This window comes from uncultured Enterococcus sp., from assembly GCF_913775425.1.
Lineage (GTDB): Bacteria > Bacillota > Bacilli > Lactobacillales > Enterococcaceae > Enterococcus_G.
The window spans coordinates 1-54,494 of the sequence record NZ_CAJYIS010000038.1; the positions used below are offsets into that span (position 1 = coordinate 1).

General features: G+C 39.3%; 49 protein-coding genes and 1 other RNA gene. 37 read left to right on the forward strand and 13 right to left on the reverse strand.

All coding sequences use genetic code 11. The annotated features are described in order from the left end of the window. The first annotated feature begins 315 nt into the window (after positions 1-315). The 3 genes from QZ413_RS03920 (at position 316) to QZ413_RS03930 (ending at position 3,082) form a co-directional block, all read left to right on the forward strand. Positions 316-1,062 (forward strand): alpha/beta fold hydrolase, encoded by a 747-nt coding sequence (locus QZ413_RS03920; RefSeq protein ID WP_297076635.1) that lies wholly within the window; start codon positions 316-318, stop codon positions 1,060-1,062. Between the two features lie 101 nt (positions 1,063-1,163). Beyond that, complete coding sequence (locus QZ413_RS03925) at positions 1,164-2,117, forward strand: rhodanese-related sulfurtransferase (RefSeq protein WP_297076642.1); 954 nt, start codon at positions 1,164-1,166, stop codon at positions 2,115-2,117. An 83-nt stretch (positions 2,118-2,200) separates the two neighbouring features. Beyond that, positions 2,201-3,082: an SPFH domain-containing protein gene (locus QZ413_RS03930; protein WP_297076645.1), complete on the forward strand. Its 882-nt coding sequence runs from the start codon at positions 2,201-2,203 to the stop codon at positions 3,080-3,082. Between the two features lie 149 nt (positions 3,083-3,231). Here QZ413_RS03930 and QZ413_RS03935 read toward each other — a convergent pair whose 3' ends face one another. Then, entirely contained in the window at positions 3,232-4,920 is a 1,689-nt protein-coding gene (locus QZ413_RS03935) for a sensor histidine kinase (RefSeq protein WP_297076650.1), read from the reverse strand. Beyond that, positions 4,913-6,391 carry a response regulator gene (locus tag QZ413_RS03940; protein WP_297076658.1) on the reverse strand — a complete coding sequence of 493 codons (1,479 nt, stop codon included), beginning with the start codon at positions 6,389-6,391 and terminating at the stop codon, positions 4,913-4,915. The genes QZ413_RS03935 and QZ413_RS03940 overlap by 8 nt, the downstream gene beginning before the upstream one ends. Positions 6,392-6,524: 133 nt before the next feature. On the opposite strand from QZ413_RS03940, the gene QZ413_RS03945 reads away from it, so the two are divergent. The 4 genes from QZ413_RS03945 to QZ413_RS03960 all read left to right on the forward strand — a co-directional run bounded on the left by QZ413_RS03945 (position 6,525) and on the right by QZ413_RS03960 (position 11,781). Continuing rightward, a complete protein-coding gene (locus QZ413_RS03945) occupies positions 6,525-7,814 on the forward strand; it encodes an ABC transporter substrate-binding protein (protein ID WP_297076661.1) in 1,290 nt (429 codons plus the stop codon). 62 nt (positions 7,815-7,876) lie between these two features. Continuing rightward, positions 7,877-8,749: a carbohydrate ABC transporter permease gene (locus tag QZ413_RS03950; RefSeq protein ID WP_297076663.1), complete on the forward strand. Its 873-nt coding sequence runs from the start codon at positions 7,877-7,879 to the stop codon at positions 8,747-8,749. A 1-nt stretch (position 8,750) separates the two neighbouring features. Next, positions 8,751-9,581, forward strand: a complete 831-nt coding sequence (locus QZ413_RS03955) for a carbohydrate ABC transporter permease (RefSeq protein WP_297076666.1) — start codon at positions 8,751-8,753, stop codon at positions 9,579-9,581. A 16-nt stretch (positions 9,582-9,597) separates the two neighbouring features. Continuing rightward, positions 9,598-11,781, forward strand: coding sequence for an alpha-galactosidase (locus QZ413_RS03960; protein WP_297076668.1), 2,184 nt, complete (start codon positions 9,598-9,600; stop codon positions 11,779-11,781). Between the two features lie 167 nt (positions 11,782-11,948). Here QZ413_RS03960 and QZ413_RS03965 read toward each other — a convergent pair whose 3' ends face one another. Together QZ413_RS03965 and QZ413_RS03970 are read right to left on the reverse strand one after the other, a co-directional pair. Next, on the reverse strand, positions 11,949-12,929 hold the full coding sequence (locus QZ413_RS03965; RefSeq protein ID WP_297076670.1) for a LacI family DNA-binding transcriptional regulator: 981 nt from the start codon (positions 12,927-12,929) through the stop codon (positions 11,949-11,951). A 15-nt stretch (positions 12,930-12,944) separates the two neighbouring features. Then, entirely contained in the window at positions 12,945-14,423 is a 1,479-nt protein-coding gene (locus QZ413_RS03970; RefSeq protein WP_297076672.1) for a sucrose-6-phosphate hydrolase, read from the reverse strand. 217 nt (positions 14,424-14,640) lie between these two features. On the opposite strand from QZ413_RS03970, the gene QZ413_RS03975 reads away from it, so the two are divergent. The 7 genes from QZ413_RS03975 (at position 14,641) to pcp (ending at position 22,708) form a co-directional block, all read left to right on the forward strand. Then, entirely contained in the window at positions 14,641-16,590 is a 1,950-nt protein-coding gene (locus tag QZ413_RS03975) for a sucrose-specific PTS transporter subunit IIBC (protein WP_297076673.1), read from the forward strand. A 142-nt stretch (positions 16,591-16,732) separates the two neighbouring features. Then, positions 16,733-17,818 carry a 3-phosphoserine/phosphohydroxythreonine transaminase gene (gene serC / locus QZ413_RS03980; protein WP_297076676.1) on the forward strand — a complete coding sequence of 362 codons (1,086 nt, stop codon included), beginning with the start codon at positions 16,733-16,735 and terminating at the stop codon, positions 17,816-17,818. Continuing rightward, positions 17,819-19,000, forward strand: coding sequence for a phosphoglycerate dehydrogenase (locus QZ413_RS03985; RefSeq protein ID WP_297076677.1), 1,182 nt, complete (start codon positions 17,819-17,821; stop codon positions 18,998-19,000). Between the two features lie 2 nt (positions 19,001-19,002). Continuing rightward, positions 19,003-20,226, forward strand: a complete 1,224-nt coding sequence (locus tag QZ413_RS03990) for a DUF1015 domain-containing protein (protein ID WP_297076678.1) — start codon at positions 19,003-19,005, stop codon at positions 20,224-20,226. A gap of 200 nt (positions 20,227-20,426) precedes the next feature. Next, positions 20,427-21,113: a DUF969 domain-containing protein gene (locus QZ413_RS03995; protein WP_297076680.1), complete on the forward strand. Its 687-nt coding sequence runs from the start codon at positions 20,427-20,429 to the stop codon at positions 21,111-21,113. Beyond that, positions 21,113-22,042, forward strand: a complete 930-nt coding sequence (locus tag QZ413_RS04000) for a DUF979 domain-containing protein (RefSeq protein WP_297076683.1) — start codon at positions 21,113-21,115, stop codon at positions 22,040-22,042. Before QZ413_RS03995 ends, QZ413_RS04000 begins: the two co-directional genes overlap by 1 nt. Positions 22,043-22,060: 18 nt before the next feature. Then, positions 22,061-22,708, forward strand: coding sequence for a pyroglutamyl-peptidase I (gene pcp / locus QZ413_RS04005; RefSeq protein ID WP_297076685.1), 648 nt, complete (start codon positions 22,061-22,063; stop codon positions 22,706-22,708). Between the two features lie 169 nt (positions 22,709-22,877). Here the strand turns inward: pcp and QZ413_RS04010 are convergent, their stop codons facing one another. The 4 genes from QZ413_RS04010 to QZ413_RS04025 all read right to left on the reverse strand — a co-directional run bounded on the left by QZ413_RS04010 (position 22,878) and on the right by QZ413_RS04025 (position 28,915). Further along, entirely contained in the window at positions 22,878-25,208 is a 2,331-nt protein-coding gene (locus QZ413_RS04010) for an ATP-binding cassette domain-containing protein (protein WP_297076687.1), read from the reverse strand. A 119-nt stretch (positions 25,209-25,327) separates the two neighbouring features. Then, the gene (locus tag QZ413_RS04015; protein WP_297076689.1) at positions 25,328-26,188 is read right to left on the reverse strand and encodes a sugar ABC transporter permease; all 861 of its coding nucleotides are present in this window, start codon (positions 26,186-26,188) and stop codon (positions 25,328-25,330) included. A gap of 4 nt (positions 26,189-26,192) precedes the next feature. Then, positions 26,193-27,542 carry a carbohydrate ABC transporter permease gene (locus QZ413_RS04020; protein WP_297076692.1) on the reverse strand — a complete coding sequence of 450 codons (1,350 nt, stop codon included), beginning with the start codon at positions 27,540-27,542 and terminating at the stop codon, positions 26,193-26,195. Positions 27,543-27,652: 110 nt separating this feature from the next. After that, positions 27,653-28,915 carry an extracellular solute-binding protein gene (locus QZ413_RS04025; protein ID WP_297076693.1) on the reverse strand — a complete coding sequence of 421 codons (1,263 nt, stop codon included), beginning with the start codon at positions 28,913-28,915 and terminating at the stop codon, positions 27,653-27,655. 262 nt (positions 28,916-29,177) lie between these two features. Here QZ413_RS04025 and QZ413_RS04030 point away from each other — a divergent pair, with 262 nt between their 5' ends. The 8 genes from QZ413_RS04030 to QZ413_RS04065 all read left to right on the forward strand — a co-directional run bounded on the left by QZ413_RS04030 (position 29,178) and on the right by QZ413_RS04065 (position 39,305). Beyond that, the gene (locus tag QZ413_RS04030; RefSeq protein WP_297076695.1) at positions 29,178-30,956 is read left to right on the forward strand and encodes a glycoside hydrolase family 13 protein; all 1,779 of its coding nucleotides are present in this window, start codon (positions 29,178-29,180) and stop codon (positions 30,954-30,956) included. Continuing rightward, positions 30,949-32,574: an alpha-glucosidase gene (locus QZ413_RS04035; RefSeq protein WP_297076697.1), complete on the forward strand. Its 1,626-nt coding sequence runs from the start codon at positions 30,949-30,951 to the stop codon at positions 32,572-32,574. Before QZ413_RS04030 ends, QZ413_RS04035 begins: the two co-directional genes overlap by 8 nt. Positions 32,575-32,676: 102 nt before the next feature. Next, positions 32,677-33,732, forward strand: a complete 1,056-nt coding sequence (locus QZ413_RS04040) for an aspartate-semialdehyde dehydrogenase (protein ID WP_297076698.1) — start codon at positions 32,677-32,679, stop codon at positions 33,730-33,732. A 123-nt stretch (positions 33,733-33,855) separates the two neighbouring features. Beyond that, positions 33,856-35,535 carry a ribonuclease J gene (locus tag QZ413_RS04045; RefSeq protein WP_297076700.1) on the forward strand — a complete coding sequence of 560 codons (1,680 nt, stop codon included), beginning with the start codon at positions 33,856-33,858 and terminating at the stop codon, positions 35,533-35,535. A 120-nt stretch (positions 35,536-35,655) separates the two neighbouring features. Next, on the forward strand, positions 35,656-36,342 hold the full coding sequence (locus tag QZ413_RS04050) for a metal-dependent hydrolase (RefSeq protein ID WP_297076702.1): 687 nt from the start codon (positions 35,656-35,658) through the stop codon (positions 36,340-36,342). After that, the gene (locus QZ413_RS04055; protein ID WP_297076704.1) at positions 36,342-37,673 is read left to right on the forward strand and encodes a DRTGG domain-containing protein; all 1,332 of its coding nucleotides are present in this window, start codon (positions 36,342-36,344) and stop codon (positions 37,671-37,673) included. The genes QZ413_RS04050 and QZ413_RS04055 overlap by 1 nt, the downstream gene beginning before the upstream one ends. 13 nt (positions 37,674-37,686) lie before the next feature. Then, complete coding sequence (locus QZ413_RS04060; RefSeq protein WP_297076706.1) at positions 37,687-38,640, forward strand: bifunctional oligoribonuclease/PAP phosphatase NrnA; 954 nt, start codon at positions 37,687-37,689, stop codon at positions 38,638-38,640. A 14-nt stretch (positions 38,641-38,654) separates the two neighbouring features. After that, positions 38,655-39,305: a DUF1361 domain-containing protein gene (locus QZ413_RS04065; protein ID WP_297076708.1), complete on the forward strand. Its 651-nt coding sequence runs from the start codon at positions 38,655-38,657 to the stop codon at positions 39,303-39,305. 19 nt (positions 39,306-39,324) lie between these two features. Here the strand turns inward: QZ413_RS04065 and dapD are convergent, their stop codons facing one another. The 3 genes from dapD to dapA are packed head-to-tail and all read right to left on the reverse strand — an operon-like array spanning position 39,325 to position 41,705. Beyond that, positions 39,325-40,041: a 2,3,4,5-tetrahydropyridine-2,6-dicarboxylate N-acetyltransferase gene (dapD, locus tag QZ413_RS04070; protein WP_297076711.1), complete on the reverse strand. Its 717-nt coding sequence runs from the start codon at positions 40,039-40,041 to the stop codon at positions 39,325-39,327. Positions 40,042-40,057: 16 nt separating this feature from the next. Further along, on the reverse strand, positions 40,058-40,813 hold the full coding sequence (gene dapB / locus QZ413_RS04075) for a 4-hydroxy-tetrahydrodipicolinate reductase (protein WP_297076713.1): 756 nt from the start codon (positions 40,811-40,813) through the stop codon (positions 40,058-40,060). A 10-nt stretch (positions 40,814-40,823) separates the two neighbouring features. Further along, positions 40,824-41,705, reverse strand: coding sequence for a 4-hydroxy-tetrahydrodipicolinate synthase (gene dapA / locus QZ413_RS04080; RefSeq protein ID WP_297076716.1), 882 nt, complete (start codon positions 41,703-41,705; stop codon positions 40,824-40,826). Positions 41,706-41,873: 168 nt separating this feature from the next. On the opposite strand from dapA, the gene QZ413_RS04085 reads away from it, so the two are divergent. The 11 genes from QZ413_RS04085 to QZ413_RS04135 all read left to right on the forward strand — a co-directional run bounded on the left by QZ413_RS04085 (position 41,874) and on the right by QZ413_RS04135 (position 50,495). Next, a complete protein-coding gene (locus QZ413_RS04085; protein ID WP_297076719.1) occupies positions 41,874-43,028 on the forward strand; it encodes a M20 family metallopeptidase in 1,155 nt (384 codons plus the stop codon). After that, a complete protein-coding gene (gene lysA, locus QZ413_RS04090) occupies positions 43,025-44,323 on the forward strand; it encodes a diaminopimelate decarboxylase (RefSeq protein ID WP_297076721.1) in 1,299 nt (432 codons plus the stop codon). The genes QZ413_RS04085 and lysA overlap by 4 nt, the downstream gene beginning before the upstream one ends. Before the next feature lie 10 nt (positions 44,324-44,333). Then, on the forward strand, positions 44,334-45,152 hold the full coding sequence (gene dapF / locus QZ413_RS04095) for a diaminopimelate epimerase (protein ID WP_297076724.1): 819 nt from the start codon (positions 44,334-44,336) through the stop codon (positions 45,150-45,152). A gap of 83 nt (positions 45,153-45,235) precedes the next feature. Continuing rightward, positions 45,236-45,928, forward strand: a complete 693-nt coding sequence (locus QZ413_RS04100) for a zinc metallopeptidase (RefSeq protein ID WP_297076727.1) — start codon at positions 45,236-45,238, stop codon at positions 45,926-45,928. Positions 45,929-46,006: 78 nt separating this feature from the next. After that, on the forward strand, positions 46,007-46,321 hold the full coding sequence (locus QZ413_RS04105; protein WP_297076730.1) for a hypothetical protein: 315 nt from the start codon (positions 46,007-46,009) through the stop codon (positions 46,319-46,321). Between the two features lie 53 nt (positions 46,322-46,374). Further along, positions 46,375-46,899 (forward strand): tRNA adenosine(34) deaminase TadA, encoded by a 525-nt coding sequence (tadA, locus tag QZ413_RS04110; protein WP_297076733.1) that lies wholly within the window; start codon positions 46,375-46,377, stop codon positions 46,897-46,899. Between the two features lie 15 nt (positions 46,900-46,914). Then, positions 46,915-46,999: signal recognition particle sRNA small type (gene ffs, locus QZ413_RS04115), an RNA gene on the forward strand. 113 nt (positions 47,000-47,112) lie between these two features. After that, the gene (locus tag QZ413_RS04120; RefSeq protein ID WP_297076736.1) at positions 47,113-48,495 is read left to right on the forward strand and encodes a bifunctional UDP-sugar hydrolase/5'-nucleotidase; all 1,383 of its coding nucleotides are present in this window, start codon (positions 47,113-47,115) and stop codon (positions 48,493-48,495) included. A gap of 12 nt (positions 48,496-48,507) precedes the next feature. Continuing rightward, positions 48,508-49,095 carry a YutD family protein gene (locus tag QZ413_RS04125; protein WP_297076738.1) on the forward strand — a complete coding sequence of 196 codons (588 nt, stop codon included), beginning with the start codon at positions 48,508-48,510 and terminating at the stop codon, positions 49,093-49,095. A gap of 3 nt (positions 49,096-49,098) precedes the next feature. Next, positions 49,099-49,863 carry a TIGR01457 family HAD-type hydrolase gene (locus tag QZ413_RS04130; RefSeq protein ID WP_297076740.1) on the forward strand — a complete coding sequence of 255 codons (765 nt, stop codon included), beginning with the start codon at positions 49,099-49,101 and terminating at the stop codon, positions 49,861-49,863. Further along, a complete protein-coding gene (locus tag QZ413_RS04135) occupies positions 49,863-50,495 on the forward strand; it encodes a TIGR01906 family membrane protein (protein WP_297076743.1) in 633 nt (210 codons plus the stop codon). The genes QZ413_RS04130 and QZ413_RS04135 overlap by 1 nt, the downstream gene beginning before the upstream one ends. A 120-nt stretch (positions 50,496-50,615) precedes the next feature. Here the strand turns inward: QZ413_RS04135 and QZ413_RS04140 are convergent, their stop codons facing one another. Next, positions 50,616-51,101 (reverse strand): phosphatidylglycerophosphatase A, encoded by a 486-nt coding sequence (locus QZ413_RS04140; RefSeq protein ID WP_297076746.1) that lies wholly within the window; start codon positions 51,099-51,101, stop codon positions 50,616-50,618. Between the two features lie 86 nt (positions 51,102-51,187). Here QZ413_RS04140 and QZ413_RS04145 point away from each other — a divergent pair, with 86 nt between their 5' ends. Then, positions 51,188-51,430 (forward strand): DUF1450 domain-containing protein, encoded by a 243-nt coding sequence (locus tag QZ413_RS04145; protein ID WP_297076749.1) that lies wholly within the window; start codon positions 51,188-51,190, stop codon positions 51,428-51,430. 174 nt (positions 51,431-51,604) lie between these two features. Here the strand turns inward: QZ413_RS04145 and QZ413_RS04150 are convergent, their stop codons facing one another. Next, positions 51,605-52,582, reverse strand: a complete 978-nt coding sequence (locus QZ413_RS04150; protein ID WP_297076751.1) for an NAD(P)/FAD-dependent oxidoreductase — start codon at positions 52,580-52,582, stop codon at positions 51,605-51,607. Between the two features lie 122 nt (positions 52,583-52,704). On the opposite strand from QZ413_RS04150, the gene QZ413_RS04155 reads away from it, so the two are divergent. From QZ413_RS04155 to QZ413_RS04165, 3 genes are all read left to right on the forward strand, one after another. Next, a complete protein-coding gene (locus tag QZ413_RS04155) occupies positions 52,705-53,292 on the forward strand; it encodes a peptidylprolyl isomerase (protein WP_297076754.1) in 588 nt (195 codons plus the stop codon). 107 nt (positions 53,293-53,399) lie between these two features. Further along, positions 53,400-53,765, forward strand: a complete 366-nt coding sequence (locus tag QZ413_RS04160; RefSeq protein ID WP_297076757.1) for a CvfD/Ygs/GSP13 family RNA-binding post-transcriptional regulator — start codon at positions 53,400-53,402, stop codon at positions 53,763-53,765. A 30-nt stretch (positions 53,766-53,795) separates the two neighbouring features. Beyond that, positions 53,796-54,158 (forward strand): hypothetical protein, encoded by a 363-nt coding sequence (locus QZ413_RS04165; protein WP_297076759.1) that lies wholly within the window; start codon positions 53,796-53,798, stop codon positions 54,156-54,158. Positions 54,159-54,494: the final 336 nt, after the last annotated feature.

A 54,494-nucleotide genomic window follows, 5' to 3' on the forward strand; every position in this document is an offset into this window, starting at 1 on the left:
ATGTTTAAAAGTTGCTTCAATGAGTGTCTTTTTTTACTGTTGAAAACTACGACGTTCAATAAATTCTGAATTTAACAATACCGTTTTCGTTGTTTTTCGTGGATAAAGCAATTGATCAACCAGCAGAAATTAGACTTACAAAAACTGGTTATGATCTTTTGAGTAAAACACAAGTCGAAAAAGAATGCCTTTTGGCTCCCTATGAAACAAAAGTGTTGAAATACCCACGCACGTAGATGACTACGTGCGTTTTTTAGGCGTATTAGTTGTACTTTTACTGACTTCATTGTTAAATGAGCATGAGGAGTGAAGGCAATGAAGAGTGTAGTAAGAAGAAGAAAAATTGGAAATATCCCAGTATTAGAAGTAGTAAAAGAGCAAGACATTTATAATGCGTTACCGATGATCGTATATTATCATGGGTGGCAAACAGCAAAAGAATTAGTGTTGACGCAAGGACGTAAATTGGCTGCAGTTGGATTTCGAGTGATCTTACCAGATGCGATGAATCACGGTGAACGCAAAACTGAACGTTCAAAAATTCCTTCATTGACCTTTTGGCAGAGTATCCATACTAATTTATTTGAATTTGATACTATTATCGCTTATTTTGACAAATTGAATTTAACAACGGGTGTATATGGTGTTGGTGGGGTATCAATGGGTGGAATGACCACGACGGCACTGTTAACCCAACATCCGGAAATTCAAGCCGCCGCTTGTGTGATGGGAACACCCAATCTGAATCGCTATAAGGAACGGATCAAAAAAAATGCAGTCAAATATGGATTAGCATTGCCAAAAGACTATGATGCGTTATTAAGTTGGACAGATCATTATGATCTAGCACAAAAGCCAGAAACGCTAGCAAAACGTCCGATCGTATTTTGGCATGGGACAGAAGATGAAAAAATCCCGTTTGAAGACGTGGAAGATTTTATTGAACTCAATGCGCAATCAAATATTACGTTTTGGCAAGAACAAGAACGTCATTTGGTGAAAACGAAGACGATGGATGAGATCACTGATTTCTTTGTGAAGCATTTGTTAGAATTAAACTAAGAAACTACGATAAAAATAAAAAAACTGAACAAAAAACTAGTTTTTCGATGGACTCTTCTATATAATGGATAAGGTATAAATTTAAGGAGGAGACACAATATATGGACTATCGTGTTTTACTATACTACAATTATACAACGCTTGAAGACCCAGAGGCTTTTGCCGCAGAGCACTTAGCATTCTGTAAAGAATTAGGTCTAAAAGGACGTATTTTAGTAGCAAATGAAGGAATCAACGGCACACTATCAGGAACAGTAGCACAAACGGATGCTTACATGGAGCACATGTTAGCGGATCCACGCTTTGCCGATACGATGTTTAAAATCGATGAGGCAGAAGGACATGCATTTAGAAAAATGTTTGTACGTGCGCGCCCTGAATTAGTGTCATTAAACTTAGAGCAAGATATTGACCCACATGAACTAACTGGAAAATATCTAAAACCAACTGAATTTAAAGAAGCATTATTAGATGAAGATACGATCGTAATCGATGCTCGTAATGACTATGAGTACGATTTAGGTCACTTCCGTGGCGCGATCCGTCCGGATATTCGCAATTTCCGTGAATTGCCACAATGGATCCAAGACAATAAAGAACAATTTATGGATAAAAAAGTGGTTACGTATTGTACAGGAGGAATTCGTTGTGAGAAATTCTCTGGTTGGTTATTGCGTGAAGGAATCGAAGATGTCGCGCAACTTCATGGTGGAATTGCAACGTATGGAAAAGATCCAGAAGTACGCGGCGAATTATGGGATGGTCAAATGTATGTCTTTGATGATCGTATCGCGGTTGAAATCAACCAAGTGGACAAACAAATCGTTGGGAAAGATTGGTTCGATGGCACACCTTGTGAGCGTTATATCAACTGTGCCAATCCTGAGTGTAACCGCCAAATCTTAACTTCAAAAGAAAATGAAGACAAACACTTAGGTGGTTGTAGCTATGACTGTGCTGCCAGTGAGCACAATCGCTACATCGTAAAAAACAATATCTCAGCTGAAGAACGTCTAGCGCGTCTAGCTGCGATCCAACAAGAAGTAACAGCATAATCAAACATCCGCTCAAATGGGCGGATGTTTTTTTGTCAGTTAGAAAAAAATATGCGATACTAGAAAAAAAGGAGGAGAGCAACTTGAAAGAAAAACAAACATTTCATATCAATGGGTATTTAGGGTTATTTGTATTATTGATCGTATTATTAGGCGATGCCTTTTTAGTCTATACTGGTGTAACAAATGAGCAGCCAACTTTTGTGATTTTAAGTATTTTGATCGCCATTGTGATTTGCTTATTTGCAAGTTCTTTGACAATCGTTAGTCCCAATCAAGCCAAAGCGATTTTATTTTTTGGTCAATATTTAGGAACGATCAAAGACAACGGCCTATTCATCACAACACCTTTGACCCAAAAGATCAATGTATCGTTAAAAGTTCGTAATTTTAACAGTGCGACCTTGAAAGTGAATGATCTAGATGGAAATCCAATCGAGATTTCAGCTGTTGTAGTGTTTAAAGTGGTCGATACAGCCAAAGCGTTGTTTGATGTGGACCAATATCAAGAGTTTGTTGAGATTCAAAGCGAGACAGCGATCCGTCATATTGCTTCTCAATATCCTTATGACACGTTCAATGATGATGATCTTACCTTGCGCGGCAATACGAGCGAAATTTCAGAAGAACTAGCCAAAGAATTACAAGAACGGTTAGCTGTAGCTGGAGTAGAGGTGATCGAAACACGTCTAAATCATTTAGCTTATGCAACAGAGATTGCAAGTGCCATGTTGCAACGTCAGCAAGCACGCGCGATTTTAGCCGCGCGTCAAACAATCGTTGAAGGGGCAGTATCGATGACTCAAATGGCGCTAGAACAAATTCAAGATGGTCAAGATATCGTCTTTACCGATGATCGCAAAGTTCATTTGATCAATAATTTATTGGTATCGATCATTACCGATAAAGGGACGCAACCGGTGATCAATACAGGGGATGTGCAAGGTGAGCGAACGATCAGATGAAGCGCATCTACTTCAAATAAAAACGTTCTATCTTTTAAAAACGAATAAACAGTGTTCCAGATTAAATAAGCCAAATCATTCCCGAGATAGATGCCCCTATTTCGGAATGATTTGGCTTATTTTTTCGAACTTACAACTTTGACTGCAGTTTATTTTTTGGGGAGGATGATGGAAACGATGGTACCTTGATTAGGAAGACTAGTCATCGTGAAAGTTGCTTCGTCTTGAAATAGTAGCCATAGACGTTCTTTGATATTGGTCAAGCCGATACCAGAAAAACGTTTTTTAGTATCAGGTGGTGCAACGATCCCAATCCCATCATCGATGATTTCAATTTTTACTTGTGTTTGTGTATGAGAAACTAATACATTGATCTGACCGATTCGTTCATTTGGAAAGGCATGGATGAAAGCATTCTCAACGATAGGTTGCAAAAGTAGTTTTGGCACAAGACTCGTTGCTTCTTCACGATCTTGATACAAATGAACCGTGACATGAGTTCCAAAACGTATTTGTAAAATAGTAATATAATCTTTTAAAATACTTAGTTCTTCTTGAAGTGGAATCAATTCTGCTGTATTGCCAATCGTATATTGCAATAAACGTGTAAAGGCTTCAATCGACGATACGGCTTGTTCATTGTCTTGCTTCATAATTTGGAATTTGATCGCAGTCAGTGTATTGTAGATAAAATGTGGCTGAATCTGTAATTGAAGAGCACGAATCTCCATTGCCCGTTTGATATCTGCTTGTACCATGATCTCGGTTAACGAATCTTGAAGATCGTCTAGCATTTTATTGTAGGCACGTTGCAATGTTTGAATTTCTTGTGTACCTGAAACAAGAATCTTAGGTGGTAAATCGCCATAGTTCACTTGTTCTAGCTGATTGGCCAAGGTATATAAAGGTGCAATTCGTTTTTTGATCAGCCAAAAAGCTAAAGTAGCACTAAGCAAGATCATCAAGGCTAGCAAGCTATAAATCAAAGGCTGTAAAAATAAATCATTGGCTACCAGTTGGTTATTGGTAATGATCTTTAGAGTATAACCAAAAGTGGCGACTGGAAAATATTGAATATGCAAGCTATTATCTGTTTGATCATTCGTCATTTGAATCAAGTTTTTGGCAGTAGCAGGTGTTTGATTTGACGAAATCAGTGTGGATTGGGTATCGTAGATCACGATTTGATCAATATCCGCGTTAAAGATAGAGCGATAAAATTTAGCAAAATCGCTATCGGAAATAAAGATCAATGCAGCACCAACCACGGTTTTATCATCGTCTAAGATCGCTTTAGAGATGACTAGTCCACCTTCGGATTTCGTATTAGGAAAATAGCCGTTCTCAAGTGCTTGGTAATGGAGTTGATACGGTCGTTTGAGTGTTTCTTTAAAGAAAGTTGCATTTAATAGTTCAGTGGAACTCGTGCTTGGGTAGACACCATTTTGGGATAAAAATTTACCATCTAGATTAATCAAAAGTAAATGGCTGGCGATTTGATCGTAGAGATAGTTACTCTGCTTTAAACTTTTTAATAATTGATAGAGCAATTGATTTTTGGCTACAGGATCTAATTTAGGATCATTCAGAAAAGTCGTGATATACGGATTTTTTTGTAAATCTAAAAACTGGTTCGTCAGACTATCATTTAGTTTAGTATAATCTTCTTGGATTTTTTTCATGCTCGTATTGACCGTTTTGATATGGGTATTGATATACACTTTTTCAGCACTTTTTAACGTCAACAAGACGCTTATAAACGATACGGTCAGAATACTGATCAAAAAAAGTAAAAAGAATTGGACGAATAGTTCATTTTTTTTGTACCACTTATACATGTTCGATTCCTCGACGGTATTGACTTGGTGTTTGCCCAGTCCGCTTCTTAAACACTTTTGAAAAATAACTAATATCTGTAAATCCAATCGATTCAGCGACTTCTGAAATCGTTACGTCTACTTGTTTTAATAAATCTTTGGCCCGTTTGATTCGTAACTCATTCATATAGTCGGTAAAATTCATCTCTGTTACTTGGGGAAATAAAGAAGATAAATAACTATAATTATAGTGAAAATGATCGGCTAGTTCTTTTAAGGTCACTTGACGGTGTGTATTGCGATATAAATAATCGGAAATCTCGTGAAACGGTAAATGAGCTTCTTGTTGTCTTGACTGAAAAATTAGTTGTAGCTGTTGCAACTTTTCGATAAAACGTTGCAACATATCCTGTTGATTTGCAGCAGCATGCATTGTTTGTAAAATTTCTAATTTCATCAACGTCAATTCTTGTGCCGTTACGTTTAGTTGTTCCAATTCATTGATCAAGGCAAATAAAACGTAAGAGATATATTCTTTTGTAACGGCTTCAGTTAAAACAAGTGGTGTCAGTGAATGCGTGTGATCGATCAAAAAATTGAGCCCACCAATCGGATCAGCGACTAAAAAATAATGCTGAAACGTTTGTTTTGGAAACTGTGGAAGGGTATCTATCAGGATGTTTTCTTCAGCAAATACAATTTGTCTATTCAACGAAAACTGTAACTCAAGTTTTGGTTGGATAGTTGTTTTTAATGTTTCTGCAAGTACATCCTCAACCTTAAGCCATTTTGCGACAAAAAATAATTCTTTTTGACAGGTAAAATTAGTCGTGATCAATTTTTGGATTGCATAGTTCGTTGCAGAGGTATCAATAAAAAATAGATACATTTTTTGATAGACAAGAGACACGATGAATGTGTCGGGAAATAGTTTTACCAAGTAATCCGTTAATACCTGTTTATACTTCTCAGGACTTTTGTTCACACGTGCAACTAAAAGCAATGGAGCATCTGTTTGAAAACGAGCAAAAAAACGTGTTTGTTCTTCTATCGGTAATGTTGGGCTAGTTACAAGTAATTTTGCTTGCATCTGGGCAGAGTAAGACAAGGATTGCTTGGGTAATTGCTCGTTAAAACGCATCAGTAATGGAGCAAGAGCGGCTTCTGAGAATGAGGCTTTTAGTAAATAATCGGCTGCACCTAACTGCAATGCTTGTTTCACGTAATCAAATTCACTGTAGTTACTCAAAATTAAAATCGTTACATCTGGTTGCATGATTTTCGCTTGTTGCACGAGTTCTAAGCCATCCATTTGTGGCATGATCAAATCACAAATAATCAAATCAACGGGACCTTGTTGTAAAAGCGCAAGAGCTTCTTTACCATTTTCTACAGAGCCTACGACACTATAGCCGTATTTTTCCCAAGGAATAAGTTCTGCGATAGCATTTCGTAACTCATTTTCATCATCGACTAAAACCAAGCGTTTCACACGATCTCCTTCTTTCCTTCAAATTGGTAATTATTTTATATTTTGGTATTATTTTTGAAAGCGTTAACAAAAGTATTAAAAATGTGTGTTATTTAGTATATCATGAATTCACAAAGCAAAGGGGGAAGTAAGCATGAAAAATTTTATCAAATGGACACTTTTAGGAAGCTCGGCACTTTTATTGGCTGCATGTAGCAGCAATAATGAGAGTACAAGTGATAGTGGTAAAAAAGATAATTCCGAGTTAGTTGCGTGGGCGTGGGACCCTACATATAATATCAAAGCCTTGGAAGAAGCGGATAAAGTCTATGAACCAGATACGGAAAACTTAAAAATCGTATCCAGTTCACAAGAAGATGTCGTTCAAAAATTAAATACAGCATTAAGTGCAAACAATAAAGATGGTCTTCCAAGTATCGTTTTGATTGAAGATTATCGCGCGCAAAGTTTCTTGAAATCGTACCCAGATGCTTTTGAGGATTTGAGTGACATTGTGAAAAAAGATGATTTTGCCGAATATAAATTTCCATCGATTTCAAATGATGGTAAGGTCTACGGAATCCCATTTGATAGTGGGGTAACAGGAATGTATTATCGTACTGATTTATTGCAAGAAGCAGGTTATGACGAAAAAGCTTTGGAAAATATCACGTGGGATGATTACCTTAAAATCGCTAAAGATGTAAAAGAAAAAACAGGTAAAGCCATGTTGACTGTCGATCCAAGTGATCTAGGAATCGTAAGGGTCATGATGCAGTCAAGTGGTGCTTGGTATACTGACGAAGATGGAAAAATCGACATTGAAAATAATGATGCATTAAAAGCTGGCTTAAAAGTATTTGCTTCTTTAGTCAACGATGGGATTTCAGAACCAGTTGCTGGATGGGATGCTGGAGTTGAGGCGATGAATACCTCTAAAGTAGCGTCAAGCGTTACAGGATCTTGGTATTCTAGTTCAATCAAACAAGCTGAAGATCAATCTGGAAAATGGCGTATTGCACCAACACCACGATTAAGTACGATCAAAGATTCAAAAAATGCCTCTAACTTAGGTGGATCAAGTTGGTATGTGCTAAAAGGTGTGGGGGATACAGAAAAAGCGAAAGCCTTCATGAAAGATACGTTTGCAAGTAGTACAGACCTCATGGAAACTTTGACCAAAGAGATCGGCTTAGTCAGCACGTTAAAAGCAGCGAAAGAAACACCGATCTATCAAGAACCTGTTGAATTTTATAGTGGTCAAAAAGTATATGCCGACTTTTCGACTTGGATGAATGACGTGCCAGCGGTTAATTATGGTCAAGATACGTACGCGATCGAAACTGTAATGTCTGAATATGCACAACAAATCATCAATGGCGATGACATCGATAAAGTATTAAAAGATGCACAAAAACAAGTCGAAGCAAACGTCAAACAATAAGCACACTGAGAGTAGGCTTGCCTACTCTCTTCTACATATAGGGGAAAATAGGGGGAAATAGCATGGAGAAAAAAGCTGCACGAAAAAGTAATGGTCGTAGTTTTATTTTTTTACCGATTTTATTGATTTCATTAGTTGTGTTTATTCCAATGATTTTTGCATTGATTCGTTCTTTTCAAACAGGCTCGCCAACAGCCATGACGTTTAATGGACTTGATAACTATAAACGGATGTTCACCGATACAACATTTCGTAAAGCCTTTTTTAACACCTTTATTTATTTGATCATTCAAGTACCGATCATGTTGTTTTTAGGATTGATTTTTGCACAATTATTAAATGACCGTAAATTAAAATTCAAAGGTTTTTTTAGAACAGCGCTTTTTTTACCTGCGATCACTTCATTGGTTTCGTATTCTTTGATTATTAAAAGTTTGTTTGCGACCAATGGATTTGTCAATAATTTGTTACTTAGTTTAGGTTGGATCGATCAAGCAATTCCTTGGTTGACGGACTCTTTATGGGCAAAGATTTTGATCATTGTATCGATTACGTGGCGTTGGACGGGATATAATATGATTTTTTATATCTCAGGTATGCAAAATATCGACAATGAGATCTATGAAGCAGCAGACATCGACGGTGCTTCAAAATTCCAACAATTTTTTAAAATTACAATTCCTAATTTAAAACCAATCATTTTGTTTACGACAATTACGTCAACGATTGGAACTTTGCAATTATTCGATGAAGTACAAAATATTACTAAAGGTGGGCCGGCAAATGGAACGACGACGCTATCACAGTATATCTATAATCTAAGTTTCCGCTTTACACCGGATTTTGGTTATGCAGCAGCGGTTTCATTTGTTATCGTATTCTTTATTGTAGTATTGTCATTGATTCAACGCATGGTGTTAAAGGAGGAGAAGTAAGATGAAAAAATTCGGCTCGATTATTAAATATATTGTATTAAGTATTGCAGCAATCATTTCCTTGTTTCCTTTTTTATGGATGGTGTTAAGTACGACCAACAAAGCTGTGGACATCAATGCTGGAAAATTTATGCTTGGGGATCAGTTGATGATCAATATTCAAAATATGCTAAGTAATGACGTAGAATTTTTGAATTCGCTAAAAAATTCAGCGATCATTGCGATCGTTACCACGATTTTTGCATTGATCTTATCTTCGGCAGCAGGGTATGGTTTTGAGATCTTTAAAAGTAAACGCAAGGAATTTATCTTTAATATCTTATTGTTGTCGATGATGGTCCCATTTTCAGCCTTGATGATTCCGCTATACACGATGTTTAGTAAGTTAAATGGCACACCATTTAAGTTTTTAGGATTAGACTCATTAGCTTCAGTAATCATTCCTAGTATCTGTACGGCTTTCTTGATTTTCTTTTTTAGACAAAATATCAAAGCGTTTCCTAAAGATTTAGTTGAAGCAGCTAGAATCGATGGCTTGAACGAATGGCAGATTTTCTTTCGTATCTACATGCCAGCAGCTAAAAACACCTATGCTGCAGCAGCGATCATTACGTTTATGAACAGCTGGAATAACTACCTATGGCCGCTAGTCGCTTTGCAATCACCAACAAAACGAACAGTGCCGCTAGCATTATCCGTTATGGGGGCATCTTATACACCAGATTATGGAATGATGATGACCAGTATCGTTGTGGCGACGATTCCAACAGCCATTATCTTCTTTGTATTACAAAAACAATTCGTCCAAGGAATGTTGGGTGCAGTAAAATAAGTTTAGGAGTGTAGGTATGGTTAAAATTACAGTTGAAAATCAAGTGTTTCATCTAACAAATGGAAGTATTAGTTATGTAATGGAGGTAGAAGAATTTGGACAATTGGCCCAGCTTTATTATGGTCAAGCGATCAGACATTATTCAGGTCATATGCATTATCCAAGACTAGATCGCTCATTTTCACCAAATCCTAGTGGTACGACCGATCGCTTCTTCTCATTAGACACACTATTACAGGAATATCCGACAAACGGGAGCGGTGATTTTCGTGAACCAGCCTTAGCCTTAGAGTTTCAAGATGGTAGTCAAGTGACGCGACTAGAATATGATCGTTACGAAATTTGCGATCAAAAGCCTAAACTTTCAGGGATGCCTCATGCCTTTGCCAGTGAACAAGAGGCGAAAACACTAGTCATCTATCTGAAAGATCATCTAAAAAAAATCGAAGTCGCACTCTTTTATACGATGTTTGACCAAGTCGATGTGATCACCAGATCCACCACGATTACCAATTTTGGTGATGAAGTGATCAAAATCAAGCAAGCAGCCAGTGTGGCACTAGATTTTGCGACATCACTAGGACAATTACAACACTTAAGCGGGACTTGGGCACGAGAACGGATGATCGTACGTGAGAACATCACAAGTGGTGTCAAAAAACTTTCAAGTACCCGTGGCGCTAGTAGTCATTTCCATCATCCATCATTCACACTGTTAACGCCACAAACAACAGAGTTTCAAGGAGAAGCATTTGGTTTTTGCTTGCTGTATAGTGGCAATCATCAATCAATGATCCAGCAAGATGCCTATGATCAAATCCGAATCACAATGGGGATCAATCCGGATAAGTTTTTATGGACGCTTGACGCACAACAGATGTTTCAAACACCAGAAGCGGCTATGGCGTATAGTCATACAGGATTAAACGAGCTATCGCAACAATTTCACCGCTTTTTTGAACAGCATGTAATCCGTTCACCATTTAAAGATACTGCACGTCCGGTATTGATCAATAATTGGGAAGCTACTTATTTTGATTTTGATCAAACACGTTTGGAAGTCTTGATTGATGAAGCAAGTCAATTAGGTGTTGAATTGTTTGTTTTAGACGACGGCTGGTTTGGAGAGCGTAATGACGACCAAAGTTCACTAGGTGATTGGCAAGTCAATCTTAAAAAACTCGAACATGGACTTGCTGGAGTGTCTAAGTATGCTCATCAAAAAGGGATGCAGTTTGGGTTATGGTTTGAGCCGGAAATGGTTTCTGAGAAGAGTACGTTATTTGCTTTGCATCCTGAATGGGCCATACAAACACCAGGACGTACGCTCTCGCTAAGTCGCAGTCAATATGTATTGGATTTAGCCAATGGAGCTGTCCAAGATTACTTATATGAAGCCATTGCGACGATTTTAGAAGAAACACAGATCGACTATATCAAATGGGATATGAATCGCAATATCACTGAAGCATATAGCATAAGTTTAGCAAGCGACCGACAAGGTGAGTTTTTCCATCGCTATATTTTGGGTGTGTATGCCTTACTAGAGCGATTGACTCAAGATTATCCAGATGTTTTGATCGAAGGCTGTTCTGGTGGGGGTGGACGTTTTGATGCTGGGATGTTGTATTATACACCACAAATTTGGACAAGTGATAATACAGATGCCTACGAGCGGTTGAAAATCCAATATGGAACAAGTCAACTTTTTCCGCCGTCAACGATGGGAGCGCATATTTCTGCGGTACCAAATCATCAGACCGGACGAATGACGTCATTGGCTTTTCGTCGAGATGTGGCGATGTGTGGTATTTTTGGCTTAGAATTAGATTTAACAGCACTCTCAGTCACTGAGAAACAAGAGATTGCAACTGCGATCGCTTTTTATAAAACCAATCGACAATTGTTACAATATGGTGCTTTTTATCGATTAGTGAGTCCCTTTGAGCAAAAAGATGCCGCTGTTATGGTTATCAATCAAGAGAAGAGTGAAGCAATCGCCTACTATTATCGAGGATTGATCATTCCTTCTGAACCGTTACACATTTTGAAATTCACAGCATTAGATCCTGATCGTCTCTATGAAGTGAATGGACAACAGCAACTTTACGGCGATGAACTGATGCAAGTCGGTCTATATGTGCCACTTCCTAATATAGGCGATTTTCAAAGCATTCGATTCCATCTGCGAGCAATGTAAAAAGAGAATGTGACAGAAGTGGGCAGCTCTAAGAAATAAGCCACATCATTGCCGAGAATAGATTGATCTATTTCGGTCATGATGTGGCTTATTTTTCAAAGGAGCTATTTCTGGAACACCGTTTATTCGATTGCTAGAAGATGTGATAGAAGTCTGTCGCATCTTTTTTAGTATTGTCGATGAATCAATTTCCCAGGTAAAACATATAATGGATCGAGTGGTTTTTCAGGCGTTAAAATCCGATAAAGCAATAATTCGATCAGTAAATCAGCCATTTCTTCTATTGGCTGTGCAATCGTCATTAGTGTTGGAAAATAGGTTTGGATCATTTTAGTTCCATCATATCCAATCAACTGCAATTCATCAGGAATCTTGATCTCAAGTTCCTGACATAAATTCGCCACTAAAATTGCGGTTAGATCATCTGTACAAAACAGAGCATCAAAATCACGTTCTTGTAAAATCGAACGCAATTTACGTTGTTTTAATGCTGGTGAGGATTCAAATTCTGCAAAACGATAAACATGTTCTGTTAAGTTATGTTCTTTGATCAACGCTTGATACCCTAATAAGCGTTCATTTGTTGGTGAGTTTGAAGATAAGCTACCCGTGACGATTGCGATATTTTTCGCACCTTGCTGATAGAGTGTTTGTGTGGCTAGATAACCGCCGTAGAAGTTGTCACTACCTACGATCGGGATCCCATCTGCCAAATACCGATCAAATGATACCACCGGCAAATCGAGTTCTTTATATTCTTCAATACCCAAATTATGCGCTCCGGCAATGATTCCATCGACTTTATTGGCATTTAACATATTCAAGTAGCTACGCTCTTTTTCACTATTGTGTGCACAGTCACACAAAATCGTTTTATAGCCACGCGTAAAGAGTTTTGTTTCTAAACACTCCACTAATTCTCCAAAAAATGGATTGGCTACTGTTGGAAAAACAAGTCCAATCAATTGCGTTTTTTTTCCTTGAAGGGAGCGCGCTAATGAATTTGGTTGATAATTTAATTCTTGCATCGCTTGTTGGACTTTTTGGATCGTTTTTTGGCTTAGTGAACCGTAATTGTTGATCACTCTAGAAACGGTAGTAGGTGAGACACCTGCACGTTTGGCAACATCGGTTAATTTGACTACCATGTAGCATTCCTCATTCTATTCATTCATTGATCGTAACGGCCAAAAGGCGACGTTTTCGGCACTACCTGTTAACGCGAGCGTTCGTTGTTGTTTTGTTGGAAACATCCGACCACTCAAGACAGCTTCCCCATGATTGATAAATAACTCAAACATCGAACTATCGACGAATAATTGTAAATGTAAGGTCTTTGTTCTAGCTTGATAACTTCTTGTCGTACCATATTCAGGACTAGGAACGTGCGTCATTTGTCCACGATCTACGCTTATCATACCACGAGTCGTATCAAATGCGATGACTAATCCTTTTGTATGATCTGAATTTGCGGCAATCACTAATTCTCCGCGCTCTCCTTCTGGTAACGTGAGTTGCAGTTCATAACTGTTGTTCTCAGCTGTCAGACCGTCTTGCAATTGTTTGACGGTAACGGGAAGGGCTTCTTGTCGTAGTAATGCCGTTTCGCTAGCAGGGCGTTGATACAAGTGTCCATCTTGGAAGTGTAGTTCACGGACAAGGGTTAAGCCGTGTGCCCAATTTTCTTGATCAGTAGGATAGTGTAATTCCGGTAATCCCATCCAACCGATCGTCAAAGCACGACCATCTGGTGCTTGGAATCCTTGTGTTGCATAGACGTCAAATCCTTCATCGATATGTGAAAGCGTAGAAGGTGTCGTGAGCGTAGCCGTTTTGGGATCAAATTTTTCTGCAGTGATATAGGTATTTGGATAAATGTTTTGGTAATCGAAGATCGTTTTGTCGATTCCTTGTGGGCAAAAGATCAACACTGCTTGACCGTCAACAAATAATAAATTTGGACATTCGATCATATAGCCCATTTCTTGATCCGTAAATGTTAACGCACCTAGTAAGTTCCAGTTGATTCGATCATCTGATTGGTAACACAATACTTGGCCTTTTTCATCATCTGTTTGTGCGCCGATGATCAAATAATATGTATCCTCGTAGAAAATTACCTGTGGATCACGAAAATGGTGGGTATAGCCCTGTGGCGGATCTGGAATCAATGGCGTGTCGATTTTTTTGACGGTAAAATCAGATTCCATGTAAGCTCCAAGCTGGTAGGCATGGCGATCCCATTGGGCATTTCTTACATTTCCTGTGAAAGCTAAAAACAATTGATCACCTACAGGCAATGCTGAACCAGAATAGACTCCGTGCGAATCATAGATGCTATCTGCTTCAAGACGAATCCCATCTCTTTTCCAATCAATGAGGTTATCAGAGTACAAATGATACCAAGATTTCAAACCATGAACAGGGCCAAAAGGATAGGCCTGGTAAAAAATATGCCATTGTCCATTGAAGTAAGAAAAACCATTTGGATCATTTAAAAGACCTGTGACTGGTTGGATATGATAGTGAAAACGCCAGATCGAAGCATCGACTTGCTTTGTTAGTTCATCTACGTAGGCTTTTGGCCATTTATCATAAGGACGATAGCGTAATTCAGTCGTCCATTCTTGAATCATTTCCATATTTTTTTCTCCTTTACGTAACCGTATTCTTATCTTCTTTAAAATAGCTGATTTTTATTTTTTTGTCAAACGTATATCAAATGTAAGGGTTAACTATTGTTGTTAAATTAATATTTTTGTTTTTATAAATATTTTTTTGATAAACGTTTGACATTTTTTAAATTTCGGGTATGATAAAGATGAAAAAACGGTTACACAAAAAGGGAGGAGTATTTATATGAACCACAAAGAAGTTGCACAACGAATCGTTCAGGCGGTTGGAAAAGATAATTTTGTCGCTGCTGCACATTGTGCTACACGTTTGCGTTTGGTCTTGAAAGATACAAAAGCAATCAATCAAACGGCATTAGATAATGATCCAGACGTTAAAGGAACATTTGAGACAAATGGTCAATATCAAATCATTATTGGCCCAGGGGATGTCAATAAAGTGTATGCTGAGTTAGTCAATATCGTACCGGTGAAAGAAGCATCAACTGAAGAATTAAAAGCTGTCGCTCAACATGGCAAACGTAAAAACCCAATCATGGACCTAATTAAGGTATTATCTGATATTTTTGTTTCGATTATTCCAGCTTTAGTTGCTGGTGGTCTATTGATGGCGTTAAACAATGTCTTGACTTCACCGAAATTGTTTGGACCAGAATCACTCGTTCAAATGTTTCCAGCGATTGCGGATCTAGCATCAATTATTAACTTATTGGCTTCAGCGCCGTTTGCGTTCTTACCGATTCTTGTTGGGTTCTCCGCAACGAAACGTTTTGGTGGGAATCCTTATCTAGGGGCTGCAATGGCGATGTCTATGGTCATGCCAATGCTTGTCAATGGCTATGATGTAGCCAAAACAATCGCAGATGGTTCGATGCCATTTTGGAATCTTTTTGGGTTACAAGTGGCTCAAGCAGGCTATCAAGGATCAGTGTTGCCGGTCTTAGCTGTATCGTATATCTTAGCGACGATCGAAAAGTATTTGCATAAAAAAATGCCATCGGTTTTAGATTTTACCTTTACACCGATGTTGTCGATTATCGCTACAGGATTCTTAACGTTTATTGCCGTAGGTCCAATCATGCGTGCCTTTTCAGATGGCCTAACTAATGGCTTGGTTTGGTTATATGATACAACAGGACCTTTTGGATTAGCGATCTTTGGGGCGTTTTACTCACCAATCGTGATTACAGGATTACACCAAAGTTTTCCAGCGATTGAAACGACGTTATTAGCTGATATTGCTAAAACAGGCGGCAGCTTCATTTTCCCAGTGGCGTCAATGGCCAATATCGCGCAAGGTGCAGCAACACTCGCGATCTTTGTGGTTACGAAAAACGAAAAACAAAAAGGCTTGGCTTCTAGTGCGAGTATCTCGGCACTTCTAGGAATTACAGAACCAGCGATTTTTGGGGTCAACTTAAAATTAAAATTCCCCTTCTTTTGTGCGATGATCGCATCTGGAATTGCCAGTGCGTTTATTGGGATCTTCCATGTGTTAGCAAGTGCACTAGGCTCAGCTGGTGTGATCGGTTTTATTTCCATTACTCCGCAAGGTTATGTTGGATTTGCGATTTCAGCATTAATTAGTTTTGTGATCGCCTTTACGTTGACATTTGTTTATGCGAAGAAAAAAATGGTTGAACCTTTAGTAGAAGCGACAGACAATGTAGCCGTTGAAATCAATGAAGATCCAATGCACGATGTAGCAGGGGTGAAAGATGAAACAATCACATCACCAGTTACCGGTCGCATCGTTGCTTTAAAAGAAGTCAATGATCCTGTATTTTCTACAGAAATGATGGGTAAAGGGTTTGCGGTTATTCCAGAAAGTAATACCGTAACGGCACCAGTTAGCGGGGTGTTAACTGTCGTTTATGATTCAAAACATGCATTTGGTATTCAATCCGATGATGGAGCAGAAGTGTTGGTGCATATCGGGGTCGATACGGTGAATTTAGCTGGAGAGCATTTTGAAACCAATTTGACTCAAGGAGCGATTGTAAAACAAGGACAAGTATTAGGGACGTTTGATAAGGCGGCGATCGTTGAAAAAGGATATGATCCAACAGTGATGACGATCATCACCAATACACCGGCTTACGCAAAAGTAGAATTGACTAAAGAAGGTCAAGTCAAAGAAAATACGCCAGTCTTATTGCTAACACAGCCAAGTTAACGTATATATGCATAAAAAATGAATGTTATTCAAATTTTGAAAGAGAATTTCCTAGGAAATTCTCTTTTTTTCATAATAGCTTTATCATCTGACATTCTTTTGTTATAATAATTTTCACATAAAGGAAAAAGGAGCGAACTACATGACAATCTATAATTTTTCAGCTGGACCTGCAATCTTACCACAAGAGGTATTACAAAAAGCCCAAGCATCCTTATTGAACTACGAGGATAGTGGGATGTCCATAATGGAACTGAGTCACCGGTCCTCCTTATTTCTAGACGTGATCAACCAAGCAGAACGATTGTTACGCGATCTAATGAAAATTCCAGAAAACTATCGCGTACTTTTCATGCAAGGTGGTGCGAGTTTGCAATTTTCAATGATCCCCTTGAATTTTGCACAAAATAAAAAAGCATTATATGTGAACACAGGTGCGTGGGCCAAAAAAGCAATCCAAGCAGCGAAAATGGTGCCAACAGTCGAAGTCGACGTGATTGCAACTGGTGAAGCGACAAACTTTACCGCAATTCCTGAAATTCCTGAAACAGCTTTTGATCAAGAGGCTGCTTACGTGCATCTTACTACCAATGAAACGATTGGTGGGATTGCCTTTCAAACGATTCCTGACACGAAAGGGATTCCGTTGATCGCAGATATGTCATCAAATATTTTAAGCAACGACTATCAAGTAGAAGACTTTGCCATGATCTATGCGGGGGCACAAAAAAATATTGGGCCAGCTGGATTGACAGTCGTGATTATTCGAGAAGATTTCTTGAATACGACGCCAGCATTTGCACCAATGTTAGATTATGCAGTTCAAGCAAAAAATGAATCGATGTACAATACACCACCAACATTTGCGATTTATATGGCTGGTTTAGTTTTTGAGTGGTTACAAGAAAATGGTGGCGTACCCGCTATCTTGAAAAAAAATCAAGAAAAAGCCAATTTATTATATGACGCTTTAGCGAAGTCAAACTTATTTTCAAGTCCGGTCGATCCGGCTTCACGTTCATTGACCAATATTCCATTTGTAACTGGTGATGAGGCAATTGACAAAGCATTTATTCAAGAAGCGACAGCTGCAGGTTTTGAAAACTTAAAAGGCCATCGTTCTGTTGGGGGCATGCGAGCGAGTTTATACAATGCTTTTCCGCTTGAAGGGGTTCAAGCATTAGTGGAATTTATGCACACATTCGAGCAAAAACAGGGGGAAAACTAGATGTTTCAGATTAAAACATTCAATGCAATTGCTTCAGAAGGTATGGAGCGTTTTGAAAAAGAGCTTTACGCGATCAATGAAAGTGAACAACCAGATGGAATCATCTTACGTAGCCAAAAATTACACGACTATGCTTTTCCTAAAAGCGTAGTCGCGGTAGCGCGTGCAGGAGCGGGAACCAATAATATTCCCGTTGACGAATGTACGAAAAATGGGATTGTGGTCTTCAATACACCTGGAGCCAACGCCAATGCCGTTAAAGAATTGGTCCTAACAAGTTTATTTATTGCCGTACGTCCTGTTGTACAAGGAATCGAATGGGTGCAACAACAAACTGAAGCAGATCTTGCTAGTCATGTAGAAGCCAATAAAAAACAATTTGCTGGTCATGAATTAGTTGGGAAAAAATTAGGGGTCATCGGTCTAGGGGCTATCGGTGCTATGGTCGCAAACGATGCATATCGTTTAGGAATGGAAGTAATGGGATATGATCCTTATGTATCAGTGGATACAGCTTGGAGTATTTCACGTCGTGTCAAACGAGCGCAGGATATGGATGAAATTTTGAAAAACTGTGACTTTATTACTGTTCACGTACCTTTAATCGACAGTACGCGGAATATGATTGGCACGAAAGAGATTGCGGCGATGAAGAAAACCGCCCGCTTATTAAACTTCTCTCGTGGTGAGATCGTAGATACCGATGCGGTATTAAGTGCGATCGAAGCTGGAGAGATCGGTGGCTTTACAACCGACTTTGCCGAAGAACGTTTATTGCATCATCCAAATATTACTGTATTGCCGCATTTGGGTGCGTCAACTGAAGAAGCTGAGATCAACTGTGCCAAAATGGCTGCTAGAACGTTGAAACGTTACTTAGAAACCGGGGTCATCAAAAATTCAGTCAATTTCCCAACGGTTGACATGTCTTTTCGTTCACCGGTACGGATCACGATCATTCATAAAAATATTCCCAACATGTTAGGACGCATTTCGTCTGCTATTGCGGAATTTTCAATCAATATCGACAACATGATCAATCGTGGTCGCGGCGATTTTGCGTATACGTTAGTCGATGTGACAGAAACGGATGAAACCGTGTTACAAGATGTATTGACACGTCTTGAAAGTAGTACAGATGTCGTGCGTGTTCGCATTATCAAAAATCAGGAGGTCATGTAATTATGGTTCAAGTTCGTCCGTTTCGTGCCATTCGACCAAAAGAAGAATTAGCTAAAGAAGTAGCCGTATTGCCGTATGATGTCGTGGATAGCCAAGAAGCAAAAGAATATGCAAAGGGCAATCCTTACAGTTATTTTCACATCGACCGTGCTGAGATCGACCTCGATGATTTAGAAAGTCCTTATGAAGCACGTGTATATGAAAAAGCGGCTGCCAATTTAGCCAAATTTTTAGAAAATGGTTGGTTAAAACAAGAAGAGGAAGCGGCCTATTATTTATACCGTTTGACGATGAATGGACGGAAACAAACTGGGATCGTCGCTACAACATCAATCCAAGAATATTTAGACGGCAAGATCAAAAAACACGAGTACACTCGACCAGAAAAAGAAGTCGATCGGATGAATCATATTCGTGCATGTGATGCAGACACTAGTCCCATCTTTTTAAGTTACCGTCAAACAAAACCGCTAGAAACGATCATGAAAGAATGGCCACAAACGCACGTGCCTTTATATCGTTTCACAAGTTTTTACGAGGTGACACATGAAGTGTGGGCAATCGATGATGCGAGCGTAATCGCACAAATTGAAGCGGCCTTCACAGAAGTTCCAGCGTTATATATCGCAGATGGGCACCATCGTACCGAATCAGCCGTTAAAATCGGACTTGAAAAACGGGAACAAGGAACGGCGACGCCAGAAAGTGAAGCCTTTTTAGCGATTTTATTCCCCGAAACGGAACTAGCGATTTACGAATACAACCGAATCGTTAATGTTCCTGTTGAAAAAGCACAGTTATTTGAGCAGTTAGCTAAAGTCTTTGAAATCAATGAAATTGGCTATCAAAAACCAAGTAAAAAAGGGGAAATCAATTTATTGATCGCCGATACTTGGTATCAATTAGTTGTTAAAGAAGCGTTGCGTTCAAGTGATCCGGCTGCTAGTCTGGATGTCGCTTACTTGCAAGAGCACGTATTAACGCCATTATTTGGGATCGAAGACGTGCGGACAGATAAACGCATCGACTTTGTAGGTGGCATTCGTGGTGAACAAGAATTAGAGAAAAAAGTCGCAAGCCCAGATTGGGTCTTAGCATTTGAAATGTATCCTACACAAATGAGTGATTTATTAGGTGTGGCAGATGCAGGTGAGATCATGCCACCAAAATCAACGTGGTTTGAACCAAAATTACTAAGTGGTTTATTTGTATATAGTTTAGCTTAAGTCAAAGAGGCTATGACAGAAGTGGCCGGCTCTAAGAAATCAGCCGTTTATTCTGTTTTTAATAGGGTGTGACAGAGGTCTGTCACACCCTATTTTTTTATTTATAATTGCACTCGCTTTCAGAATATAGTATGCTAAAAAAAGTGGTCTAGATCGAAAAAAAGAAATAGTTCACAAAAAGTATAAAGGAGTGTGTTCACTTGGAATGGATTAAATTAATTGGAATTTTGATTATTGTGGCAGGTTTTATTTTAAAACTTGATACGATCGCGGTCGTAATTGTAGCTGGCTTGGCCACAGCGCTAGTGTCAGGCTTAACACCGATTGAATTTTTAGAAACATTAGGACAAGCCTTTATTGATCAGCGTTTGGTAACGATCTTTTTTATTACTCTACCGTTGATTGGCTTATCGGAAGCACATGGATTAAAAGAACAAGCTGTGCGGCTAATCAAAGGGATCAAAGGGCTCACAACAGGTTCGTTTTTAACGATCTACTTGGCGATTCGTGAAGTTGCAGGCTTGTTTTCAATTCGTTTAGGCGGACAACCGCAATTTGTCCGTCCTTTGGTCCAACCAATGGCCGAAGCTGCAGCTGAAGCGAAATACGGAGAAATCACAGAAGAAGAAAAAGAAGTGATCAAAGGAAAATCAGCTGCTATGGACAATTATGGGAATTTCTATGGTCAAAATACTTTTTTAGCTGCTTCAGGAGTGCTACTGATTGTCAGTACACTAGACTCCTTAGGGTATAAAATTACAGGTTGGGATATCGCGAAAGCGTCGATGCCAGTTGCGATTATTGCCTTTATTTTTGTAGGAATCAGCAATTATCTATATGATCGTAAATTAGCGCGTACCTATAAAGAACAAAAGGAGGAGAACTAGTGGAAACAGTAACGTTTTGGGATCAGTTGTTAGAATGGTTTTATATCTTGATTGGGTTGCAGTTGATGTACACGGGTGTGAAAGTTCTCCAACAAAAAGACAATACCAAGCGAATCGGTAGTGCGTTGTTTTGGTTTGATTTAGGCATTTTATTCACATTTGGCAAAGTGGTTCCGCCAGTATTTGCTGGAGTATTGGTTGTTTTATTAGGTGTGATCACGATTTTTAAACAATTTAGTATCACGAAATTCCCGGATTTTTCAATGGAAAAATTGGAAGCTTCAGCTAAACGCTATGGCAATCGTCTCTTCATTCCGGTACTGTGTTTGGCGGTTATTTCGATGGTGTTGGCAAGATTTATTCCTGCTTCAGGGAAAGTCGCAATTGGAGTGGCTGCTGTGATCGGGACGATTTTTGCTTGGATCATTTTTAAAGGTTCAGCAAAACAAACGATGCGTGAAAGCGACCGGATGATTCAAGCGATGGGAACTTCAGGGATCTTGCCTCAATTATTAGCGGCTTTAGGTGTGATTTTTACCGTTTCAGGTGTAGGAACGGTCATCTCAACGTTAATTAGTGGTGTGGTACCAGAAGGTAGTAAATTCTTTGGTGTCTTGGCTTACGTATTGGGAATGGTCTTTTTCACCATGATTATGGGAAATGCTTTTGCGGCATTTACTGTGATTACTGCAGGGATCGGGATTCCATTTGTGATTGCACAAGGAGCAGATCCTGCGATTGCTGGGGCATTGGCGATGACAGCAGGCTATTGTGGCACGTTGTTGACCCCAATGGCAGCTAACTTTAATGCACTTCCTGCATCGTTGATGGATATGAAAAGTCCGTATGGCGTCATTAAGGAGCAGACCATTATTGCGTTATTGATGATTATTGTGCACATTGTTTTGATGTATTTTTGGGCATTTTAAATTTAGGAGGAAAACTATATGCGTATTTTAGTAACTGGATTTGATCCATTTGGCGAGGATAGTACAAATCCTGCCATTGAAGCGGTGAAGCGATTGCCAGATGAAATTGCTGGTGTGACGATTACAAAATTAGAAATTCCAACAGTGTTTCATAAGAGCGCAGCAGTTGTCAAAGAAGCCTTAATGAAAACGGACTACGATTACGTGTTATCTGTCGGGCAAGCAGGAGGTCGCTTTGACCTATCATTCGAACGAGTGGGAATCAATGTCGATGATGCACGAATCCCAGACAATGAAGGGCAACAGCCAATCGATGTCGCGATTCAAGCAGATGGACCAGCTGCTTATTTTACTAAATTGCCAGTAAAAGCGATTGTAGCGGCAATCAAAAAACAACAATTGCCAGCGTCTGTCTCCAATTCTGCCGGAACATTTGTCTGCAATCATATTTTATATCAAGTCCTACATTTGGCAGCCACTGAATTTCCGAACGTTAAAAGTGGATTTGTTCATGTGCCGTTTTTACCAGAACAAGTCGTGGATCGGCCAAATATGCCAGCGATGAGTTTAGACGATATCGTTAAAGGGTTGACGATTGCATTGGAAACGATCGTAGCCTACGATGGAAAAGCTGATGAAAAACAAATCGGCGGTACGACACATTAAAAAAAGAGGCTGTGCCAGAAGTTGGTAGCTCTAAAAAATAAGCCGCATCACACCGATAATAGATTCATCTATTTCGGTCATGATGCGGCTTATTTTCGAAGGAGTTACTTCTGGGACACCGTTTATTCAATTTTTAGAGAATGTGACAGTTTTCTGTCCCATTCCTTTATTATTCTGCTCGTAAGGCAATAGCAGCATCTTTTTTTGCAGCCATGCGGGCAGGTAAATGTCCACCAAGCATGGTTAGGATCGTGCTGATCACGATCAAGATTACCGCGTGCATTGGATTGAGTTGTGCGACATTTTGTAAATCAGTCAAATTCTCTAAGATTTGATTGATCGGAAACGTTGCAGCGTAGGCAATAGCAACGCCCAATACTCCAGAAGCTACACCTAAAATCGCTGTTTCAGCATCAAATACTCGAGTGATATCTTTTTTACGTGCACCTAATGCTTTTAAAACACCAATTTCTTTTGTTCGTTCCAGTACAGAAGTATAGGTTAAGATTCCAATCATGATCATACTAGTGACTAAAGAAATTCCAGCAAATGCCACCAATACATATGTGATCGCATCCATTAATCCACCAGTTAGCTTGGTCATCGTACCGGCTAAATCGGTATATAAGACCTGATCTGCTTTGTCTTTTCCTTTGTTGTAATCATCTAGATACGTTAAGATTTTTTCTTTTGTTTTAAAATTATTTGGATAAATATAGATGCTACTTGGTGTGGCATTTGCACCCAAGTAAGTCAACACTGCTGCTTTTTTGGTATCGTCTAACGTTTCGTTCGTTAAAACATTCGTATTGCTTTTATCTTGTGCTTTAACGATTTCAGATTCTTTATTTTGTTTGATGACTTCTTGTGTTAGGGAATCACTATAGGCAATCCCTGGAGCTAACAGATCCATTGTTGCAGAGCTTTTGGCTTTTAAAATCCCTACGATTTTGAGTGTTTGATTTGCACTGTTGTCGTAAACTTTTTTCAAATCTTGATTTGGAATGAAGTTCCCAGTAGGTAGTTCAGTATAGTAAGCATTATTAAATGCTAGTTTAACAGTTGTCCCTACAATATTTTGATAGGATAACGACTCGCCATTTTTGATATCAAAGCCCAGATTATTCAAAGCATTGACATTGGTTGTGCCGTTTTCGTCTATGATTAAGACTAAATCATTTGGATTACTTGGATACTGGCCATCGACAACTTGATAATTTTGTTTCAAAAAGTTATCTTTTGATGGGTCCAATTGATCAGGAAAGACTGAAATCCCGACACCAGTAGAAGCCGCAAAACCTCCAGCATTTTGACCATCTGTTTTTGCGTTAGAAAATTGAACTTGTTTGATCGTACCATCTACATCACGTAATAGATTCAAATTCGTTGACCGGCTAAAACTAACGTTATTGCTCCAATCTGGATTGATTTTCTTGATATAATCGACATATTCAGTAGATAAATCATTGGTATGCTGTGCTAGGTCTTGTTCACTTGTTTTGGCTAGAACTTGATCTTTGCCAGCTTTTTCTTGTTCTTTGGTAGAAGAATTACTAAATAATTCGGTATTGTCTTGTGTGATTTGTGAAATCGTGACTGGAAATTGAGCAAGTGTTTCAGATTGTGTTTTATCAATTTGTTTTTGGAAACCATTGGATAAAGACAATACGATTGCAATACCGATGATCCCAATACTAGACGCGAATGAAGTTAAAAAGGTTCGCCCTTTTTTTGTCCGAATATTATTAAACGATAAGCGCAATGCCGTGAAAAAAGACATCCGAGTACGTTTTAATTCAAAATCGTTTATTGATTTTTCTTCATGATAGGGATTAGAGTCTGTCATGATTTTACCATCTGAAAATTCAATGATTCGATCGGCATATTCTTTTGCTAAATCAGGATTGTGCGTTACCATGATGACTAATTTTTCATGAGACAATTCTTGAATCAAGTTCATGATCTGCACACTTGTTTCAGAATCAAGTGCGCCCGTCGGTTCATCACATAATAGGATTTCAGGGTCATTTGCTAGCGCTCGTGCGATGGCGACACGCTGCATTTGACCACCAGAGAGTTGACTAGGTTTTTTATTGAGATGATCTTTTAACCCTACGCGCTCGAGTGCTTCTTGAGCACGTTTGCGACGTTCTTCTTTAGAGACACCACTGAGCGTCATACCCAATTCAACATTGTCTAAAATCCCTTGATGCCCAATCAAATTGTAGCTTTGAAAGACAAATCCGATCGAGTTGTTTCGATAAGCATCCCAATCGGTTAGTTTAAAGTTTTTGGTCGATTGCCCATTGATGATTAAATCCCCGCTGTCGTATTGATCTAGGCCACCGATGACGTTTAACATCGTAGTTTTCCCTGAACCACTTGGACCTAATATCGCCACAAATTCTTTTTTACGAAAGGCTACCGTTACACCATCTAAGGCGCGAGTTTCGGTTCCACCGACGTTGTAGTATTTTTTAATATCTTTTAAATTCAACATGCGCATACCCTTTTCTGTAGTTAGATTTTCATCCTTTATTAACATGATTGTAACGAATTTGAAAAAGTTATGCAAAAAAAAGCATCCTTTTCTTTGAAAAGAAAGGGATGCTTAACAAATTATCCTTTGACTGAACCAGAGGTGATGCCTTCGACATAAAAACGTTGTAGATAAATGAACAGTAAGGTGATTGGAATGGCAATCAAGACACAACCAGCTGTAAACGCCATGAAAAGCGAATTAGCAGTCGATTTAGTCATCATCGTAAATAATCCAATCGCGATCGTGTAACTTTCAACCTTATCGCCCATGATGATTTTAGCAAAGATGAAATCCATCCAAGGAGCAGTGAAAGCCCCTAGTGCGGTAAATACGATAATGGGTTTAGATAAAGGTAAGGTGATTTTTGTGAAAATCTGCCATTTATTGGCACCGTCGATCATTGCTGATTCATCTAGAGCCATTGGGACAGTATCGAAAAATCCTTTCGCGATATAAAAGCCTAAGGCAGCTCCAGATGAGTAGACTAAAATCAAAGCAAATAAGCTACCTGTTAAATTCATCGCTTTTAAAATGTAATAGATCGCGATCATACTCATGAAACCTGGAAACATATTCAACACTAATGCGACTTTCAAAAATGGTTTACGGAGTTTAAAGCGTAAACGAGACAAGGCATAGGCCATTGCGATCGTAATCAAAGTCGAAAAGATACAGCTAAAGATCGAAACAAATAGCGTGTTAAAGAACCAGCGAACAAAAGGGAAGTTACCGCTTGCGTTCGTTAACAAGACTTTATAATTATCTAAAGTGAACTCTTTTGGAATAATGTAAGGAACAAATGCGCCGCCTTCAGCACGAAAACTAGTCAAGACGATCCAAACAATCGGAAATAGCCAAAATATGGCTAAAACTGTTAATAAGACGTAAACGAAGGTCAGTGTACCACGTTCTTGTTTTTGATAACTATTTTTCTTCATCTTTTTACGCCTCCTTAAATGAATTGGTTCGTGTGTATGCGACTAGACTGAATACAGCAGATAAAATAAAGATCAAGATTCCGATAACGGAAGCTAAATTGTAATCGAGTGTTTTAACGGTCAAATTGTATAACCAAGTGACCAATAAGTCTGTCGATCCTGCACCATAGTAGTTTGAATTTGATGGTCCACCACCAGTTAGTAAGTAAATCACGTTAAAGTTATTGACGTTTCCGATAAATTGTTGGATCAACGCCGGTGTCATAATAAAGAGAATTTGTGGAAACGTGATATTTCGAAAAATTTGAAATTTATTCGCACCGTCGATTCGTGCTGCTTCAATTTGATCTTGTGGCAAGTTTTGAATCACGCTTGTCGCAACAAGCATCGTTGCTGGAATCCCGATCCACATGTTGACTAAGATAATCGAAATTTTTGCCATCGTTGGATCTGTTAAAAAGGGGATAGCAGAATCAATAATCCCCATTTTTAATAACAGCGCATTGATTGGGCCAGCACCATTTAATAAGTTACGAACGATCAATAATGAAATAAATTGCGGCACAGCCATCGTTAAGACGAAAATCGTCCGCCAAGCTTTTTTGAATTTTAAGCCTTTAGTATTGATCAATAAAGCCAAAATGATTCCAAAAAAGAAGCATGTCACTGTCGCTGACACAGCCCAGATCAAGGTCCAACCTAAAACGGGGAAGAAGGTCGAAGCCATATCTCCAGTGATGACGTTACCAAAGTTTTTTAAACCGACCCAATGGAAAAGATTTTTAGGTGGTAAATGATTATGATCGTAGTTGGTAAACGCAATCGAGATCATGTAAAGCAAAGGTAAGATCGTGAAGAATAAGACACCTAATAATGGAAGTGCCATTAAAGTAATATGAAAACGTTCGTTTAATAAGCTTGCTAGATCCTGTTTTGTCGTAGGAATCGCTTCGCCTGCTTGTTTTAACTCGTATAAATGACGTGTGCTTTTTAAATTAACGATATACAAAATGATGATGATCGCGCAGACTAAAACAGCCGCGATCCCAAATAAGAGCAGTAACATCGAATTGTCGCCTTCTTGGAGGACTCGAATTCCTAATGCTTCATCATAAACTAGACCTTGTTTTTTTGTCCCTAGTGTTACGAGCATGGCTAGGGCATGGATACCGTTACGAATTAACCAATAAATAAATCCGATTTCTGCAACTAAAAATAAACAGCCTTTTAACCATTGTTTATTGGCTAAGTTTGCCGCACCCATGATCAAGAAAGATAATTTTGTTGGCCAATCGCCTTTTGCAAATACCTCTTTAAAGGTTGCATGTTGTTCATATCTTTTCTTTTTGAACATCGCCTTTTCACTCACTTTCTTTTGGTATCGATCACTGGGTTACGTTAGCCAGTAATCCAAATTTGAAAAAAAGATTGACGCAAGGGGAATACTTGCGTCAAATTCTAGAATTATTCAGTCGTTTTTGAGATATCAGACACAAGTTTGTCCAATTTATCCATGTATTGATCTTCTTTGATTGAACCTTTGTACGTATCGTTGATCAACGCATCCATTGCTGGCCAGAATGTATTCATTTCTGGAAGTTTTGGCATTACGACAGAATGTTCACTATCTGACATTTCGATTACGGCAGCTGTTACTGCATCAGAAGCAACTTTTGAGTCAGATTGTAACGTTTTATTAGAAGGGACGATTCCAAATCCTTCAAATTCCTTCATTTGAGACGTTTCGTTTGAAAGATAGTCTGCTAAAGTTAACGCGGCAACTGGTGATTTTGTTTGTTGGTTTACAGCGAATAGTTTTACCCCTAAGAAGGCTTTCATTTGTTTTTCGCCACTACCAAAATCAACTTTTGGATAAGCTGCAACGGCCATGTTGTCTCCTAATGCTTTCTCTACGTCATTTTTAGACCAAGGACCAGATAAAAAGGCATCGGTTACGCCAGATTCAAGGTTTGATAGAGCTTCTGCTGAAGACTGTACGACACCTGGGTTATTTTTTTGCGCTGCGATCCATTTTAGAACTTCGACACCGTTTTCATTATTAAAATCAGTTCCTTTAACATCTTCACCGGTTTTACCGTATAACATATCACCATTACTCATAAATAACGGAGCGAAGATATAGTTGGCACCGGCATCACCAAAGTTTGTACCAATTTTTCCTTTAGCGGTCATCTCAGCCCATGTTTTGACATCAGCTTCTGAAAGTTTTGCTTTATTGTAATACAAGACTTGTGATTCAACACCGTAAGGGAAGCCGTATAATTCATCTTTCCATGTTGCCCCTTCAACTGCAGAATCTACATTGTCTTTTTTCACGTTTTCAGCAAATTTTGTTTCTGTGAAAGGATAGAGTAGACCCGCATCTGCCATTTGTCCGATTTGATCATGAGGCATCATAAAGACATCCGCTGCAGCTCCTGGATCTTTAGATACATCTTGTTTGGCATCTGCAGAAGAACCTGCTGCGATTTCAACTTTTACGTCTGGATATTCTTTTTCAAAATCTGCTACGATCCCTTTGAACATATCGACTTGTTCTGTGTCGACCCATAATTTGATATCGCCTTCAGGTTTTGCAGTACTCCCTTTGTCTGAAGAAGCGGTATCTTTTGTATCAGAAGATGAATTCCCGCATGCAGCAAGCAATAATGCGGAAGCGCTTAATATTACACCCGTAGTTAAGTACTTTTTCCAATTTGTCTTCATTTTCTCTGCCTCCAAAACTTGTTTTTTGTTTACACACACATTATGCAACCGTTTGCGAAAATAGTCAAGATGAAATCGATAAAAAAACAGATATATTTTTCGGTTATAAGAATAGTTATTTATTTTCATTCTATTTACTAGGCTTTTTTTCTGTATTTAAAATTTAAAATATACGCAACCGATTGCTGTTATTTGTTGAAAAAAAACGAAAGCTGTGGCATAATTTAGCCAAAACTTACTGAAATAGAATGGAGACTCGTCTATGAATACAGCTGCAATTTACCACCGACCAGAAAGCGAATATGCTTATCTTTATACTAAAGATCATATGCATATCAGATTACGAACAGCTAAAGGAGATATGAAGCGCGTGTACTTGATCAGTGGTGATCCTTATCTTTTAGATAAAGAAGCCTGGTATAACGAACGTGAAGAGATGCAAAAAATCGGATCAACTTCGTTATATGATTACTGGTTTATTGAGAAAACAGCGTTGTTTCATCGCTTAAGTTACGGTTTTGAAGTAGAAGGCGTTGAGGGCATCAAGGCGTTTTATGGCGATCATGGCGTATATGCGGCTGTTGAACCATTTATTAGTATGCCGAATAATTATTTCCGCTTGCCATATTTTCATGAAGTAGACCGAGTGAAACCAATCGAATGGGTAAAAGAAACGGTTTGGTATCAAATTTTTCCAGAGCGATTTGCAAACGGGGATGTGACAAACGATCCAGATGGTACGTTGCCTTGGGGGAGTAAAAATCCCGATCGCGACGATTTCTTTGGTGGCGATTTGCAAGGGATCATTGATCATTTGGATTATTTAGAAGATCTTGGGATCAATGGGTTATACTTGTGTCCGATTTTTGAAGCACACTCCAATCATAAATACGATACAATCGATTATTTAAAAGTCGATCCCGCTTTTGGCGATGAAGCCACGTTAAAAGAATTGATTACAAAGTGTCATGAGCGCGGAATTAAAATCATGTTGGATGCGGTATTTAATCATATCGGAGATACCTCACCACAATGGCAAGACGTTTTAAAAAATGGAGCAAATTCACGATATGCGAAATGGTTCCATATCCATGAATTCCCAGCAAGTTATACACCAGGTGACCACGATGAAGACGCTCGTGATTTAACGTACGATGTGTTTGCTTTTACGCCGCATATGCCGAAATTGAATACGGCAAATCCAGAGGTTCAAGAATATCTGTTAAATATTGCGACTTATTGGATCAAAGAATTTGATATCGATGCTTGGCGTTTGGATGTAGCCAATGAAGTCGATCATGCCTTTTGGAAGAAGTTTCGTGAAGCGTGTATGGCCGTCAAAGACGATTTTTATATTTTGGGTGAGATTTGGCATTCATCACAAAGTTGGTTACAAGGTGACGAATTTAGTGCTGTTATGAATTATGCGTATACAGATTCGATCAAAAACTATATGATCGAACATGCGATCGATAGTACAAAACTCGTTTCAGAATTAACGGATCAATTGATGTTGTATCGCGATCAAATCAATCAAATGCAATTTAACGTACTGGATTCTCATGACACGCCACGAATTCTAACGGAAACTAGAGGAGATAAAGATTTGATGCGTCAAGTAATGGCATTTACCTATCTTCAACCAGGTGTTCCTTGTATTTATTACGGCGATGAAATCGGGATGACAGGAGAGATGGATCCAGATTGCCGCAAGTGCATGGTGTGGGATGAGCAAGAACAAGATTTGGCGTTGAAAGAATTTGTAAAAGAGTTGATCGCGCTACGTAAAGCGCATATTCCAACTTTATCAAACGGAAATTTAGTTTGGCAGATCGATGAACAATGTGAAGATCATCTATGTCTCACACGCCGTACTCAAGAAGTGACGATCAAAGGGTATTTCAACTGCGGAACTACCGCGAAGACGATCGCACAAACGGAAATTTTGATGCAAAATTTGGCGTATGAAAAAGAGACTCAAATCATTATCGAACCAAAAGGCTTTGTCATTACAATCGAAAAAGAGGTGGCAGATGCATAATACATGGTTTAAAGAAGCAGTAGGGTATCAAATTTATCCTCGAAGTTTTCAAGATAGTAATCAAGATGGGATCGGAGATTTGCCTGGGATCATTCGTAGAATCCCGGAATTAAAGGCGTTAGGAATTGACTTTATCTGGTTAAACCCAGTCTATGCTTCACCAAATGTGGACAATGGCTATGATATTTCAGATTTTAGAGCAATTCATCCTGATTTTGGAACGATGGCAGATATGGAAGAATTGATTGCTACCGCTCATCGATACAATATCAAGTTGATTATGGATCTAGTCGTAAATCATACGAGTGATCAGCATCCTTGGTTTCAAGAAGCTCAAAAAAGTAAAGATAATCCTTACCGTGAGTTTTATCATTGGGTCGACGCGACAAAAGATACACCTCCAAATGATTGGCAAAGTTTTTTTGGTGGCTCGACTTGGACCTATCAAGAAAAGACCCAGCAAGCTTATTTTCATATCTTTGCTAAAGAACAACCAGATCTTAACTGGAAAAATGAAACGATGCGTCACGAAATCTATGACATGATTCGTTGGTGGCTCGACAAAGGAATTGATGGGTTTCGTTTAGATGCGATCAGCCATATCCAAAAAGAAGATTGGTCATTTACCATTACAGATAATCCTTGGGCTCCGTTTATGAACGTTAAAGGAATCGATGTTTATATGACAGAGTTAAAAGAAGTGTTCGATGACTATCAATGTATGACGGTAGGGGAAGCGAGTGGGGTCAGTAGTAAAAAAGCAAAAGAATGGACCGATGACACCGGATATTTGGATATGATCTTTGAATTAGAACACATGGTTAGAAAAGGTAAAAAAGGTGAAGAACGCGTGGATCCATTTGGCTTTAAACAAGTCATGATGCGTTGGCAAGAAGATTTGCAACCAATCGGATGGAATGCGTTGTATTTGGAAAATCATGATTTACCAAGAAGTATTTCGATTTTTGGTGATGGATCGATTCATTCTGCGAAGGCTTTAGCAATGGGCTATTTCTTTTTGCGTGGTACACCCTTTATTTATCAAGGTCAAGAATTAGGAATTGAAAATTATCCCTTTACATCAATTGATCAAGTCAATGGACAAGATACGATTGCATTTTATCAACGATTGCGACAAACTGAATCTAAAGATGAGGCATTAAAACAAGCCTTAAACTTTTCACGTGATCATTCTCGCACACCGATGCAATGGGATGAGACAAAATATAGTGGTTTTTCAACGGTCACGCCTTGGCTAGCAGTGAATCCTGATTACAAAGAGCGCAATCAACAAAACGAAGCAAACGATCCGAGCAGTTTATGGAATTTTTACCGTCAGATGATTGCTTTACGTAAACAAGAACCTGCATTATTAGGCGGTGAGATTCGCTTTTTATTGCCAGAACATCCAGCATTGTTTGTTTATCTGCGTCAAGCGAATACGCAACAGGTGATCGTGTGTGTGAATTTGACCGATCAATTCATCGATGCAAAATTACCTGCATCGATTTGTAAAAAAGGGAAGTGTTTGTTAACGAACCAAACGCGCTATGATCAGTTACAACAAAAAATGACGTTTGCGCCATTTGATGGATATGTGATCCAAATAAGCGATTAAAAAGCAGAAAGGAAACTTTCTGCTTTTTTTCGTATTTTTGACTTATCAGAAAAGAAAATGTGATAGAATGATTAAAAAGTTTTCATCTTAAGGAGTGTCCATATGAGTAAAAGTTATACTGTAGCCGTTGTGGGAGCGACTGGTGCTGTCGGAACACAAATGATCCAAATGTTAGAATTATCAACTTTACCGATCAAAGAAGTTGTTTTATTAGCATCAAAACGTTCAGCAGGTCAAACAAGAACCTTTCGCGGTGAAGAATTGACGATTCAAGAATTAGTAGCTGAATCATTTACCGGTGTCGATCTTGCATTGTTTAGTGCTGGTGGGGGGATTTCAAAACAATTTGCTCCTGAAGCAGTCAAACGCGGAGCAGTCGTCGTTGACAATACCAGTTTCTTTAGAATGGATCCAAATGTCCCGTTAGTTGTTCCAGAAGTCAATGCGCACGCACTTTCTACACATAATGGAATCATTGCCAATCCAAATTGTTCAACGATCCAGATGATGGTTGCGCTAGAGCCGATCCGTCAACAAGTTGGATTAAAACGGATTATCGTATCGACTTATCAAGCAGTCTCTGGTGCTGGTGCAAGAGCGATAGAAGAATTAAAAACACAGGCGCAATCTTATTTAAATGAAGAACCTGTCGAACAGTGGCAAACAACTATCTTACCAAGTGGTGGGGATAAAAAACATTACCCAATCGCCTTCAATGCGTTACCACAAATCGATGTCTTTACAGATAACGATTATACGTATGAAGAGATGAAAATGGTCAATGAAACGAAAAAAATCATGGAAGATGACACGATCCAAGTGGTTGCGACTTGTGTCCGCATTCCAGTAGTGAAAGGACATTCAGAATCCGTTTATATTGAAACAGATGTTGTAGCGGATGTTTCAGATGTTCGTCAGTGGTTGACAGATGCACCTGGTGTTATCGTACAAGATGATCCAAGTCAACAATTGTATCCACAAGCCATTTTTTCAGCTGACCAAACAGAAACGTTTGTCGGACGGATCAGAAAAGATCTAGATGTTAAAAATGGCCTTCATCTTTGGGTCGTATCAGACAACTTATTAAAGGGTGCTGCAGCCAATAGTGTGCAAATCGCTGAAGCACTACACGAGATGGATTTAGTTCGTGTCCCTTAAATTTTTTAGAAAAGTGTCGGGAAAACCGCGCTTTTCTTTTTTTTGTTGTATAATGGATGTGATAGACTCATGGGACCAAGTTGAACATGAAGTAGATAAAATAGATAGAAGAGGTGAACTTTTTTGAGTGAAATCAAAATCATCCCGCTAAGTGGTGTCCGTGAGAACGGGAAAAATTTATACATTGCGGAAGTGGAAAACGATATTTTTGTACTGGATTGTGGATTACGTTATCCAGAAAATGAATTACTTGGAATCGATACGGTGATTCCTGACTTTACGTATCTTGAAGAAAATCGTGACCGTGTGGCTGGAGTCTTTTTAACTCATGGACATGCAGATGCGATCGGCGCATTGCCATATTTACTAGAACGCGTACCAGTACCGGTGTTTGGGACTGAATTAACGATCGAATTAGCAAAATTGATCGTCCATCGACAAGTCGCAACAAAAAAATTCAAAGACTTTCATGTGATCGATGCGCACACAGAAATCGATTTTGGCAGTACGGTGATCAGTTTCTTTAAAACAACCCATTCGATTCCAGATTCAGTTGGGATCAGTTTAAAGACTAAAGAAGGCTCGATCGTATATACGGGAGATTTCAAATTTGACCAAGCAGCGTTACCGATGTATCAAACGGATTTTGCACGTTTAGCAGAAATTGGTCGTGACCATGTCTTGGCTTTATTAAGCACATCAAGCAATGCTGAAAATCCAATGCAAGTCGCTTCAGAAGCGCAAATTGCAGAAGAAGTCTACGATACGATTAAGTATTGGGAAGGTCGAATCATTGTTGCTTGTGTCGCTAGTAATTTACAGCGGGTCCAACAAGTATTAGACGCAGCTGCAAAATCTAATCGCAAAGTTGTGCTGACTGGTCAAGATTTTGGAAAGATCATTCGAACAGCAATCAAACTGAATCGTCTGCACGTTCCTGAAGAAGACATCTTTGTAACGCAAAAAGAAATGAAACAATATGCACCGGAGCAGTTGTTGATCTTAGAAACTGGTCGGATGGGCGAACCGATCAAGGCTTTGCAAAAAATGGCCAATAGCACTCATCGTACGTTACGTATCACAGAAGGCGATTTAGTCTTTATTACAACAACACCAACGATCGCGATGGAAACTATCGTTGCGAAAACGGAAGATATGATCTATCGCTCAGGTGCTACGGTGAAAAATATTTCTGAGAATTTCCGTGTATCAGGTCACGCCAATCCAAGTGACCTACAATTGTTGTTGAATCTGTTAAAACCAGACTATTTAATTCCCGTACAAGGAGAATACCGTCAAATGATCGCCCATAAAGAGGTGGCCATGGCTGTCGGTATCAAAGAGTCGCATATTTTCTTACCGGCTAAAGGTGATATTTTAGAATACAATCATCATGAGATGCGTCTAGCAGGCTCGATTCCTTCTGAAAATATCATGATCGACGGTATCGGAGTGGGCGATATCGGAAACATCGTGTTACGCGATCGCAAAGTGTTGTCTGAAGATGGCATCTTTATTGCAGTAGTCACGATTAACCGTCGTGAAAAGAAAATCGTTTCTGAGCCACAAATCACATCTAGAGGATTTGTCTATGTCAAAGCAAGTCGCGATTTGATTCGTGAAAGTGCTGAAATGGTCGAAACGATTGTTGAAAAGCATCTACATGATGAAGAGTTTGAATGGAGTAAGTTGAAACAAGATATTCGTGATCAACTAAGCCGTTATTTATTTGAACAAACAAAACGTCGTCCAGTTATCTTACCTGTTATTATGGAAGCGAGCGGGCGAAATCGACGTAAATAGAACCAAAAGATCGTCTAATTAGGCGGTCTTTTTCGTTGCAATGGATCTTGTTGTTCGAAAAATTAAATATCTGTTATAATCTAGACAATTAACTGTAGCAAAAATGGAGGGAAAAACATCATGAACATTACTTATTTAGGACATTCAGCTTTAGCGGTTACTTTAAATGATGGGACCAACTTGATTGTTGATCCTTTTATCAGCGGCAATCCATTAGTCGACGTCGAATTAGATACTTTGCATCCTGACTATATTTTATTGACTCATGGCCATTATGACCATATCGGCGATGCAGTAGAATTGGCAAACGTTAATAACGCTACGATTGTTGGCATGATGGAATTGATGAAGTACATGAAACAAAAAGGCGTTCAACAGACGCACGGTTTGAACTTAGGTGGCGGTCATGATTTTGATTTTGGTCGCATCCAACTAACACCAGCCTTGCATAGTTCTGGACTTGAAGAAGAGGGACAACTGATTTATTTAGGCGAAGCAGCTGGGATTTTGATCAAAGCAGACGGCAAGACGATCTATCATGCTGGAGATACTGCGGATTTTAGTGATTTGGCTTTGATCGGGGAACAACATGAGATCGATTGCGCCTTTTTACCGATTGGGGACAATTTTACCATGGGACCAAAAGAAGCTGCCCGGGCTGCTAAAAGACTACAAGCAAAACGTGTAGTGCCGATTCATTACAATACGTTTCCTGCGATCAAACAAGATCCAGAAGCCTTCGTAGCACAATTAGAAGCACAAAATGGCTATGTAATGCAAATTGGTGAAACGATCGAGGTGTCCTGATGGCGACTAAACATGACTTGATTTTAACGCATATCGAAAGTCTGCCTGTAGGTGAACGCATTTCCGTTCGTCGGATTGCTAAAGATCTATCAGTCAGTGAGGGAACGGCTTATCGCGCAATTAAAGATGCTGAAAATATTGGGTTAGTCTCCACGATTCAACGTGTCGGTACGATTCGGATCGAACGTAAATTAAAGAAAAATATCGAACGCTTGACCTTTGAAGAAGTGGTTCAAATTACGGAAGCTGATATTATTGGTGGGGTAGCGGGTCTTGAAAAACATTTAAATAAATTTGTTATCGGAGCGATGCAAGTCGATGCGATGAAGCGTTACGTCACAAAAGGATCACTGATGATTGTGGGAAATCGAATCAACGCGCAAGAACTAGCGTTAAACCAAGGTGCAGCTGTACTGATTACGGGAGGATTTGATACCACACCTGAAATCGCACGTTTAGCAGATGAACAAGCATTACCAGTTTTACGTACGACATACGATACATTTACTGTAGCGACGATGATCAACCGAGCGTTGAGCGATCAAATGATCAAAAAAGAAATCTTATTGGTTAGTGATATTTATATGCCATTAGAAAAGACGCAGTATCTATCGGTTCAAGATACAGTGGAAGAGTATCACCAGTTGTCACAAGATGGCCATCACTCACGCTTTCCAGTCGTCAATAAAAATATGCGTGTCGTAGGGATTGTGACAGCCAAAGATATTTTAGGAAAAAATCCCCACCAATCCATTGAGCGCTTGATGACCAAAGAACCAAGAATCGTCAAAAAAGAAATGAGTGTAGCTTCTGTCAGTCACCAAATGATTTGGGATGGCTTAGAAGTGATGCCAGTTGTGGCTGACGACTTTACATTACTAGGGATCGTGACGCGGCAAGATATTATGAAAGCGATGCAGTTGATCCAAAGGCAACCGCAAGTTTCAGATACGATCTCAGATCAGATCAATGGTCAAATCCAAGTGGTTGAAATCGATAGTGACAATAAACGGTATGATCAGCCTGAATTTCGGTTTACCGTGACGCCTCAGATGGTTGATGAGATGGGGACGATCTCATTTGGTGTCTTAAGTGAGATCATTGCCAATGCAGCAAAACGTACGATGAAGGCGAATCAACGGAAAAATATTTGGATCGAACAAGTGAACTTGCATTATTTCCGTTTGATCCAACTAGAAAGTGAATTTGTATTGCGACCACAAATTTTAGATCTAGGCCGACGTTCAGCCAAGATCGATATGGAAATCGAAATTGAAAACTCGCTTGTCGCAAAAGCGATGGTCGTCTGCCAAGTGATGGAGCGACCATAAGAAAGGAAGTTGTATGAAACAAGAACAGATTTTAAACCAAATTCAAGCATACGATACCATTATTATCCATCGTCATATGCGACCAGATCCTGATGCGATCGGTTCACAAGTGGGCTTAGCAGAGATTTTGCGCGCCTCTTTTCCAAATAAAACGATTTATCAAGTCGGTGGTCCAGTAGGAGACCTTGATTTTTTGGCAACGATGGATGAAGTAAGCGAGGAACAGTATCAAGAAGCGCTGGTGATTGTAACGGATACCGCAAATGCGCCGCGCATTAGTGACGATCGTTATGATTTAGGAAAAAAACTAATCAAAATCGATCATCACCCAAATGACGAACCTTATGGTGATCTGATGTGGGTAGATCCCAAAGCAAGTAGCTGTAGTGAAATGATCGCATCGTTTTGTTTTGCGCATGACGAATTGCAGATGACAGATAACGCGGCTCGCTTATTGTATGCTGGGATCGTTGGAGATACTGGACGCTTTTTGTATCCAGCTACGACCAAAGCCACATTTGCGATTGCTGGAAAACTACGCTGTTATGACTTTGATGCATCAAAGATCAACCGTACTTTGCAACAAGTTCCACTAAAAGTTGCGCGTCTTTCTGGTTATGTCTATTCGAATTTAGAAGTCGATCAAACTGGTGCAGCAAAAGTTGTTTTAACAAAAGAATTGTTGGAAACCTATCATGTAAGCGATGCTGAGACATCTGGACTTGTGCCTTTACCAGGAGATGTCGAAGAAGTGTTGGCTTGGGCATTGTTTGTCGAACAGCCAGAAGGGTATTATCGCGTACGTATTCGGTCTAAAGGGCCTGTAATCAATGAGATTGCAAAACGTCATCATGGTGGTGGACATCCGCTTGCTAGTGGAGCGAATGCCAAAGATAAAGCTGAGGTCGCTGAAATCTATGGAGAAATTCTAGCAGCATGCACACAGTATCGTAAAGCAGATAAGTAAGGATGTGAACGACAGTGACGAGAAAAAGATGGTGGATTCGTTCGTGTATGGTCGTGTACCTGCTAGTTGTTTCCTATTACTATCTAGAGCGACTGCCGATTCGTTTTTTATTAATTGATAGCATGCTTGCCTATGTACCGCTTGAAATTTATTTTTGGATCAACTGGGCGCAACATAAAAAAAGCAAGGTAGTATTATTTTTACTGTATGTATTGTTTTTACCGAATAATGCTTATTTACTAACGGATTTGATTCATTTAAGTCGGATCGAATTTTATCAGACGTCTAATGTCGTCATGACAGATGCTATTGGGATTTGGGCGATGTACTTTTTAGTCGTGGCAGGGATATTTAGTTTAGTGGCACTGGGATTTCGCAGTATTCGCGGAATTTTTGCGCGCTTGAGCAGACGGTATCACTTGTCACGTCGTCATCAAAAAGGTTATTTACTCGTGATGTTTTTATTGACGAGTGTTGGCGTGTTTTTAGGTCGATTTATTCGCTTGAATAGTGTGACTTTTTTTTCACATCCAATCCAAGTATTACACACATTAAAAGAATTATTGACTATTCGCGCCTTGTTTTTTGTCGTGATGTTTACATGTCTACAAGTGATTCTTTATTATTGGACGGCCTATCAAAGAAAAACCAGCGAAGTCGATTGACTTTGCTGGTTTTTTTGATTTATTTACGTAAATCGTCTAAGAATTCTGTTTTAGCTGTAGTTTTTTCATCTTTCATCTTGATGATTTTTGCAGGTGATCCGGCCACGACCGCACCAGCTGGAACATCTTCGGTTACGATAGCGCCGGCGGCCACGACGGCCCCTTCACCGATCCGTACGCCTTCTAATACAACAGCATTTGCTCCGACTAATACATGATCTTCGACGATCACGGGGCTTGCTGAAGGTGGCTCTAGAACACCGGCCAAGACGGCTCCAGCTCCGATATGTGCGCGTTTTCCGACTGTAGCACGTGCGCCTAAGATAGCCCCCATGTCAATCATCGTTTCTTCACCGATCACCGCACCGATATTGATGACTGCTCCCATCATGATCACGGCATTTTTTCCAATGATTGCTTGGTCACGGATAAACGCACCAGGTTCGATTCGTGCATCGACTTTGGTAATATCTAGCATGGGAACAGCTGAATTACGACGGTCGTTTTCTAAGTAATAGTCCGTAATCTCAGCTTCATGTTCAGCTAAGAAGCTCTCGATATCTTCAGCATCGCCGATCGCTAAATGAAATGCATCTTCACCGAATAATTGAAGATTACTTGGTTTTTCAGTAAGGGTTAATACTCCGGAGATATAGGCTTTAACCGGTGTTTTTTTGGTAGATTGTTGGATAAATTTGGCTAATGCATACGCATCTGTAAATTGTAAATCTGACATAAAGTCACCTCTTTAATTAATTTTTGGTAATTAGTTCTGCCATCGAGTAGCGACCAGGAGCTTGCGTCGCTAAAAATTGTGCAGCTTTGATAGCACCGTTGGCAAAAATATCTCGTGATAATGCGGTATGTTTCAATTCGATCAATTCGTCAAGTCCAGCATATAATACAGTATGTTCACCAGGGATCGTTCCTCCACGGACTGCATGGATTCCTAATTCTGTACGAGGGTTCTCATTTTCGTTACCTGATCGGCCGTAAACATAGGTCTTTTTCTGGCGACACGTTTCATTGATCGAGTCAGCTAGTAGTAAAGCTGTTCCGCTAGGCGCATCTTTTTTTTGATTATGATGTTTTTCGATGATCTCAATATCAAAATCCGCTTCTAATGTAGGAGTGATCGTTTTTAATGCTTGGATCAAGACATTGATTCCTAAAGACATATTGGCTGAATAAAAAACCGGAATGTCAGTTGCTGCTTGATCAAGTAAGGCGAAATGATCTTCTGATAGACCGGTCGTTGCGACGACGATCGGCAATTTTTTTTGAACACTTGTCGCTAATAATGTCTCGACATTACTATAATGGGAAAAATCAATAATAACATCCGCTTGTTCATTGACTTCTTCTAATGAGTTGTAGAGTGGAAAGGGAGTGTCCGCTTGATGGCGATCGATCCCGGCCACGATCTGTAGCTGTTCATGTTGTGATACGATCTCTTGGATCACACGACCCATTCGACCATTGGCACCACTTAAAATAATCGATAACATGTGCGTCCTCCTATAAAATGTTGTAAGCAGTCATTTCTTTTTGTAAACGTTCGATTGTCGCTTTTTCTGGTTGACCAAGAGGCAAACGATACGTCATTTGGCATTTATCCATCAATGCGACAGCTGCTTTGACTGGTACGGGATTGACTTCAGCAAATAGCGCATCGATCAGTGGTTTTTGTGCCAGTTGCATATCTTTTGCTTTCGTCAGGTCGCCATCTAGATAAGCATGGACCATTTCTGACGTTTGGGCAGGTGCAACATTGCTGATTGTAGAAATTACACCTTTTCCGCCAACGGACAAGAAAGGTAAGACTTGATCATCATTTCCTGAATAAAGCGCAAAGTGTTCATCGACTTCACGTGCGATAGACACAACTTGGGAGATATCGCCACTGGCTTCTTTGATCCCAACAATATTTGGGATCTTTTTCAATTCTTTAACTGCATCGACATCCAAGTTCATCCCAGTGCGTGAATGAACAGAGTAAAGTAAAATCGGTAGCTCAACACTTTCCGCAATCGCTTTATAATGCGCTACTAAACTCGTTTTTGTTGCTTTATTGTAATAAGGAGTAACAACTAATAAACCGTCAGCACCTACGCGTTGCGCTTCTTTTGACAGATGGATTCCGTGTTGTGTGTTATTTGAGCCCGTCCCACCAATGACTGGTACTCGACCATTTGCTTGTTTTACTACTGCCTCGATGACTGCGATATGTTCTTCATCAATTAATGTCGACGCTTCACCTGTCGTTCCACAGGCGACGATTGCATCGATTCCTGATTGGATTTGCCATTCGACTAATTCAGTTAAACTCTTATAATCAACGCTTCCGTCTTCATACATGGGGGTGATCAGTGCGACAGCCGCACCTTCAAAAATTGTCATATGTACACATCCTATTCCACTCTTTATTGTTATTTTCCATTTTTGTATAAAAAATCAAAAATAATGATAGATTATTGGAATTATAACCTGTATTATGAGAAAATATCAATGATTAAACGAAAAAACAACGAGAATACTATGAGAAATTCGGATTTAAGGAGAAAATAGATGAAAATTAGCCCAGAAGTTCAAGCGTTGGCTCCGATGATTCAACATTGGCGTCGCGAATTACACCAAATTCCTGAATTAGGACTCAAAGAATATCAAACAAGTGCTTATTTGAAAAAACAGCTTATTGAAATGGGCGTAACAGAAATTCACACGCGACTAGATACAGCATTAGTTGCCGTATTCCGCTCAGAAAAACCTGGAAAAACGCTAGCCTTTCGGACGGATATCGATGCATTACCAGTAACAGAAGAAACTGGAGCTGAATTTGCATCAAAAACACCAGGGAAAATGCATGCATGTGGTCACGATGGGCACATGGCGACGATGTTAGGATTTGCCAAGTATTTGACCTTGCATCCTGAAGTGATCAAAGGGACGATCGTTTTGTTGTTCCAGCCCGCTGAAGAAGGACCTGGTGGCGCCCAATTGTTGATCGAAGACGGCGTATTGACAGAATTTGGCGTAGAACAAATCGTAGGACTACATGTCTTTCCTGAATTTGAAGAAGGAGTCATTGCGTGCAAACCTCATGCGATGATGGCTCGTAATGGTGAAATCCAATTGATTGTCAAAGGACAAAGCGCACACGGTGCACAACCGCAACAAGGTGCAGATGCAATCTTAGCAACTTCTGCAATCATTCAAGGGATCCATACGATTCTTGCACGCAATGTAAGTCCGATGGAAGCTGGTGTTATCACATTTGGTAAGATTACAGGTGGGGAAGCGATGAATATCATCCCTGGGAAAGTCGTCGTAGAAGGGACGATGCGTGCATTTAGCGATAGCGTCTATGACCAAATGACGACACGGATCACACAACTAGCGACCCAAATCGCCTTAGGATATGGGTGTGAATGTGAAGTGATCTTTAATCATATGTATCGAGTAGTCGATAACGATGAGGCAATGGTAGAAGCCTTAAAATCAGTGGCCAAAGAAGCGTATCGCGAAACACCACCGTATATGTTAGCTGAAGATTTTTCGATGTATCAAACCCAAATTCCAGGATTATTCTTTTTTGTCGGCATTCGCAATGAAGAATTAGGATATACGTGGCCATTACATAGTGGCAAAATGAATTTTAATGAAGAAAATCTATTAGGTGGCGTCGAGTGTTATGTCGGCTTGATTGCTGCATTAAATCAATGAGGAGTAAACTTATGAGCGAACATTTTATTTTTGATGGCTGTGATACAGTCGAATTAGCCAAAACTTATCAAACCCCATTATACGTTTTTTCTGAAACAAAAATCATTGAAGCGTGTCGTGAATTACGTGAAGATTTTGTGGAAAAATATGAGCGAGTCCGTGTAGCTTATGCATCAAAAGCCTTTAATACATTGGCGATGTTACGATTAGTCGAGCGCGAGGGCTTGTGTCTAGATGTCGTGAGCGGCGGGGAATTGTATACTGCGATCAAAGCAGACTTTGAAGCAGAAAAAATCGAATTCAATGGAAATAATAAATCGATTGAAGAGTTAGAAATGGCATTAGATTATGGCGTCGGTCGGATTATTGTAGATGGGTTACAAGAATTACAGTTGATCCAAGCCTTATGTAAAGAAAAACAAACAACCGCAAAGATCTTATTTCGAATCACACCAGAAATCAGTGTTCATACACATGAATATATCTCAACTGGCCAAAAAGATTCTAAATTTGGGATTCCACTAGATGAAACGATTTTACTGCCCTTGATCAAAGAAGCTATCGATGCGCCAGAGATCGATTTTTACGGTATCCATTTTCATATTGGTAGCCAGCTTGCTGAAAATCAAACGCATTTAGCTGCGGCACAAGTCGCGCTTGATTTAGTGAAAAAAATCCATGATACACTAGGCTATACGGTAAAAGAATTGAATTACGGTGGGGGATTTGGCGTACGCTATACAAAAGACGATATTCGGCAGCCGTTTTCTTACTTTTTAGATCCATTGATGGAAAAAACGATTGCCTTTTGTCAGCAACACAACTTATATCGTCCAACGATCGTAATCGAACCCGGTCGCAGCATCGTAGCTGAAGCAGGCATTAGTTTGCATACGATCGGTGCAATTAAGACTCTTCCAGGCATTCGGACTTATGCTTCGATTGATGGTGGGATGACAGATAACATTAGACCAGGTCTGTATCATGCACAATACGAAGGCTGTATTGCCAATAAATACCAACAACCAGCAAGTGAAGTGGTGACGATTTCAGGGAAAATCTGTGAAAGTACGGATATCTTGATGAAAGACGTCCAGTTACCACCTGTTGAGACAGGAGATATTTTTGCGACATTTACTACTGGTGCTTACGGGTATTCTATGGCAAGCAACTACAATAAAATTCAGATTCCAGCAGCAGTATTTGTCAAAGAAGGGCGAGCTGCACTTGTAGTCGAACGTCAAAGTTATGCACAAGTGATCCAAAATGAGCGCATCCCGAGCCATTTACAATAAGGAGGATAAGATGAACATCCCATTTGAGAAATATCAAGGTACCGGTAATGATTTCATTATTTTAAATAATATTGATTTAGGCTATACCTATGAACAACTAGTAGCAATCACAAAACAAGTCTGTCAACGTCGTGTGTCTGTAGGATCTGACGCAGTGATGGTTGTCGATCACGCACAACACGGTGGCGATTTTCGCATGATCTTTTTTAATGCAGATGGAACAGAAGCGGAGATGTGTGGGAATGGAGCTCGTTGTTTGGCGCGCTACGCTTATGAACATCGATTAGCGAAAGCTACTATGGTCATTGAAACGGTCGCCGGTGATGTGCCCGCTATTCGGATCGATGAGCGAACGTATCAAGTACAGTTGAATACAGCAACAAAAGAAGTCTACGATTGGGAGTTTCCTGAAGTATCAGAGCTTTCGTATGTCGAATTAGGAAATCCCGGACTTCCGCATGTAGTTGTCGAGTTTGATCGATTACAAGATACACCATTAGAAGAGTTACTTCCACTTGCACAAACATTACGTCACTGGTCACGACTAGAAAAAGGGGCCAATGTGAATTTTTATCAACAATTGGCAAATGGCAATGTTTTGATTCGTACCTTTGAACGCGGTGTAGAAGGCTTTACGCTAGCTTGTGGTACAGGATCAGGTGCTACGGCATTAACGTTGATCAAGCGTAAAAAAGTAAAAGGAATCGTGACTTTAGAAACACTAGGTGGATTGTTGCAAGTAGAAGTGTTAGGCGATGAGCTCTTTTTACGTGGTGAAACAACACGAGTCGTTTCAGGTGATATTTGTGATGAAGATCTAAATGTCTAAAAATTTCCTTAGGTAGTCTGAAAACGTACGCGAAATAGTCAAGTCATGCTAAAATAAAGAAAACAAATAAGGAGAGAGATGCCATGATTTATTGGTTAGACAATTGGTTTACACTATCTTTAGTCTTTATTGGGATGACGATTTCGTTGGCTTCGTCCGCCTATGTCAATAGTACGTTTCGTAAATATGATAAGATCAAAAGCCAGCATCAAGTTACTGGGACAGACGCTGCCGAGTATATCTTGCAAAATCAACAGATTCATAACGTCGGTGTCCAAAGTATTGCCGGCGATTTGACAGATAATTACAATTCGGGAAATAAAATACTCAGTTTATCTCAATCGACTGCACGATCGACCTCTGTCGCAGCAATCGGGGTTGCCGCACATGAATGCGGACATGCAGTTCAAGATGCAGTAGATTACAAACCGATGCGAATTCGAGCAGCAATCGTACCAGCCGCTAACTTAGGATCGACGATATCGATTCCGATGATCATGTTCGGCCTGATTTTTAGTTTTCCTTTATTGATCAATTTAGGGATCGTTGCTTTTTCGATGGCCTTTTTATTTCAAGTGGTGACGTTGCCTGTCGAGTTTGATGCTTCAAGACGTGCCTTGAAAATTTTAGGTGAAGGTGGCTTGTTGACTAAAGAAGAATTGCCGATGGCACGTAAAGTGTTGTTTGCTGCCGCATTGACGTACGTCGCAGCAGCGATCACAACCCTACTGCAATTGATTCGTTTGATTATGATCGCAAACAACCGTCGCAACTGATCGAAATAGTAGGGCTTTTTTGTTATTCGTGTTATGATTGAGATAGAAATAAGCGCAAAAACAGAGAGGATGAACAAGATGAAAGCAGCAACTAAAGTATCTTTAGGCTTAGGGCTTGTGGCAATCGCTGGGGTAGCTACTGCAGCAATTGCTTCAGAAAAACTACTAACGAAAGGTCGTTATATGACCAATCGGTGCAAAGTGAAAAAATTTGTTTCAGATAAATTTGGCGGTAATGAAACATTATTGAATGTTGTCGACAAATTAGACGATGAAGAATTAGATTATGTGATGCAATTAAGTAAAAAAGTAAAATCTGGTAAAAAAGAAGCAGCTGCACATGCAGAAGATGCGAAAGAGAAATTACAAGATTTTTTTAATCAAATCTTTTAAGATAACTGAGGTGCAGACATGCACCTCAGTTTTTTAGGTATAGGAGTGTATCAATGGAAAAAAGCAGTACATTAACCCAAACACAAAAAGAGCACTTTATGCAAGAAGCTTTGTTAGAAGCTAAAAAAGCACAACAACTACATGAGGTGCCAATCGGAGCCGTCGTCGTTTTAGATCAAGAAGTCATTGGTCGGGGACACAACTTGCGAGAAACGACACAAAATGCCACGATGCATGCAGAAATGATCGCGATCGCACAAGCTTGTGAAGCGGTCGGGAGCTGGCGTTTAGAAAAAGCGCAGTTATTTGTGACACTAGAACCTTGTCCAATGTGTGCTGGTGCAACGATGCTGGCTCGAGTAGAAGAGATCTATTTTGGCGCATTTGATCCTAAAGGCGGTGCTAGTGGTAGTTTATTAAATTTATCGATAGACGAACGGTTCAATCACTGGAGCTATGTGGAAGCAGGGATTTTAGGTGAAACGTGTAGTGCATTATTGACTGACTTTTTTCGAGAATTACGGCAACGTAAAAAAAAGCTAAAAAAGACTAGTAATTCGACAGAGCTTCCGTTATAATAAGTAGTGCCGAAAGGCTAGGACAATGGAGGCCTTGTGAATTGTGTCAGGTCTGGAAGGAAGCAGCACTAAGCAGGTGTCTTCATGTGTCTGATTACATAACGAAAAACTGGGAGCAATCATCCGATTGTTCTCAGTTTTTTTATTCTTTTGACTTTGCGAGGAACATGTGACAAAATTTAGGCAGTATGAATTAGAAAGTAGGCGAAGAACATGCCTGATAAATTAAGGATTATCCACACCAATGATCTTCATTCTCACTTTGAGAATTGGCCTAAAATAAAACGATTCATTCAAAAAAAACAAGAAACACAAGCAAACGAAGCCGTTTTGACAGTTGACTTAGGTGATTTTTTAGATCGGTGGCACCCTTTAACCGAAGCGACTGATGGAAAAGCCAATATTGAGTTGATGAATGAGATACACTATGATGCGATCACTTTGGGAAATAATGAGGGAATTGGCAATAGTCACGATGTGTTAGATCATTTATACGATCAAGCTAATTTTCCAGTCGTATTAGCAAATTTGATCGATCAGCAGACAAAAAAACGACCAAGTTGGGTCAAACCTTATTTGATGATCTCAACGAATATTGGGATCACTGTTGGTGTAATCGGGGTGACTGCGCCGTTTCCATTGACGTATCAGCCAAATGGTTGGGACGTACTTGATCCAATCGAAACATTGAGAAAATGTATTCCCGAAATTTCAGAACAAGCTGACTATGTTGTGTTATTGAGTCATTTAGGGATTGAAGCAGATGATCAGATTGCACACGAATTTGAGCAAATCGATCTGATTTTGGGTTCTCATACCCATCACTTATTTAAAGAAGGAAAAAAGATCAAACAGACACAACTAGCCGCGGCAGGAAAATTTGGCTATTATGTAGGTGAAGTTGAGGTCACATTTGCTGATAACAAGCAAAAATTATCTTCTAAGGCGACCACGTTTTTAACGGAATCACTTGTAGAACAATCAGAAGATCAAATCCAGATCAACTCTTGGTTTGACCAAGGCGTTCAATTGCTTGAACAAGAGGTGGTTGCTGATTTACCGTTTCCATTAACTCGTGAAAAAGGCGAGCATCTCATTTATCCATATGCACTACAAGCAATGGCACAGCGTGGTGATACGGCGATCAGTTTAGTCAATTCAGGGTTGTTTTTGGACGATTTACCTCAAGGATTGATTACAAAAGCTGACCTTCACCGCATTTTGCCTCATCCAATGCGTTTGATTCGTGTCACATTAAGCGGAAGTGATGTGGTCCGTCTTGTCCGTGAAATCGAGAAAAATCGTTTGTTTTTAAAACACTATCCAATCAAAGGTATGGGCTTTCGTGGCAAACTGTTTGGTGAGGTTCACTATTTAGGGCTCGATTATGATGCGAATACACAAGAAGTATCGATCGATCAACACCCAATCGATCCTAATAAACGTTATACACTGACTACGGTAGATCATTTTATGTTCATTCCGTTTTTTCCAACGATTGAATTGGCAGGTGAAGTGACCTTTTTATTCCCTGAATTTTTACGTACTGTAGTTGCCAATGGGTTATCGTGCTATTTTCCAATCGACAAAAGCTAAAGAGGTGAGAGAATGTCAGAAGAAAATCAATTAACAGAAGAATTAACAGCGATTTTAGAAGAAATTGTTGAAGAGCCAGTTGAAGAACAAAAAACAGCTAAAGGAACGACCTTTGAACGTGTCAATGAAACGGATATTTTACTATCCGGCAGATTATATCGCGTCGTAGTTGATTACCGTGAAGCATTTGATTTAGAAAAAGCAGCCAATCGTTATAGTGAAGTGCTATCGCGATATGATTTTATCGTCGGAGATTGGGGATATGACCAATTGCGCTTAAAAGGCTTTTTCGACACAAACAATAAGCGGGCACTTCCAGATCAACGAATCGATACACTAGAAGATTATTTGTATGAATATTGTAATTTTGGTTGCGCCTATTTTGTGTTAGAGCGAGTTGGCCATCGCAAACATAAAACCAATACGAAAAAAACAAAGAAAAAACAAACAAAAAATCAAGCGCATGTTGCTGAAAAAAAAGGTCCTGTCAAAAAAACAACAAAAACCAAAACGACGACTAAGGCGCAAGTGAGAACGAAAACAACGACATCTGAAAAAACGAATACGAAAAAATTTACGATTCGAAAAAGAGAGGAGTAGCATATGCGATATAAAGGATATTTAATCGATTTAGATGGGACGATTTATTTAGGGAAAGAGCCGATTTCAGCTGGCAAGCGATTTATTGAACGGTTGCAAGCAACGAATACGCCATTTTTATTTGTCACAAACAATACAACCAAAACTCCAGAAACTGTTGCAGCCCGATTAGCAAATGAATTTGATATCCACGTAGCGAGTGATTTGGTTTATACTGCAACTTTAGCGACGATTGATTTTATGAACGAACAAGACAAACCTAAAACAGCATACGTTATTGGAGAATCTGGTTTAAAAGAAGCGATTATAAAAGCCGGATATGCAATAGAAGAAAAGACCCCTTCTTTTGTTGTCGTCGGATTAGACGCGCAAGTGACGTATGCTCAACTAGCTACTGCTGTATTGGCGATCCAAAATGGGGCAGTCTTCATTGGAACCAATCCTGATAAAAATATTCCGACTGAACAAGGCTTAATGCCAGGAGCAGGCGCATTGATTTCATTTGTAGAAACGGCGACACAAACCAAACCGATCTTTATTGGAAAACCAGAAGCCATCATTATGGAAAAAGCTTTGGCTCGATTAGGCTGTCTCCCAAGTGAAGCTTTGATGGTAGGCGATAATTATGAAACCGATATTCGAGCAGGTTTAGACAATGGAGTGGACACGTTGCTTGTTTTATCTGGATTCACACCAAAAGCAGCTGTGCCAACCTTGCCTTTAGCACCTACCTATGTAATGGATTCATTAGACGAGTGGAACGTGTGATGAAACGTGTAGTACGGTTTTTTCAGTGGGTTTCCTTGTATTTGACGTTGGTATCGACTGCGATTTTAATTACGATCAATAGCACATGGTTGTATCGAATCACAATCGACCGTGAACACTTGACGACTGTCACGACACTCTCTAAAGCTGAATTGCTTCAAGAGTATCATCAGTTGTTGGCCTATCTCAATTTCCCATGGGTACGCACCCTGTCGCTTGCTTCTTTTCCAATGTCTGAAAGTGGCTTGCAACATTTTGTTGATGTGAAGCAACTCTTTTTTGTGAATCATCTTGTATTTATTATCACGCTTGTTCCGACGTTTTGGTTTGTTTATCAGTTGGTTCGAACGCGTTCCGAATGGCAGTTTATCCGCCCCATGCAAGTTGCGATGGTGATTCCTTTTGTCATTGCTTGTTTGATGATTGCGGGATTTGATCGCTTTTTTATTACGTTTCATGAACTATTGTTTCGTAATGCCGATTGGGTCTTTGATCCAAGAACCGATCCGATTATCAATGTATTACCAGAGACCTTCTTTTTTGCTTGTTTTGTCTTATTTTTCGTTTGTTTAGAAGGGTTCTTTTTACTCTTTTATCTTTTTGGACGCTGGTCAGTACAGCGAAAACGTTAAAATAGGGTGTAGCAAAAGTTGGCATCCCTTTAAAAATTAAAAATAAGCCGAGTTATTACTGAAAAATGTGAAAACATTCTCGATAATGATTCGGCTTGTTTTTTTGAACTGCTTGCTTTTTTACGGCTGCTGATGGGCTAATCGACTAGCAGCAGCTGCGGCAATCGCGCCTACGATATCGTCTAAAAAGGTGTGGACATGTGGTTGTGTATGATCGTTTAGTTTTGCTAGAATACCAGGTTTGACTTTATCGATGTAGCCATAGTTGGTAAAACCAATCGATCCATAGACATTCACGATGGCAAAAGCTAAAATTTCATCGATACCATATAGCCCTTCATCTTGCGCGATGATATCTTGTAAAGGAGCCATCAATTGTTTGTTTTCAGCGAAGATATCAAGTTGGATTCCTGTTAAGATGGCATTTTGGACTTCACGTTTACTCAAAACAGCATCTACGCTTAACATGCACATTTCTAAGGATAGATCATTAATATAAGCTTCTTGTAAAAAGAAAACGAGTTCAGCGATATCTTTGACGTGGACACCGCGTTCGATTAATAATGCTCTGGCTTTTTCTTCTAATTGACTTTGGGTGATGGTCATTTGTCTCATCCTCTCAAATTTTCGAATCTTTCTTTTCTTCATGGTATACTACTTTTGAAAAACCTTCAAAGAATTGTGGTGAAAAAATGTTACCTTTAGTAGAATTTTGTGAATCAAATATAAATCAGGGCAATCATTTAGCTGTGGAGGCATTAGAGTTAAGAGATGATGTTGAAGTAATGACGTATGGTTGTATGAGCGAATGCAGTATTTGTGCACAAGTCTTTTTTTGTATGTTCGAAGGCGAACGGATCAGTGCGGCAACACCTGCAGCGTTATTAGAAAAAATAGAGCAAGCAATTGTTGAATGGCATGCAGAATTTTTATAACACAATAGAGGGCGTGAGAGAAGTCTGTCACATCCTCTAAAAAAAGATAATTGTTGTTCCAGAAAAGACTCTTTAAAAAAATAAGCCGAATCATTACCGAAATAGGTGGACTATTATCGAAAATGATTCGGCTTATTTCTCGGAGCTATTTACTTTTACTGCAGCCTAATTATTTTATTTTTGAAATAAACTTGTACTGTGCATTGGCTGCGTTCGATTTTTAGGGTCGATATAATGTAACGCATTATTGACAGCAGTAGGTGCTTCACCAAAGCCAGTGGCAATTAATTTCACTTTTCCGTCATATATGGATACATCACCACAAGCATATACACCGGGAAGTGATGTTTGCATATCAGAAGAGACCGTGATTCCTTGGCGTGTACTATTCATGCCCCAGTTTTTGACATTTAACGAAGAACTAAAACCGTAGTTTACGATCAAATGATCGACTTCAAGTGCAATCGTTTCGTCACCTTTGACCTCTGAAAGTCCAATCGATTCCAACCGACGATTTCCCGATACGCTTTCTAAAATGTATGGTGTAAGCAGATGGACGTTAGACTTCATCAGTTGGGAAACACTATGTTCATGCGCACGAAATTCTTTTCGACGATGGATCAGATAGACGGAAGCTGCGATCGGTTCCAACATTAATGCCCAATCGATCGCTGAATCGCCACCACCGGCAATCGCCACTTTTTTTCCAGCATATTTCATGATATCTGGGACATAATAATCGATCCCTAGATTTTCAAAGTCTTCGGCATGAGGTAAACTTAGTTTTCGAGGTTGGAAAGAACCGTTACCTAAAGCCAAAATGACTGCTTTTGAATAGTGTGTCGTTTTATTCGTTGTAATTTCGATATAGTCTTCCTCTTTAGTAAGTTGAAGGACTTCTTCTTCTAGACAATACGTTTGATTGAACGTTTGGAGTTGTTTTTCTAAATTTTGCACTAATTCGCCAGCTTTGACTTTGGGAAATCCAGGAATATCATAAATATATTTTTCTGGATAAAGTGTCGCAAGCTGCCCTCCTAGTTGAGGTAATGTATCGATAATTTTTGTTTTTGCATTTCGCATTCCAGCATAAAATGCAGCAAACATGCCGACAGGTCCAGCACCAACGATTGTTAAATCGTAAATTTCCATAAAATGGATCAAACTCCTTTCAGTTACAATAATTGGATTATAACAAAGAATTTCATTAGTGGCATTTTTTTCGTTTTCTGATATGATAGAAGCATATTTGAAATTTCAAGGAGGCAACAATTTTGGCACAATTCCCACAGTTACATTTAGCAGAACAAACTGGACCAAAAGCTACAGTTCATACAAACAAAGGAGATATTACGATTCAACTATTTCCTGAACTTGCACCAAAAACGGTAAAAAACTTTATTGAGTTAGCAAAGAAAGGATTTTATGATGGCGTTATTTTCCATCGTGTTATTCCTGATTTTATGATTCAAGGTGGCGATCCAACTGGAACAGGTATGGGTGGCGAGAGTATTTATGGTGAAAAATTTGAAGATGAGTTTACACCAGAACTATTTAACTTGCGCGGGGCGTTATCAATGGCAAACGCAGGACCAAATACAAATGGTAGCCAATTCTTTGTTGTTAGCAACAAATCTGTTCCTTCAAATATGATGAGTCAAATGGAAAATGCTGGATATCCAGCTGAAGTAGTTGAAGCTTACCAAAATGGTGGTACACCTTGGTTAGATTTCCGTCATACTGTATTTGGCCATGTGATCGACGGTATGGATACTGTTGAAGCAATCGAAGGCGTTCAGCGTGGCCCTCAAGATCGTCCAGTCTACGATGTGGTGATCGAAGGCATAGAAATCAGCGAGTAATCTAAAGTATTTTCTTAATTGAGAAAGTAAACGTCAAATTTTCATCGACGTTTACTTTTTTTTTTCATATTATGCGGTATAATATAAAACGATAACGAGGTGAGACGATGACATATAAAATTGGTCAAGTTGTTAATGGGAAAATAACTGGAATTCAGCCTTATGGTGCATTTGTGGCATTAGATGATCAAACGCAAGGGTTGATTCATGTTTCAGAGATTCAATCAGGATTTACTAAAAACATTCACGAAGTATTACAAGTTGGAGACGAAGTAAGAGTACAAGTGATTGATATTGATTTTTATACAAAAAAAATCAGCTTATCAAGACGGACGTTAGAAGAGCAATTCGTACAAGTGCTGAATCGTCGCAAACGATACTTTACCAATAAAAATAAAAAAATTGGATTTTACTCAATCGAGATGACTTTGCCAATCTGGATTGACGAAGCATTAGAAATGTTAGAAGAATAGGAACTAAACCGTAGAGATGGAGTGGATTAGATGTCAGAAAAAATTATTGCCGGTACCATTATGTTAACAATGTCCGATGGAACGAAAAAATTTTTAGTCAATAAATGTCAAAATGAACAACATTTAGTTTCCGCAATTGCCCAGCCAGAAAAGACTGGACTTGCAAGTATCTTAGAACGGTTAAAACAAGAAGTTCAATTGGATGTTACGCATTTAGCCCTATTAGAATTAACTAATGGTGTAATCAAAGGACAAAGCGTACCCTTATTTGTATTTGAAGCAACACAAGAACACGTTGACATGCAATTACCGCTTGATTATGTTTGGGAAGATTTCAAACATTTTCAACGTATCGTACAAAAATTTAATATTGAAGGTATGCCTTCTTTTTGATAGATAACCTATCAAGAAAAAGAATAACAATTGGAAACTAACTGAGGAACCATTTTTTATTCTATGAAAACGAAAAAAACTATTGACGCATCATATAAAAGTTGATATGATAATCAAGTCGTTAAGATAGTGTAATTTAATTTTTCAAAAAAATTAAAAAAGACTTGACATAATATAACAGCTTATGTTAAATTATAAAAGTTGCTAAGGCGACAGATTAGACCTTTGAAAACTGAACAAAGCAAGCAAACGAACCAATAGTGTAAGGTGTTTCTATTTAATAGAAGCAAAACAAAACAGCAAGCAGTAATGCGAGCAAAGTCAATTAAGAGCTTA

Coding starts and splice junctions, on each gene's coding strand:
- QZ413_RS03920 (WP_297076635.1), top strand. CDS start 316: ATGAAGAGTGTAGTAAGAAGAAGAAAAATTGGAAATATCCCAGTATTA.
- QZ413_RS03925 (WP_297076642.1), top strand. CDS start 1,164: ATGGACTATCGTGTTTTACTATACTACAATTATACAACGCTTGAAGAC.
- QZ413_RS03935 (WP_297076650.1), bottom strand. CDS start 4,920: ATGTATAAGTGGTACAAAAAAAATGAACTATTCGTCCAATTCTTTTTA.
- QZ413_RS03945 (WP_297076661.1), top strand. CDS start 6,525: ATGAAAAATTTTATCAAATGGACACTTTTAGGAAGCTCGGCACTTTTA.
- QZ413_RS03950 (WP_297076663.1), top strand. CDS start 7,877: ATGGAGAAAAAAGCTGCACGAAAAAGTAATGGTCGTAGTTTTATTTTT.
- QZ413_RS03955 (WP_297076666.1), top strand. CDS start 8,751: ATGAAAAAATTCGGCTCGATTATTAAATATATTGTATTAAGTATTGCA.
- QZ413_RS03960 (WP_297076668.1), top strand. CDS start 9,598: ATGGTTAAAATTACAGTTGAAAATCAAGTGTTTCATCTAACAAATGGA.
- QZ413_RS03965 (WP_297076670.1), bottom strand. CDS start 12,929: ATGGTAGTCAAATTAACCGATGTTGCCAAACGTGCAGGTGTCTCACCT.
- QZ413_RS03970 (WP_297076672.1), bottom strand. CDS start 14,423: ATGGAAATGATTCAAGAATGGACGACTGAATTACGCTATCGTCCTTAT.
- QZ413_RS03975 (WP_297076673.1), top strand. CDS start 14,641: ATGAACCACAAAGAAGTTGCACAACGAATCGTTCAGGCGGTTGGAAAA.
- serC (WP_297076676.1), top strand. CDS start 16,733: ATGACAATCTATAATTTTTCAGCTGGACCTGCAATCTTACCACAAGAG.
- QZ413_RS03985 (WP_297076677.1), top strand. CDS start 17,819: ATGTTTCAGATTAAAACATTCAATGCAATTGCTTCAGAAGGTATGGAG.
- QZ413_RS03990 (WP_297076678.1), top strand. CDS start 19,003: ATGGTTCAAGTTCGTCCGTTTCGTGCCATTCGACCAAAAGAAGAATTA.
- pcp (WP_297076685.1), top strand. CDS start 22,061: ATGCGTATTTTAGTAACTGGATTTGATCCATTTGGCGAGGATAGTACA.
- QZ413_RS04010 (WP_297076687.1), bottom strand. CDS start 25,208: ATGTTGAATTTAAAAGATATTAAAAAATACTACAACGTCGGTGGAACC.
- QZ413_RS04015 (WP_297076689.1), bottom strand. CDS start 26,188: ATGAAGAAAAATAGTTATCAAAAACAAGAACGTGGTACACTGACCTTC.
- QZ413_RS04020 (WP_297076692.1), bottom strand. CDS start 27,542: ATGTTCAAAAAGAAAAGATATGAACAACATGCAACCTTTAAAGAGGTA.
- QZ413_RS04025 (WP_297076693.1), bottom strand. CDS start 28,915: ATGAAGACAAATTGGAAAAAGTACTTAACTACGGGTGTAATATTAAGC.
- QZ413_RS04030 (WP_297076695.1), top strand. CDS start 29,178: ATGAATACAGCTGCAATTTACCACCGACCAGAAAGCGAATATGCTTAT.
- QZ413_RS04035 (WP_297076697.1), top strand. CDS start 30,949: ATGCATAATACATGGTTTAAAGAAGCAGTAGGGTATCAAATTTATCCT.
- QZ413_RS04040 (WP_297076698.1), top strand. CDS start 32,677: ATGAGTAAAAGTTATACTGTAGCCGTTGTGGGAGCGACTGGTGCTGTC.
- QZ413_RS04050 (WP_297076702.1), top strand. CDS start 35,656: ATGAACATTACTTATTTAGGACATTCAGCTTTAGCGGTTACTTTAAAT.
- QZ413_RS04055 (WP_297076704.1), top strand. CDS start 36,342: ATGGCGACTAAACATGACTTGATTTTAACGCATATCGAAAGTCTGCCT.
- QZ413_RS04060 (WP_297076706.1), top strand. CDS start 37,687: ATGAAACAAGAACAGATTTTAAACCAAATTCAAGCATACGATACCATT.
- dapD (WP_297076711.1), bottom strand. CDS start 40,041: ATGTCAGATTTACAATTTACAGATGCGTATGCATTAGCCAAATTTATC.
- dapB (WP_297076713.1), bottom strand. CDS start 40,813: ATGTTATCGATTATTTTAAGTGGTGCCAATGGTCGAATGGGTCGTGTG.
- dapA (WP_297076716.1), bottom strand. CDS start 41,705: ATGACAATTTTTGAAGGTGCGGCTGTCGCACTGATCACCCCCATGTAT.
- QZ413_RS04085 (WP_297076719.1), top strand. CDS start 41,874: ATGAAAATTAGCCCAGAAGTTCAAGCGTTGGCTCCGATGATTCAACAT.
- lysA (WP_297076721.1), top strand. CDS start 43,025: ATGAGGAGTAAACTTATGAGCGAACATTTTATTTTTGATGGCTGTGAT.
- dapF (WP_297076724.1), top strand. CDS start 44,334: ATGAACATCCCATTTGAGAAATATCAAGGTACCGGTAATGATTTCATT.
- QZ413_RS04100 (WP_297076727.1), top strand. CDS start 45,236: ATGATTTATTGGTTAGACAATTGGTTTACACTATCTTTAGTCTTTATT.
- QZ413_RS04105 (WP_297076730.1), top strand. CDS start 46,007: ATGAAAGCAGCAACTAAAGTATCTTTAGGCTTAGGGCTTGTGGCAATC.
- tadA (WP_297076733.1), top strand. CDS start 46,375: ATGGAAAAAAGCAGTACATTAACCCAAACACAAAAAGAGCACTTTATG.
- QZ413_RS04120 (WP_297076736.1), top strand. CDS start 47,113: ATGCCTGATAAATTAAGGATTATCCACACCAATGATCTTCATTCTCAC.
- QZ413_RS04125 (WP_297076738.1), top strand. CDS start 48,508: ATGTCAGAAGAAAATCAATTAACAGAAGAATTAACAGCGATTTTAGAA.
- QZ413_RS04130 (WP_297076740.1), top strand. CDS start 49,099: ATGCGATATAAAGGATATTTAATCGATTTAGATGGGACGATTTATTTA.
- QZ413_RS04135 (WP_297076743.1), top strand. CDS start 49,863: ATGAAACGTGTAGTACGGTTTTTTCAGTGGGTTTCCTTGTATTTGACG.
- QZ413_RS04140 (WP_297076746.1), bottom strand. CDS start 51,101: ATGACCATCACCCAAAGTCAATTAGAAGAAAAAGCCAGAGCATTATTA.
- QZ413_RS04145 (WP_297076749.1), top strand. CDS start 51,188: ATGTTACCTTTAGTAGAATTTTGTGAATCAAATATAAATCAGGGCAAT.
- QZ413_RS04150 (WP_297076751.1), bottom strand. CDS start 52,582: ATGGAAATTTACGATTTAACAATCGTTGGTGCTGGACCTGTCGGCATG.
- QZ413_RS04160 (WP_297076757.1), top strand. CDS start 53,400: ATGACATATAAAATTGGTCAAGTTGTTAATGGGAAAATAACTGGAATT.
- QZ413_RS04165 (WP_297076759.1), top strand. CDS start 53,796: ATGTCAGAAAAAATTATTGCCGGTACCATTATGTTAACAATGTCCGAT.